The organism is Cellvibrio sp. PSBB006 (genome assembly GCF_002162135.1).
Classification (GTDB): Bacteria; Pseudomonadota; Gammaproteobacteria; order Pseudomonadales; family Cellvibrionaceae; genus Cellvibrio.
Genome location: NZ_CP021382.1, coordinates 4,419,585 through 4,477,255, shown reverse-complemented (window position 1 = coordinate 4,477,255; position 57,671 = coordinate 4,419,585). Strand labels below are relative to the sequence as shown.

Annotated in this window: 49 protein-coding genes (1 of these 49 only partly in view); 17 read left to right on the top strand and 32 right to left on the bottom strand. The window is 50.9% G+C overall.

All coding sequences use genetic code 11. The features are described 5' to 3' along the window. The 10 genes from CBR65_RS18675 to CBR65_RS18630 form a co-directional block, all read right to left on the bottom strand. Nucleotides 1–55, bottom strand: the beginning of a protein-coding gene (locus CBR65_RS18675; protein WP_087468252.1) for a phosphatidylglycerophosphatase A. 422 nt of this gene lie to the left of the window's left edge; the window shows 55 of its 477 coding nt (coding positions 1–55); the start codon lies at nt 53–55; its stop codon lies off the left edge, out of view. After that, a complete protein-coding gene (gene thiL / locus CBR65_RS18670; protein ID WP_087468251.1) occupies nt 48–1,019 on the bottom strand; it encodes a thiamine-phosphate kinase in 972 nt (323 codons plus the stop codon). The genes CBR65_RS18675 and thiL overlap by 8 nt, the downstream gene beginning before the upstream one ends. 9 nt (nt 1,020–1,028) lie before the next feature. Further along, entirely contained in the window at nt 1,029–1,511 is a 483-nt protein-coding gene (gene nusB, locus CBR65_RS18665; protein ID WP_087468250.1) for a transcription antitermination factor NusB, read from the bottom strand. A 51-nt stretch (nt 1,512–1,562) separates the two neighbouring features. Beyond that, the gene (ribE, locus tag CBR65_RS18660; RefSeq protein WP_087468249.1) at nt 1,563–2,030 is read right to left on the bottom strand and encodes a 6,7-dimethyl-8-ribityllumazine synthase; all 468 of its coding nucleotides are present in this window, start codon (nt 2,028–2,030) and stop codon (nt 1,563–1,565) included. Nucleotides 2,031–2,138: 108 nt separating this feature from the next. After that, entirely contained in the window at nt 2,139–3,260 is a 1,122-nt protein-coding gene (gene ribBA / locus CBR65_RS18655) for a bifunctional 3,4-dihydroxy-2-butanone-4-phosphate synthase/GTP cyclohydrolase II (protein WP_087468248.1), read from the bottom strand. A 47-nt stretch (nt 3,261–3,307) separates the two neighbouring features. Further along, the gene (locus CBR65_RS18650) at nt 3,308–3,964 is read right to left on the bottom strand and encodes a riboflavin synthase (RefSeq protein ID WP_087468247.1); all 657 of its coding nucleotides are present in this window, start codon (nt 3,962–3,964) and stop codon (nt 3,308–3,310) included. A 38-nt stretch (nt 3,965–4,002) separates the two neighbouring features. Further along, on the bottom strand, nt 4,003–5,130 hold the full coding sequence (ribD, locus tag CBR65_RS18645; protein ID WP_198300806.1) for a bifunctional diaminohydroxyphosphoribosylaminopyrimidine deaminase/5-amino-6-(5-phosphoribosylamino)uracil reductase RibD: 1,128 nt from the start codon (nt 5,128–5,130) through the stop codon (nt 4,003–4,005). A gap of 8 nt (nt 5,131–5,138) precedes the next feature. Then, nucleotides 5,139–5,603, bottom strand: a complete 465-nt coding sequence (gene nrdR / locus CBR65_RS18640; RefSeq protein WP_087468246.1) for a transcriptional regulator NrdR — start codon at nt 5,601–5,603, stop codon at nt 5,139–5,141. Nucleotides 5,604–5,719: 116 nt separating this feature from the next. After that, nucleotides 5,720–6,499 (bottom strand): ABC transporter substrate-binding protein, encoded by a 780-nt coding sequence (locus CBR65_RS18635; protein ID WP_087468245.1) that lies wholly within the window; start codon nt 6,497–6,499, stop codon nt 5,720–5,722. A gap of 47 nt (nt 6,500–6,546) precedes the next feature. Continuing rightward, nucleotides 6,547–7,092, bottom strand: coding sequence for a DinB family protein (locus CBR65_RS18630; RefSeq protein ID WP_087468244.1), 546 nt, complete (start codon nt 7,090–7,092; stop codon nt 6,547–6,549). 230 nt (nt 7,093–7,322) lie between these two features. Here CBR65_RS18630 and CBR65_RS18625 point away from each other — a divergent pair, with 230 nt between their 5' ends. After that, nucleotides 7,323–8,429: a Wzz/FepE/Etk N-terminal domain-containing protein gene (locus tag CBR65_RS18625; protein ID WP_087468243.1), complete on the top strand. Its 1,107-nt coding sequence runs from the start codon at nt 7,323–7,325 to the stop codon at nt 8,427–8,429. A 43-nt stretch (nt 8,430–8,472) separates the two neighbouring features. On the opposite strand, the gene CBR65_RS18620 is transcribed toward CBR65_RS18625, so the two are convergent. Together CBR65_RS18620 and glyA are read right to left on the bottom strand one after the other, a co-directional pair. Further along, entirely contained in the window at nt 8,473–9,279 is an 807-nt protein-coding gene (locus CBR65_RS18620) for a hypothetical protein (RefSeq protein WP_087468242.1), read from the bottom strand. A 295-nt stretch (nt 9,280–9,574) separates the two neighbouring features. Next, the gene (gene glyA / locus CBR65_RS18610) at nt 9,575–10,840 is read right to left on the bottom strand and encodes a serine hydroxymethyltransferase (protein ID WP_087468240.1); all 1,266 of its coding nucleotides are present in this window, start codon (nt 10,838–10,840) and stop codon (nt 9,575–9,577) included. Between the two features lie 364 nt (nt 10,841–11,204). Between glyA and CBR65_RS18605 the strand changes: the two genes are divergently transcribed. Next, complete coding sequence (locus CBR65_RS18605; protein ID WP_087468239.1) at nt 11,205–13,022, top strand: diguanylate cyclase; 1,818 nt, start codon at nt 11,205–11,207, stop codon at nt 13,020–13,022. Here CBR65_RS18605 and CBR65_RS18600 read toward each other — a convergent pair. The 7 genes from CBR65_RS18600 to minC all read right to left on the bottom strand — a co-directional run bounded on the left by CBR65_RS18600 (nt 13,019) and on the right by minC (nt 18,230). Continuing rightward, entirely contained in the window at nt 13,019–13,414 is a 396-nt protein-coding gene (locus tag CBR65_RS18600; protein WP_087468238.1) for an MAPEG family protein, read from the bottom strand. The two genes, CBR65_RS18605 and CBR65_RS18600, sit on opposite strands and share 4 nt — an antisense overlap. Nucleotides 13,415–13,495: 81 nt before the next feature. Beyond that, nucleotides 13,496–15,001 carry a helicase HerA-like domain-containing protein gene (locus CBR65_RS18595; protein WP_087468237.1) on the bottom strand — a complete coding sequence of 502 codons (1,506 nt, stop codon included), beginning with the start codon at nt 14,999–15,001 and terminating at the stop codon, nt 13,496–13,498. A gap of 32 nt (nt 15,002–15,033) precedes the next feature. Next, nucleotides 15,034–15,648, bottom strand: coding sequence for a YceI family protein (locus tag CBR65_RS18590; protein WP_087468236.1), 615 nt, complete (start codon nt 15,646–15,648; stop codon nt 15,034–15,036). 26 nt (nt 15,649–15,674) lie between these two features. After that, nucleotides 15,675–16,301, bottom strand: a complete 627-nt coding sequence (locus CBR65_RS18585) for a PolC-type DNA polymerase III (RefSeq protein ID WP_087468235.1) — start codon at nt 16,299–16,301, stop codon at nt 15,675–15,677. Nucleotides 16,302–16,344: 43 nt separating this feature from the next. Next, nucleotides 16,345–16,602, bottom strand: coding sequence for a cell division topological specificity factor MinE (gene minE / locus CBR65_RS18580; protein WP_087468234.1), 258 nt, complete (start codon nt 16,600–16,602; stop codon nt 16,345–16,347). Next, nucleotides 16,602–17,414 carry a septum site-determining protein MinD gene (gene minD, locus CBR65_RS18575; protein ID WP_087468233.1) on the bottom strand — a complete coding sequence of 271 codons (813 nt, stop codon included), beginning with the start codon at nt 17,412–17,414 and terminating at the stop codon, nt 16,602–16,604. Before minD ends, minE begins: the two co-directional genes overlap by 1 nt. A 93-nt stretch (nt 17,415–17,507) precedes the next feature. Continuing rightward, a complete protein-coding gene (minC, locus tag CBR65_RS18570; RefSeq protein WP_087468232.1) occupies nt 17,508–18,230 on the bottom strand; it encodes a septum site-determining protein MinC in 723 nt (240 codons plus the stop codon). 303 nt (nt 18,231–18,533) lie between these two features. Here minC and CBR65_RS18565 point away from each other — a divergent pair, with 303 nt between their 5' ends. From CBR65_RS18565 to CBR65_RS18545, 4 genes are all read left to right on the top strand, one after another. After that, complete coding sequence (locus CBR65_RS18565; protein ID WP_157672150.1) at nt 18,534–20,078, top strand: DUF3300 domain-containing protein; 1,545 nt, start codon at nt 18,534–18,536, stop codon at nt 20,076–20,078. 710 nt (nt 20,079–20,788) lie between these two features. Continuing rightward, the gene (locus tag CBR65_RS18555) at nt 20,789–21,010 is read left to right on the top strand and encodes a hypothetical protein (protein ID WP_157672149.1); all 222 of its coding nucleotides are present in this window, start codon (nt 20,789–20,791) and stop codon (nt 21,008–21,010) included. Nucleotides 21,011–21,072: 62 nt separating this feature from the next. Further along, nucleotides 21,073–21,315 (top strand): hypothetical protein, encoded by a 243-nt coding sequence (locus CBR65_RS18550; RefSeq protein ID WP_087468228.1) that lies wholly within the window; start codon nt 21,073–21,075, stop codon nt 21,313–21,315. 26 nt (nt 21,316–21,341) lie between these two features. Beyond that, nucleotides 21,342–21,767, top strand: coding sequence for an OsmC family protein (locus CBR65_RS18545; protein ID WP_087468227.1), 426 nt, complete (start codon nt 21,342–21,344; stop codon nt 21,765–21,767). 4 nt (nt 21,768–21,771) lie between these two features. Here the strand turns inward: CBR65_RS18545 and waaA are convergent, their stop codons facing one another. Both waaA and CBR65_RS18535 read right to left on the bottom strand, forming a co-directional pair. Continuing rightward, entirely contained in the window at nt 21,772–23,046 is a 1,275-nt protein-coding gene (waaA, locus tag CBR65_RS18540) for a lipid IV(A) 3-deoxy-D-manno-octulosonic acid transferase (RefSeq protein WP_087468226.1), read from the bottom strand. Between the two features lie 28 nt (nt 23,047–23,074). Continuing rightward, entirely contained in the window at nt 23,075–24,166 is a 1,092-nt protein-coding gene (locus tag CBR65_RS18535) for a GDSL-type esterase/lipase family protein (RefSeq protein ID WP_198300805.1), read from the bottom strand. Between the two features lie 182 nt (nt 24,167–24,348). Between CBR65_RS18535 and CBR65_RS18530 the strand changes: the two genes are divergently transcribed. From CBR65_RS18530 to CBR65_RS18495, 8 genes are all read left to right on the top strand, one after another. Then, nucleotides 24,349–25,623: an FAD-dependent oxidoreductase gene (locus CBR65_RS18530; protein WP_087468225.1), complete on the top strand. Its 1,275-nt coding sequence runs from the start codon at nt 24,349–24,351 to the stop codon at nt 25,621–25,623. Further along, nucleotides 25,610–26,407: an aldo/keto reductase gene (locus CBR65_RS18525; RefSeq protein ID WP_198300804.1), complete on the top strand. Its 798-nt coding sequence runs from the start codon at nt 25,610–25,612 to the stop codon at nt 26,405–26,407. The genes CBR65_RS18530 and CBR65_RS18525 overlap by 14 nt, the downstream gene beginning before the upstream one ends. 8 nt (nt 26,408–26,415) lie before the next feature. Beyond that, nucleotides 26,416–26,817 carry a phosphoribosyl-AMP cyclohydrolase gene (hisI, locus tag CBR65_RS18520; RefSeq protein WP_087468224.1) on the top strand — a complete coding sequence of 134 codons (402 nt, stop codon included), beginning with the start codon at nt 26,416–26,418 and terminating at the stop codon, nt 26,815–26,817. Between the two features lie 18 nt (nt 26,818–26,835). Then, nucleotides 26,836–27,174, top strand: a complete 339-nt coding sequence (locus tag CBR65_RS18515) for a phosphoribosyl-ATP diphosphatase (RefSeq protein WP_087468223.1) — start codon at nt 26,836–26,838, stop codon at nt 27,172–27,174. 27 nt (nt 27,175–27,201) lie between these two features. Further along, nucleotides 27,202–27,438: a twin-arginine translocase TatA/TatE family subunit gene (tatA, locus tag CBR65_RS18510; RefSeq protein WP_087468222.1), complete on the top strand. Its 237-nt coding sequence runs from the start codon at nt 27,202–27,204 to the stop codon at nt 27,436–27,438. 72 nt (nt 27,439–27,510) lie between these two features. After that, the gene (tatB, locus tag CBR65_RS18505; RefSeq protein ID WP_087468221.1) at nt 27,511–27,909 is read left to right on the top strand and encodes a Sec-independent protein translocase protein TatB; all 399 of its coding nucleotides are present in this window, start codon (nt 27,511–27,513) and stop codon (nt 27,907–27,909) included. A gap of 5 nt (nt 27,910–27,914) precedes the next feature. Further along, nucleotides 27,915–28,667 carry a twin-arginine translocase subunit TatC gene (tatC, locus tag CBR65_RS18500; protein ID WP_087468220.1) on the top strand — a complete coding sequence of 251 codons (753 nt, stop codon included), beginning with the start codon at nt 27,915–27,917 and terminating at the stop codon, nt 28,665–28,667. Nucleotides 28,668–28,771: 104 nt separating this feature from the next. Further along, a complete protein-coding gene (locus CBR65_RS18495; protein WP_087468219.1) occupies nt 28,772–29,410 on the top strand; it encodes a peroxiredoxin in 639 nt (212 codons plus the stop codon). A 107-nt stretch (nt 29,411–29,517) separates the two neighbouring features. Here the strand turns inward: CBR65_RS18495 and CBR65_RS18490 are convergent, their stop codons facing one another. The 10 genes from CBR65_RS18490 to CBR65_RS18445 all read right to left on the bottom strand — a co-directional run bounded on the left by CBR65_RS18490 (nt 29,518) and on the right by CBR65_RS18445 (nt 50,775). Next, nucleotides 29,518–29,727 (bottom strand): DUF2061 domain-containing protein, encoded by a 210-nt coding sequence (locus CBR65_RS18490; protein ID WP_087468218.1) that lies wholly within the window; start codon nt 29,725–29,727, stop codon nt 29,518–29,520. Between the two features lie 107 nt (nt 29,728–29,834). After that, nucleotides 29,835–30,221, bottom strand: a complete 387-nt coding sequence (locus CBR65_RS18485; protein ID WP_087468217.1) for a hypothetical protein — start codon at nt 30,219–30,221, stop codon at nt 29,835–29,837. A 239-nt stretch (nt 30,222–30,460) separates the two neighbouring features. Continuing rightward, nucleotides 30,461–32,341 (bottom strand): alpha-amylase family glycosyl hydrolase, encoded by a 1,881-nt coding sequence (locus CBR65_RS18480; protein WP_087468216.1) that lies wholly within the window; start codon nt 32,339–32,341, stop codon nt 30,461–30,463. Between the two features lie 3 nt (nt 32,342–32,344). Further along, nucleotides 32,345–34,414: a glycoside hydrolase family 97 protein gene (locus tag CBR65_RS18475; protein WP_087468215.1), complete on the bottom strand. Its 2,070-nt coding sequence runs from the start codon at nt 34,412–34,414 to the stop codon at nt 32,345–32,347. Between the two features lie 28 nt (nt 34,415–34,442). Beyond that, nucleotides 34,443–36,287, bottom strand: a complete 1,845-nt coding sequence (locus tag CBR65_RS18470) for a glycoside hydrolase family 13 protein (RefSeq protein WP_087468214.1) — start codon at nt 36,285–36,287, stop codon at nt 34,443–34,445. A gap of 17 nt (nt 36,288–36,304) precedes the next feature. Beyond that, complete coding sequence (locus tag CBR65_RS18465) at nt 36,305–37,798, bottom strand: tryptophan halogenase family protein (RefSeq protein WP_369825629.1); 1,494 nt, start codon at nt 37,796–37,798, stop codon at nt 36,305–36,307. A 72-nt stretch (nt 37,799–37,870) separates the two neighbouring features. Then, complete coding sequence (locus CBR65_RS18460) at nt 37,871–40,666, bottom strand: TonB-dependent receptor (RefSeq protein ID WP_087468212.1); 2,796 nt, start codon at nt 40,664–40,666, stop codon at nt 37,871–37,873. 382 nt (nt 40,667–41,048) lie between these two features. After that, nucleotides 41,049–44,027: a TonB-dependent receptor gene (locus tag CBR65_RS18455; protein WP_087468211.1), complete on the bottom strand. Its 2,979-nt coding sequence runs from the start codon at nt 44,025–44,027 to the stop codon at nt 41,049–41,051. 79 nt (nt 44,028–44,106) lie between these two features. Beyond that, a complete protein-coding gene (locus CBR65_RS18450; RefSeq protein WP_157672148.1) occupies nt 44,107–48,609 on the bottom strand; it encodes an alpha-1,6-glucosidase domain-containing protein in 4,503 nt (1,500 codons plus the stop codon). A 492-nt stretch (nt 48,610–49,101) separates the two neighbouring features. Continuing rightward, nucleotides 49,102–50,775, bottom strand: a complete 1,674-nt coding sequence (locus CBR65_RS18445) for an alpha-glucosidase family protein (RefSeq protein WP_087468210.1) — start codon at nt 50,773–50,775, stop codon at nt 49,102–49,104. A 540-nt stretch (nt 50,776–51,315) separates the two neighbouring features. Here CBR65_RS18445 and CBR65_RS18440 point away from each other — a divergent pair. Further along, nucleotides 51,316–53,769 carry a glucan 1,4-alpha-glucosidase gene (locus tag CBR65_RS18440; RefSeq protein WP_087468209.1) on the top strand — a complete coding sequence of 818 codons (2,454 nt, stop codon included), beginning with the start codon at nt 51,316–51,318 and terminating at the stop codon, nt 53,767–53,769. Between the two features lie 93 nt (nt 53,770–53,862). Beyond that, nucleotides 53,863–55,362: an MFS transporter gene (locus CBR65_RS18435; RefSeq protein WP_198300803.1), complete on the top strand. Its 1,500-nt coding sequence runs from the start codon at nt 53,863–53,865 to the stop codon at nt 55,360–55,362. Between the two features lie 275 nt (nt 55,363–55,637). Here the strand turns inward: CBR65_RS18435 and CBR65_RS18430 are convergent, their stop codons facing one another. After that, a complete protein-coding gene (locus CBR65_RS18430; RefSeq protein ID WP_087468207.1) occupies nt 55,638–56,687 on the bottom strand; it encodes a LacI family DNA-binding transcriptional regulator in 1,050 nt (349 codons plus the stop codon). A 267-nt stretch (nt 56,688–56,954) separates the two neighbouring features. On the opposite strand from CBR65_RS18430, the gene CBR65_RS18425 reads away from it, so the two are divergent. Then, nucleotides 56,955–57,665 carry a tellurite resistance TerB family protein gene (locus CBR65_RS18425; protein ID WP_087468206.1) on the top strand — a complete coding sequence of 237 codons (711 nt, stop codon included), beginning with the start codon at nt 56,955–56,957 and terminating at the stop codon, nt 57,663–57,665. Nucleotides 57,666–57,671: the final 6 nt, after the last annotated feature.

The window sequence follows — 57,671 nt, the reverse complement described above, 5'->3', positions numbered from 1 at the left end:
AAGCAAAAAAATGATTGGGATTGGTCAGCAATGCTTTCAGGGTCGGATTATTCATGGGAAAAGTGCTGGTAGCCTTGTCGGGTCAATTCAAAGATTTCGCCCTGCAACTCACAGGTTACACCGCGACCAGGAACGAGTTCTCCTACCACGCTCGCGTTGAGCTTGCCTTCAGCAATTAACATGGCCACATCGGGCATTTTTTCGGGCGCAACCGTAAAACACAACTCATAGTCATCGCCACCGGTTAGCGCCCAATGGCGCGCCTGATTGATGTCGCCCATCGCCTGCATAGCCAGCGACAGCGGCAGGCTTTCCACATCAATGATGGCAGCCAGATCACTGGCGGCACAGATATGACCCAGGTCGGACACCAAGCCATCGGAGATATCCAGCGCGGCACTGGCCAGACCGCGCAAGAGCGCAGCTTCCTGTAAGCGCGGTTGCGGACGATAGAACCGGTCATGTAAGTAGGCTTCATGCTCGGCGCCAAGTTGCAAACGCTCCTGAATAACGGCAAGTGCAGCGGCGCCATCGCCGAGGCAATGCGTGACCAACACATAATCGCCAGGGCTGGCGCCATCGCGACGCAATGCAAGATGCGGCGTTACCGTGCCCATCACTTGCAGCGTGATGCTCAGCGGACCAGCGGTGGTATCGCCACCCACCAGTGCGCAATTAAATTCCCGCGCAACCCGAAACAATCCACGGCTGAAGTGGCGCAGCCAGTGTTCGTCGGTATCCGGCAGCGTCAGCGCCAGCGTAAACCAGAGTGGGTCGGCGCCCATGGCAGCAAGGTCGCTGAGATTAACCCGCAAGGCTCGCTCGGCAATCTGCTCAGGGTCTGCGTTTGCCGGGAAATGCACATCGGCAACCAGCGTATCCACCGATACCGCCAGATGCTTGTCTGGCAGCGGTTGCAAGAGCGCACAGTCATCACCGATCCCCAGCACAACCCCAGCGTGCGGATTTTCCGCTTGCTCACGCTGAAAAAACTGGCGGATCAGTTCAAACTCGTTCATACCTCGCCGCTAGCGCCCCGCGCCCCGGTCGGCCTTCACTTCAATGGCTCGGACTACTGCAGCGGTTTTATCCAGTACACCATTGATAAATTTATGGCTGTCTTCCGCACCGAATTTTTTTGCCAGGGAAACCGCTTCGTTGATGACAACTTTATAGGGAACATCAATGCGGAACTTGAATTCATAGGTGGCCATGCGCAACAGCGCCTGGGTCACCGGATCGAGTTCATTCAGGGCGCGATCTACCAGGTGCGGCGCAAACAGCGCTTCAACATCGCTTAAATGTTGTGGCACGCCATGAAGGATTTCGTGGAAATATTCTACGTCCACATTTTTCATGTCATTGTCGGTGCGGAACTCCGCTTCGATGACATTAATGCTGGCGCCGGCCATTTGCCATTGATAAAGCCCCTGCATAGCGTAGTGACGCGCCATGCGGCGGGTAGCAGCGGTAGAACCTTTGTGGGCAGAAGCGCCGGAAGAATTACTCATCAATACTTACCTGAAAAACAAAACAGCAAAAATTTATTTCGAGACAGTCAATTAAATTCTGCCCAAGAGTGACACCATCTCCAGCGCGGTCGCGGCAGCTTCTACACCTTTGTTGCCCGCCTTGGTACCGGAGCGCTCAATGGCCTGCTCAATGGAGTCCACGGTCAATACACCGAAGGTGATGGGGACACCGGCATTCAGCGAAACCTGCGCAAGACCTTTGGTGCATTCGCCGGCAACATAATCAAAATGCGGCGTACCACCGCGAATCACAGCACCGAGGGCGATGATCGCATCGAATTCTTTTTTAGCAGCAATTTTTTGTGCAACCACCGGAAATTCAAACGCACCGGGCGCGTAATAAATCGTAACGTTCTCATCTTTAATGCCGTGACGACGTAAGGTGTCCAGCGCGCCTTCTTTCAAACTTTCCACCACAAAACTGTTCCAGCGACTGACGATCAGCGCATACTTGCCTTTGCTCGCCGCGAAATCACCTTCGATAACTTTTATGCTCATACTTGCCTCTTTTACATTGCCAGCATTGCATACTGGCCGTTGGTAATTGTTGATCTTTTTTGTCGGATTACGCCTGCGGCTAATCCGACCTACGGTTTGCGGTTGAGGTTATTCGCAGCCTTCCGGGCTGACGTATTCCACGACTTCGAGATCAAAACCGGACAGTGCGGAGAAGCGCATGGGTAATGACATGACGCGCATCTTGCCCACGCCCAGATCGCGCAGGATTTGCGAGCCGGTGCCAACCTGTTTATACAAGATTTCACTGGCACGACGCTGCTGGCGGCCCGAGAGCATCCAGTCGATGCTTTCTTCCACTTCTTCGGTGCTCTCGTCGTGGCAAATCAACAATACGATGCCCTTGCCTTCTTTATTTACGCGCTGCAGGGCTTCGTGATAGGTCCAGAGTTTGCAACCTTCCGGACTGAAACGCTTCATCGATAACACATCGCGCGCAATGTCCATCACATGCACGCGTACCAGCGTCGGCTCGGCTGCACTGATTTCACCTTTCACCATAGCGAAATGCAAATCGCCGCGCGCCAGGTCGCGGTAGGTATGCAACTGGAATTCACCGTACAGGGTTTCCACATGGCGAGTGTTGATGCATTCCACGGTACGCTCTTTCATGGCGCGGTAATGAATCAGGTCGGCGATGGTACCGATCTTCAGGTCGTGTTGTTTGGCAAAAGCTTCCAGATCGGGACGGCGCGCCATGGTGCCATCGGCGTTCATGATTTCCACCAGCACCGATGCGGCTGAAAAACCGGCCAGACGAGCCAGGTCGCAACCCGCTTCGGTGTGACCGGCGCGGCTCATCACGCCACCGGGTTGTGCCATCAGCGGAAAGATGTGACCGGGCTGTACCAGATCCTGGGGCTTGGCTTCAGGGTGTACTGCGGCACGAATGGTGCGGGCCCGATCAGCGGCGGAGATACCGGTAGTTACCCCTTCTGCTGCTTCAATAGAAACAGTGAAGTTGGTGGTGTGACGGGACTTGTTGTCCAACACCATCAACGGGAGATCGAGCTGCTTACAACGTTCCGGCGTCAGCGTCAGGCAGATCAGCCCGCGCGCGTGGGTGGCCATAAAATTGATGTCTTCCGGGCGCACCTGTTCGGCAGCCATGATCAGGTCGCCTTCATTCTCACGATCCTCGTCGTCCATGAGCACAATCATCTTGCCCTGACGCAGATCGTCAATCAGTTCATCAATGGTATTCAGTTGCATAGCACAGTCTCTAACGGCGAGTGTTAATCGCTAATGAGTTAACAGCTTTACATAAAGCCATGTTGAGCAAGAAATTCCATGGTAATGCCAGAGTCGCCGGACTCGGCCGCTTTGTCACCGAGCATCAGACGCTCCAGGTAACGCGCTAGCACATCCACCTCAAGATTGATCAATGAGCCGGGCTGGTATTCACCCATGATGGTATGAGCCAGCGTGTGCGGCACAATATTCAATTCAAATTCGGCGCCATCTACCGCGTTGACAGTCAGGCTGGTGCCATCCACCGTAATCGAGCCTTTATGGGCAATATACTTGGCCAGGGCTTTAGGTGCACGCAATCGAAAACGTTCGGAGCGCGCATCCGGATGGCGGCTAACCACCTCACCCACGCCATCTACATGGCCGCTGACGATATGACCGCCCAAGCGGGTTTGCGGGGTAAGAGCTTTCTCCAAGTTGACGTTTTGCCCAACGCGCCATTGGGGAATAGTGGTGTTATCCAGAGTTTCGCGAGAGACGTCGGCCCAATAGCCATCACCGGGCAATTCCACCACTGTCAGGCACACGCCATTGGTGGCAATAGAATCACCCAGATGAACATCGGCCAGATCCAGCCCTCCGGTCTTGATACGCAGGCGCACATCGCCGTTTTTGGGCTGCACAGCCACAACTTGTCCGACCGCTTCAATGATGCCAGTGAACATAACCACCTCGCGTATTAACCAACGACTGCTGACACATCTTAATGCTCCATGTCCGGTACGGCAGTGATCCGCCAATCATCGCCGACGGCGCGCATATCACGCACTTTTACAGGCAAGGCAGCAGACATGGTATTTAAAGGTAGATCAAACAGCGGACGAGCGCTGCTGCCCAAGAGTTTGGGCGCCATATAAATAATCAACTCATCCAACAGGCCGCGCCGCAGGAAACTGCCCGCCAAGGTCGCACCCGCTTCAACGAGGACTTCATTGCACTGGCGCTGAGCCAGTTCGCGCAAGATTGCAAGTAAATCAATGCGTCCATGGGAATCCGGCATAGCCAACAGCTCCACATGAGCCGGCCAGTCGTTTAAGCGGGCGGCATTGTCTTGCGCACCATTATGAATCAATAAGATAGGGGACGGGTGACGTAGGAGTTCTGCATCCCGACCGAGACGCAGGCGCGAATCCAGGATCACCCGCAGCGGCTGCCTGGCGGCCGCATCGTCCGCATTGCTTAACTGCAATTCATCAACTCGCACGATCAAAGCAGCATTATCGCTGATCACCGTATCGATACCGCTGACGATGGCACAACTACGGGCGCGCAACCGCTGCACATCTTCGCGGGACTTGCGGCCAGTTACCCATTTGCTCTGGCCGCTCGCCATGGCGGTGCGACCGTCCAGGCTCATCGCCAGTTTGCAGCGCACGAAAGGCAGTTTACGTTCCATTCGTTTAAGGAAGCCGGGGTTAAGCGCACGCGCATCATCCTCCAGCAAGGGGCCATCAATCACTACGCCCGCCGCGCGCAAACGCTCCAGACCACTGCCGGCTACCTGCGGGTTAGGATCTTCCATCGCGAAAACAACCCGCGCCACGCCGGCTGCCAATAGCGCTTCCGAACAGGGGCCGGTTCTGCCGCTGTGGTTACAGGGCTCCAGCGTCACATACGCGGTTGCGCCGCGCGCCTGTTCGCCAGCCTGTTGCAAAGCGTGCACCTCGGCGTGGGCTTCACCGGCACGGTAATGCCAGCCTTCGGCAATGACCTGATCGCCTTTTACCAGTACACAACCCACGCGCGGATTGGGCATGGTGGTGTACAGCCCCCGCTCGGCGAGACGCAACGCCTGCGCCATATACAGATGGTCGGTGTGGGTCAGTGGCATAAAACAGATTACTTGTTGTCCGGCTGTTGTTCGAGGCGATCGATTTCCTGGCGGAACTCGTTCAGATCTTTGAAGCGACGGTAAACCGAGGCGAAACGGACGTAGGCGACCTCGTCGAGCTTCTGCAATTGCTCCATGACTTTTTCGCCAACGGTCAAAGATTTTACTTCGCGCTCACCGGTTGCCTGTAGAAAGTGTTTGATGCTGTTGATGGCGGATTCGATAGCCTCAATACTTACCGGCCGCTTTTCCAGCGCCCGCAATAAGCCGGCACGCAGCTTAACTTCGTCAAACGGCTGGCGGGTACCATCCTGCTTGATGATACGCGGCATCACCAGTTCGGCAATTTCGTAGGTCGTGAATCGTTCGTGGCAGGACAGGCACTCGCGGCGACGGCGCACCTGGTCACCCTCGGCCACCAGGCGGGAGTCAATGACCTTGGTATCCTCAGCGCTACAAAAGGGACAGTGCATGAAAGGTAACCCCATCATCCGCAAAATTGCGCGCATAGTATCATAAATTAGTACTGTGAATTTACTCTTATAAGTCCCACCTCACATGCCTTACAAGCACTGGGCATCACCCGATACTATTGATAGCCTTTGAGTATTTTTTCAATCTCGCCCCGCTGCTCAAGACGCAAAAGCGCTTGGTCAATTTGCTGGCGAGTATTGGCAGGCATTTTCTTGTCCAGGAGCAGATAGAGTAATGACGGTGGAATAACACGTGAAAAGTCAATCAAATGGAAGTCGCTTAGCGCTATCTTCGCCCGCTTTACCTCCCAGCGCACACGCACATCTTCCGCCAGATAGAAGTCGCCCCGGCCCTGCCTCAGCATTGCAAGCGCATGACGGTGTGAAGGTGCACTGACCAGAGTGACATTATTGTCCTCTACCCAATCCTCGAAACCGGAAAAATAGTTGTAACCCAGGATGATGATGACTTTCTTTCCGCGAACATCTTCCAACGAAGGCAGTATCGCCTGCTTCATAGTCGCCATGACGTAATGGGTTTGCAGAATAGGTTGTTGTGTGTATTCACCCAACGCCTTCACCCGTTCATCCAACCACGACGGCGAACCGTAGCTGATCCAGTTTTGATGGCGGTTGGCGAGAATGTCCATGCGAATGCGTTTGTAGGGACGCTCCACAAATGTCAATTGAATATCCGTACTGCTCAATGCCTGCCGCAGTACATCTATAAGAATGCCCGAGTGCGGTGTACGCTCAGGATCGTCGCTCACTACCTGATATGGCTCGACAGTACCTGCCGCAATCAAAAAGGTAACCGTGTCGGCCCCCGCCTCCGCAGACAGTAAGCAGACAACCAGCAGGTATCGCCAGGCCATACGATGAACATGGATTCCCATAAGGTGTAATTGCCTCCATCAAGGTCCCGTTCACTATAGCTCAGAAATTATTCCATCAACGCCTGATCGGGAACCAGTAACAACAAATCTGTCGCCCCCATGTCCAAACCACACTGCGCCAACAAGCTGGTAACCTGGCCCCGATGATGCGCCTGGTGATTAAAAAAATGGAACAATACCTGGCCCAATATTTTTCTTGCGGTAATGCCTTTCATACTAGCGTAATGCAAGACGGAATCCAGATCTGCATCAGTCAGTGAATCCACCCACTGTTCAATAACACCATCCAGATACTGTCGATAATTTCTCAGCGCAACAAACTCTGAAAATAAAATGTCATCAAGTGCGGACGGCATGTTTAATTGGCGAACAGAATCAAGGGCGGTGAAGGCTTCCGAATGTACGGCAAAGCGTTTTAGCCAGATCGTATCAGCCACCACAAGATGATTCAGTGTTCCGCATATTGAACCAAAAAATGCTTTTCTATCTTGCGTGAACTCCGCAGGCGTTAACGCCTGGACCGTCTCATAAAGCCGATGGTTCATCCAAGTGTTGTAACGAGACATCAGCACTAGCTGTTCTTTAACCAACATGACAGTTCCTCCACGACTTAATCAGGCTAGCTGGAATTCATTCAACGATATTCCTGGCTGACTACCTTCTACAATTTATTACAACCTTACCAATAATCCGCAGGTAAAGTGCAACACTCAATGTAGTCACCATATTGCCTTCGCTTTATCTCAAAGCAGATCCATTGTGGCCGTCACAGACGATCTCTGCAATGACCCGCAAGCCAGCTACCGGATTATGAGTAGTGCTCATGAATATGCATCAAAATACGCTTCCCGCCAGACACGCCGACTACCTCGATGATGAGATCGATTTACTGGAACTTTGTGCCACACTTTGGCGAGGAAAATGGTTGATTATGGCAACCATGATGGTTTGCCTGATTCCCGCTGCCGTCTGGTTGAAATTACAAGCACCTGTTTACCGGGTTGAAGCGTTACTGGACAACACATCCATCTATGATATTCAGGCGCTGCAACCCACCGCGTTGGATGATGAAGGGAGACGCTATCAAGTAACATCCTTGCAGCAGGATGCGTTCTACACAGCATTCATAACCCAGGCAGGCTCCTTGCATACGCAACGACTGTTCTGGGAGTCCTGGTCACAGAAACCTTTGTCTACCGATCCGCGCACGGGCGTAAGCGATAATGATCGGCAATTCCGCCACTTTTTTAATGCATTAACCCTGACACCGCCCAATCCCAAAAAACCCGAATCCACCCTGAGCCAACTATCGCTGGAAACAACCGAACCCGCTCAGGGCGTAAAATTGCTGAGTGCGTATGTAGATTTCCTCAACGCGCGGGTTGTAGAACAATTTGTGACTCAACTGGAGAAAGGTTATGCATCCAGCCTGCAACAACTGGATTTTGATTACAACGCACGGCAAAACCGCGAACAACAAAAATTGCGTGATGAATTGATACAACTGCAAGAAGCACTTCGCGTTGCACAATCCTTAAAAATTATTGAAACGCCCTACGCGCAACTTGCCGGGGTTGAACTTAAAGTTGTTGATGATCGACAGTATTTACTCGGTACGCGAGTACTTTCAGAAGAGATAAACGCATTGCAAGCCCGCCAGGATAATCCTTTAAGCGCTTTCGTTCCCGAGCTGCGCAACATGGAGTACTGGCGCGCGATTCTGGAAAATGATCTGAATAAATTACATGGAGTGAAAACAAACACACAAGCATTTGAACTGGCCAGCCCGGCAGTTTCATCCCTGGACCCGGTAAAGCCCAGAAAGATGTTAATTCTATTAGCAGCGATTGTGCTGTCGGGAATGGCCGGCGTGGTGTTGGTTTTTGTGGTGCAGGGAGTTAGAGCGTATCAGGCACGTACAAACAAATAAAAAGAACAAAAGATCACCGGGATCTTTTGTTCTTATGGGTAGATTACTGACCGTACGCCTGATTCAGTAATTCAATCAAAGGAAATGGCGGGCTAACGAGTTCGTCGCCCGCGACGATATATTTCACACTGACCATATTCTCTATGCCATTTGGACCACTGACCGCCTCAATAATTAATGCGATTGGCTCTACGAAGTCATGTTGTTCAACAGGAACTGGAGCGTCCAAATACAATGTTTTCTGACCTTTACCTTGCCATAGCGCATCAATAGCAAAACCGAACTGCGGTGTGGTCTCACTAAAGCCCAAGCGGTCTCTCAGAGAAAGATTTACGCGTTTTCCATCAACAATCGCAAAACCAGTGTCTACCACTTTGAAGGGCGTCACGTCCTTCAGCATGCCGTGCGCAATCAACAAGTCCGGCCCTGAGCTGTTTGTAACAGGATTAAGGTAGGAAGTTCCCTCTACCACTTTAACCATAATATGAACTGGTGCATGCGCGGATAATTCCGGAATCTGCAATTCTACTAACACCTCTCTGAAAATCCATGCGCCGGAGACAAGCGCCCGATAAATGTCAGGCCCCTGCCGGGTAAAGCCACGAACTTTTAGCGTTGCTGCGTTAGGAAATGTAAGATCAAGGGAAACCAGCTCTGGAGTCGGATTGCCCTCCAGTTTTTCAACCATGAGAGTTGCAGATTGTGCATCATGAAAATCCAGACCAGGATAATTGATTTCCCCATTATGGGAAAAAATATCCTGCAATTCATACTTGAGTGTTTTGGCGTTGGTACTTGCAGCCAGCAACACCAACAGGAAGGTACATACAGATGAGAAGATTAACTTCATACGAACAAGCTCCTTTTTAAAAGATAAGATTACTCAGCATTGCGCTGAGCTATGAAGCTAGCAGATAAATTTTGCAGCAACCAGTTTTTGCTAAGAAATTCATTTATTTATTTTTTGATGTGTATGGAAAATGCGCTAAGGCAGATTATTCCGCCAACAGCCGGAAGGAAAATGAAGTCGGCTAACCAGATTCGTGCAGTCATGAGTAAGGGGGATCAAAAAAACGCGCAATAAAAAAGGGAGCTGAACTCAGCTCCCTTATTAGCAATGGTATTAAATGAACACCAATAGGATTTTACTCGGCGTACACCGGAAACTTCTTGCACACGTCCAACACTTTTGCTTTAACAGATTCAATCACCGGTGCGGCATTACCTGCCTCGAGTGCATCCAGGATATCGCAGATCCAGTGAGTCAGTTGAACGCACTCGGCTTCTTTGAAGCCACGCGTAGTAATTGCCGGCGTACCGACACGCAAGCCGGACGTTACAAAGGGAGAACGCGGATCGTTAGGTACAGAGTTTTTGTTGACAGTGATGTTGGCATTGCCCAACGCTTCGTCGGCGTCTTTGCCGGTGTATTCCTTGCCAATCAGATCCACCAGCATCAGGTGGTTCTCGGTTCCGCCGGATACGATCTTGATACCGCGCTCAATGAAGGTTGATGCCATGGCCTTGGCGTTCTTCACAACTTGCTGTTGATAGGTTTTGTATTCGGGGCTCATGGCTTCCTTGAAGCTGATGGCCTTGGCCGCAATCACGTGCATCAACGGACCACCCTGACCACCGGGGAATACCGCCGAGTTGAGTTTCTTCTCGATCTCTTCATTGGCTTTCGCCAGGATGATCCCGCCGCGAGGGCCGCGCAGGGTTTTGTGGGTCGTAGAGGTGGTTACATCAGCGATCTGTACGGGGCTGGGGTAAACACCGGCAGCCACCAGACCCGCAACGTGGGCCATATCAACCAGCAAGTAAGCGCCAACTTTATCAGCGATATCGCGGAAGCGTTGCCAATCCATAACCTGCGAATAAGCTGAGAAGCCGGCCACGATCATTTTTGGCTTGTGCTCCACGGCCAGACGCTCAACCTCATCGTAATCAACCAGGCCGGTTTCCGGATTCAGACCGTATTGCACGGCGTTGTACATTTTGCCGGAGAAACTCACTTTGGCTCCATGAGTCAAATGGCCGCCATGGGCCAGGCTCATGCCGAGCACTGTGTCGCCGGGTGCGCAAAGTGCAGCGTATACCGCCGAATTAGCCTGGGAGCCCGAGTGGGGTTGGACGTTGGCGTAATCAGCACCGAAGAGTTGTTTGGCACGCTCGATGGCCAGCGCTTCGCTTTGATCGACATACTCACAACCGCCGTAGTAGCGCTTGCCTGGATAGCCTTCCGCATATTTGTTAGTCAACTTGGTCCCTTGGGCGGCCATCACCATAGGGCTGGTGTAGTTTTCCGAAGCGATCAGCTCGATATGTTCTTCCTGACGACGACCTTCATTTTGAATGGAGGCCCAGATTTCAGGGTCAAAGGAGGCGATAGTCTGGCTTTTATCAAACATGGAGTAAGTCCTGAACAGGGAAGCGGATGAAAAATAGGCGCGGATTGTACACCATTCAAACAGACCTCTTCCACGCAAAAAAATCATGCCCAACCGGAATTTAATTCAGGTTAAAACCGCTTCAATCCCCATCCACTGACAACTTGCCGACTTACAGCAGGCCTGCTTATACCTGATGATTAATTGACCGACCCGGGCCGAGGTGCAAGAATGTCGGCCGTTTCTTCACAACGATCCGCTAACAACAATAATGACTCCCTGACCACGCCACCCTTCAATGCTGCCTATGGCATCGTCGGTGTGCTTGTTCCGGGATTTCGCGCCTGAAGGCATGGAATATGACCATCGATAAGGAAATGTTGAGGTGATCAATTATCACGTCAGCCAACCGCACCTGAGCGACCAACGCAGCGTCTTTTCTGACGCCAGCAGCGCTTTTGCCTGGATAACACGCACCGGTTTCCAGATACTGCACCTGGGCGTGGTGATCCTGTTTCTGCTAAACGCAGCGCTCGCTACGGCCGCCGGAGAACTTTCTGCGCTGCGCATCCATGATGATTTTAAGGAGCAATTGCTGGTAAATCAGTTGTTATTGTTGGAGGACCCATCCAAACAGCTGACTATTGACGATATCCGCAGCGAGAATTTTGCCGGCAGATTTAGCGCGCCGGGCAAGAACGGCTCCAACCTCAGTTTTACCCGCTCGGCCTGGTGGGTAAAAATCCGGGTAATTAATGATAGTGCGCGGGAAAACAAGATCATCCTGCGCCAGGCATATCCCTTGATCGATTATCTGGACCTGTGGGAAAACACCAACAACGGATGGCAGCACCACCAAACCGGTGACCGTTTACTTTTTTCCCAACGTGACATCCAGTATCACGACTTTTTGTTTCCCCTCGCCCTCGCACCCAATAGTGAATCTACTTTGTATTTACGCTACGAAAGCGAAGGGGCGATGGATATCGCGCTATCGGCGTCCTCACCCATTGAGTTGATTCAAAATATCAGCAAGGAACAATTTGCTTACGGCGTATATTACGGTGGCTTTCTGGTACTGGTGGTATACAACTTTTTTATCTTTGTCGTGGTGCGCGACAAAGCCTTCCTGTACTACTTGTTGTACATCCTGTGCTTCGGCCTCTACATGAGCGCCAACGACGGTTTCTTTTATCAAATGATAATGCCCGAGAGCCCCAACCTGGCAAATTTCTGCCTGTTGATTTTGTTGGGACTTTCACTACTTTTTGCCACGCAATTTTCCCGCCATATCCTGACCATCCAGCAATTTTCCCGCAAACTTGACCTTGCCGCGCTGAGCATGATTGCCGTGCTCGGCGTGGTCACCTTCAGCTCGCTGTTACTGCCCTACGCGCTGGTAGTTGTGACCCAGGCAACGCTCACGCTTATTGTCATGCCGCTAATTTTTATTATGGGCATTGCGCGGCTGTGCTCAGGCTACCCACCTGCACGCTATTTTATGCTCGCCTGGTCCACTTTTATCTTCGGCATCATGGTGTATATGGTAAAAGTCTTCGGATATTTCCCGCGCACGTTCTTCACCGAAAATATCTTCCAGATCGGTTCATTGATTGAAATGGTGTTGTTGTCGCTGGCCTTAAGCAGCCGGGTCAATGAACTCAAAAAACAAAGCCATACCGATGCCCTCACTGACATTCCCAACCGGCGTATGTTTGATGACGTAATGCGCCAGGAATTTTTGCGCACCCAACGCAATGGCCAGCCGTTTTCATTGCTGATGATTGATATCGATCACTTCAAACAATTCAATGATCTTTACGGCCACAGCCAGGGTGACCGAGTCCTGAAAAATGTCGCAGCGCAATTGCGCAGCCTGATCCGTAAACCGATGATGCCGTTTCGGTTTGGCGGGGAAGAGTTTGCGGTGATTTTGCCGCGTACTAATGAGAGAGATGCAAGAATTATTGCAGAACGTCTACGCCAACATATCAGCAGCAAGCTTATAGGCCGACATCAAATTACGGTGAGCATTGGACTGGCCTGCCAGGAAGACAGGAAGTTTCAATCATTAAGCGACTTGCTCAATGCGGCCGATGAAGCGCTCTATGCGGCCAAAGATAATGGCCGCAATTGTGTTGTTACCTTTTCCTGCATGCCGGAAAAATCTGTATTGACAGATTGCATCATCAGCACCCATTAAGAGCTCGCAATCGCCCTGTAGAATAAATACACGCTGGGTAGAATCGCGGCAACAAACGATAAAGAGCGAAGCAGATCAAGATTGGCCAGATAAAAGATACCGTGCAGAACCCGAAAGAGCAGCACAAGTATCGCTGCCAGAGAAAGATACTCAATCTCTACATTCGTCAAACTCACCGCCAATAAAGCAGCACTGTAAAACGCCAAGGCTTCCCAGGCATTTTGTTGTGCGGCGACGGCGCGCGCACCGGGGCCGCTGAGTTGGGTGTATTGTTGGCGGGGATTTTTATTGTCGATGGTGCCGAGTTGTTGGCGGCGGTAGAAGCCGGAGATCCATGCGAAGGCGTAGGGAAGCAGGCTCAGCAATAGCAGGACGATGAGGGCGGTTTTCATGGATGCCTCCTTTGATTTTCGTGAGAATGTAAAAGAGAGTTTGTCGGATTACGGCGCTTTTCGCCTAATCCGACCTACATGTTAGCGGCGGCCGCCGAGGAGTGAGCCCAGCAAGCCGCGGACAATTTGGCGACCCAACGAGCTGCCGACGGAACGGGCTACGCTTTTGGCCAGTGTCTCTGCAACCCCTTGGCGACTGGACGAGCGCGCTGTTTTCCGGGAGCTTGAACGTGAGGCAGGTTTATCCGGCATGCGCAGACCCCAGTCATTATCTTTCTTCGCCGCATTGTCTTCCGTCTGCTTTTGCAAGGCGCGTGCTTTCAGAACTTCGTATGCAGACTCACGATCGATCAATTTATCGTAAATATTTTTATAGGGTGAGCGCGCGACAATGGTTACGCGTTCCTCTGCGGTTAATGGACCAATTCGCGACTCAGGTGGAACAATCAAGGTGCGCTCAACTATCGTCGGCGCCCCCTTGGGATCAAGAACCGACACCAATGCTTCACCAATACCCAGCTCACTGATCACCGCTTCGGTTTTAAATGCAGGATTGGGCCGAAAGGTTTGTGCAGCAACCTTGACCGCCGCTTGATCTTTTGGTGTAAAAGCACGCAGCGCGTGTTGCACACGATTCCCTAATTGCCCCAGTACCGTATCAGGAATATCGTCGGGGCTTTGTGAGATAAAATAAATACCTACACCTTTCGAGCGAATCAAACGCACTACCTGCTCGATCTTTTCCAGCAACAATTTCGGTGCATTGTTAAACAGCAAATGAGCTTCATCAAAAAAGAACACTAACCTGGGGCGATCCATGTCACCCACTTCCGGTAAATTCTCAAACAATTCGGCAATCAGCCATAACAAAAAAATCGCATACAGGCGCGGTTGATGAATCAGACTGGTTGCATCAAGAATATTAACCGCACCGCGTCCGTCCAGAGTAACTTGCAGCAAATGCTGTAGATCCAGTGCAGGCTCGCCAAAGAAATCTTCCGCGCCTTGTTGTTCCAGCATCATCAAGCGGCGTTGGATTGCAGCAATGCTGGTCGTGCTCATTCCGCCGTACTCATCTTCCAGATTGGCGCGTTCGTCCTTCATCCAGTTAAGCATGGCCTGCAAATCTTTCAGGTCCAGCATCAACAACCCCTGGTCATCGGCAATGTTGAATGCGGCATATAAAACGGCGGATTGGGTTTCGTTTAACTCCAGAAAACTCGACAACAAGAGCGGCCCAAAGTCAGAAATGGTGGCACGCACCCGGTGCCCCTGTTTTCCGTAAATATCCCAAAACACACAAGGGTAGGATCGCTGTTGATAATTCTGGACACCAATTTTTTGAACGCGTTCATCAACCCTGGGATGAGGTTTGCCGCTAAGCGCCAACCCCGAAAGATCACCTTTTACGTCCGCCATAAATACCGACACACCCGCCCTGGCAAAACCCTCGGCGAGAACTTGTAAGGTGACGGTTTTTCCTGTACCCGTTGCACCGGCGATCAAGCCGTGGCGATTGCCCATCGATAAATTTAATTCGACGGGCCGTTCCGCATTACCACCAATAAGGAAGCCATTCATTGACATTCTATTCTCCGTAACTTGAAGCCATCGTATGATCAGCGACGCAAAAACTCAGCGTGCACTTCCACCTCTACCTGATCACCTACCGCCGGAATATATTGATCCATACCAAACTGCGAGCGATTAAAGCGTGTGACGGCTGAAAATCCCAGGGTGTAGCGACCGGTCAGCATATTGTCTGCACCGCCGTTAAATTGTACGTCCAGGGTTATTGGCGCTGTGACGCCCAACAGGGTTAAATCACCGATAAAACGGGCACGAGTCCCATCGACCAGTTCTACCGCGCGCGTTACAAATTGTGCCTCGGGAAAACGTTCGCTGTTAAACCAGCTGCGTCCGGCCAAGGTTGCCGAAAAATCCGTATCATTCACATCAATGCTGGCGGTATAAATAACGGCTGTTAATTTGGCGGCGCCGGGATTGGCGGGGTCAAAATCAAGGCTGGCGTCAACGCGATTAAAACGTCCGACAAATTTGGATAATCCCAAATGATCTACTTTGAACAGCACGGTGGTATGACGGGGATCAAGTTCATACTCACCTTTTTCCAGATTCGCCATTCCCTGCTTGACGTCCGGTTGCAACAGATACCCACACCCGTGGAGGAAAAATACTGTCAACATGAAGAAAAGACCACGCAGAATATTCATACAACGTCCTTTTTAAGGGGAGAGAGTTAACAGGTTTTGAGTAGTATTTTTTGAAAAAAACTCGGTACAGAACGTTTGGGAATTGTGGTCAGTTGCTGCATCACATTAAAGGTGCAGGCCGGCACTTTATACATGTGCGCTATGTCTTCCAGCAGAGCTAGCCACAGTTTTGCTGTCATTTCAGCGTCGGCAAGCGCACGGTGGAAAATACCATCGGTGGGAATTTTTTTATAATCAACCAAACCACTCAAGGTGTGATTCGGTGCGGTCTGGTAAATACGGCGTGACGCCAACATGGAACAGGAAAATGGATTGTCGCAACTACGCCGCAAACGCTTCAATTCGGCGCGCAAAAAACGTTGATCAAACGACGCGTTGTGCGCAACGAGATTGTACCCGCCCATAAACCCAGCGAACTCCTGCATAACCTCCGCAACTGGCGGGGCGTCCTGCAACATATCATTGGTTATGCCCGTGTAATTTTCGATAAAACTGTTCACACGTTTGCCCGGATTCATCAGGCGCTGAAAGCGATCAGTGATGACACCGTCCTCAATCAGCACAGCGCCGATTTCAATGGCGCGATCGCCCATCTCCGGTGAGAGGCCAGTGGTTTCGAAGTCGAGGACGATGACGGTGTTGGCGTTGTGCATAAGATAATTTGTCGGATTACGCCTTCGGCTAATCCGACCTACGTTAGTCCGGGAGGGTAATATTGAGTTCAAGTACAGAACAGTCATCGGTGTTGTCCAGATTGACCACCACCTGATCCGATGAAATATTGATGTACTTGCGGACCACCTCAATAATTTCCTGCTGCATTTGCGGCAAAAAATCCGGTTGGGGATGATTGCGGCGATTGCGCTCGTGAGCGACGATAATTTGTAAGCGCTCTTTTGCCATGGACGCCGACGAGGGCGCGCGCTTCTTGCGCAGATAATCGAAGATACTCACTACTTACCTCCCAGCAAACGCTTGAGAAAGTTTTTCTTCTGCACTTCCAGAAACCGGTGCGCAATCTCTTTACCCAACAACCGATCCACCGCATCACTGTACGCCTGTCCCGCCTGACTTTCATCATCCAGAATCACCGGCTGCCCCTGGTTGGATGCCTTAAGTACCGCCTCGGACTCCGGAATCACCCCCAGCAACGGAATCGCCAGAATCTCCTCCACATCCGCCACACTCAGCATCTCACCCTTCTCTACACGCTCCGGGTTATAACGCGTCAACAGCAAATGCTCCTTGATAGGCTCATCACTCCGCTCAGCCCGGCGTGATTTGCTTTGCAAAATACCCAGGATACGATCCGAATCACGCACCGACGACACTTCCGGATTCGTCACCACAATCGCTATATCCGCATAATACAACGCCATCTGCGCCCCCTTCTCAATCCCGGCCGGCGAGTCGCAGACAATAAAATCAAAATCCTTCGACAAATCATTCAACACCGTCTCAACACCCTCTGGCGTCAAGGCATCTTTATCGCGAGTTTGCGACGCAGGCAGGATAAACAAACCCTCCGTGCGTTTATCTTTGATCAACGCCTGATTCAAAGTCGCCTCGCCTTTGATGACATTCACAAAGTCATACACCACACGCCGCTCGCATCCCATAATCAAATCCAGATTCCGCAAGCCCACATCAAAATCTATCACCGCCGTTTTATGACCGCGCTGAGCCAGTCCGGTACTGATTGCTGCACTGGTGGTAGTTTTACCCACACCACCTTTACCTGAAGTCACTACGATAATCTTGGCCAAGGTTGGCTCCTCTATATTCTTGTTTAATCAAAAGTCACTGGTGTTCCAGCGCTCAATAAATTCAATTGCCCAATTTTGCAGCCGGCACTCAGTTCACGCCAACAACTTCTCAATCCGCACATTCTCCCCCTCCAGATAAACCTGCACCGGCCTCTTCATCACTTCATCCGCAAACGAATCCCGCAACAAAAAATTCCCCGCAACAGACACCAACTCCGCCTCCATACTCTGGCAAAAAATCCGCGCACTCTCATCACCACGCACACCAGCTAACGCGCGGCCACGCAAGGAACCATAAATATGAATATGACCATCCGCCAACACCTCAGCCCCTTCACTGACCTGCGCCAGCACAATCAGATCCGCACCCTCGGCATAAATTTGTTGGCCTGAGCGAACAGGCCGGGTAATCACCTTACTCACCCGCTGCACCCAGCGCTCCTCAACCACCGTTTCCACCTGCGGTGTACGCAGCTCAGGCTCCGGCATTTTCAAGGCACGCTCACCCTGACGCGGCAATATCGCCAGGCCCGTCGCACGCACCGCCTCCACCAATGCCTCCGGCACGGCGGTAAAGCCAAGTGGTTGCAACCCCAGGTCGCGGCATACTTGCAGCAACCCGGCACAATCATTCAGAGCGGAAGGATTTTCCAACTTATCCAGGTTAATCAACACCGGGGAATTCACAAAGAACTGGGGAGCCTGATCAATTTTTTCCTGCAACTGCTGACGAAGGGAGGCGGGATCGTAGTCGATAAGGGCCAGCACCACGACCGACAGGGCACTGCCTTTTAATTGAAAACTCACATCTATCATTCGTTTCTCACTGTAACGGACGCCCTACGGCGACGGATAACGCATCAGGTGGCCATTATCGAGGGCTTGGCTTATTAGTCAATACACGTCCGTCATGGATAACTTGTCGGCCATTTACCTGTCATAGCCGTATAGCAATCAGCAGGCTGCATTCAGCTTGGGTTAAGGCATCCGGCGATATAAACGATCCTGTACCTGTATGCCCGCAACCAGCGCAAGCGTATGCTATAGCGCGCAGCAGGATACGCGAGCCACAGGCTTGCTCCATCCATGTTGTGGTTATCTATCACAAGAGAGGCCATTATGAACGCCCTCGCCAAATTGGCATTGACCCTGTTTCTGAGCGGTTTTGCGCTGTTGAGTCAGGCGCAGACGCAAACCATCAGCACGGCACCACCGGATTTCAGCCGCGCCGAGCTGGACCAGATGCTCGCACCGGTTGCACTTTACCCGGACACAGTACTCTCCCACGTATTGATTGCCGCCACCTACCCGCTGGAAGTTGTCCAGGCGGCCCGCTGGGCCAGCGCCAACAGCAAACTAAGCGCGGAATCTGCGGTGGCAGCGGTGGAGAATGAAAACTGGGACCCCAGCGTGAAGGCACTGGTGGCCTTCCCCCAAATCTTGCAGCGCATGAGTGACGACCTCGACTGGACCCAGCGGGTGGGCGATGCCTTCCTGGCTGATGAGGCGGAAGTCATGACGGTCATCCAGGATTTGCGGCAGAAGGCTTATGCCTCAGGCAGCCTGGACAAGATGGAACACGTCAAGGTACAGCGCGAAGAAAAAATCATTGTGATTGAACCGGCCGTTGAGCGTGTCGTGTACGTTCCCTACTACGACACACGCGTGGTCTATGGCGACTGGTGGTGGTCGGATTACCCACCCGTCTACTGGCATCACCCCCGTCATCATGTATTTGTCGGCGGTTTTTATTGGGGTCCGCGCGTTTATGTCGCGCCCAGCTTCTTCTTCAGCTCCTTCCACTGGCATAACCGCCGCGTGGTGGTGATTGATTACCACCACCATCATCACCCGCGCTTTTACAGTGGCCGGCACATCGCCCATTACCACGGCGCCAGGCACTGGCACCACAACCCCGTACATCGGCGCGGGGTGGTGTACCGCAATGAGAATATTCGTCACCACTACAACAGCAACCGCCAGAGTTACCGGGCGTTGCAGGAAGAGCGGGACTACGGCCGTCGTCATACTGCAGAGGGCCACCCACGCCCCAACAGTGCACGACCACAGCATCGCCCGGAGCTGCAAGGCTCCAATAATCGCCATGCCGACACACCGCGCCCCGTTACGCATTGGCGCGGCCAAAGTGACGCGGAGCGTGTACGCGAGCGGCTTGCCAACACCAATAACCCATCGCGTGATGTGAGCAACGTAGAGCGCAAGTATCCCCAGCGCACCCTGCCCAACACCACGAAAACCGGCGGGCGCGAAGAAGTACAACGCAACCAGCCCGAGCGGCCTGCGGCGGTGTATCGCGGTAACAATACGGTGCAACGCAGCGCCGGCGACGTGGAACAACGACGCGACGTTATCCAGCGGGCGCAAGAAAATGCACCGCGTCAGAATAATTGGCAAGGAAATCCGCAGCGCCCCCAAAATATTGAGCGAAGTACTTATCAGCAACCACGTCAGGACATCATCCGCCGCACGGAAAATGTGCAGCAGCCCCAAAGAAGCCCAAGGCAAACGGAGCCGCAAGTCCAACGTCGTATTGAACAAAACAGACCGCAACCACAAGTTCATCGTGGTATCGGCGGTTCCAACCACACGCGGGCAAGCGGCGGCTCCTCCGGCGTGCGCGAGAGTCGCCGCATAGAACGCTAATATCGACAAGAAAGTCATAAAAAAACCGAAGCCGGCCTGCTTCGGTTTTTTTATGTTTACAATCAATCAGTTGATTGCTGTAAAAAATCTTCGCTTATTTTTTCTTATTCTTTAAATCTCACCAACAGCGAAGCGGTTGATAACTTTTCGTTGCTGCCGCGCATTCTTTTGTGCGCTAACTAACGTGCCGCTTGCGTCCGCTTAACGCGTTCATTCAACAGTCACACAAGCCAGCCACACTTTTTCCCAAGTTATCCCTGTCGCGAATTAAAAACATTTATTCAATTTTCAGCGCCTTTTTAAAAAACGGCACACGGCTTGCTATCAATTATCAAAGCAACGCACTGTTCTACAATCAGCATGATTAAAAAGTCGTAAGGGTAGATAATGATCACACCAAAAGAATGCGGAAAAATAGCGCACAGAAATGGAATTAACGCGCCAACACTGGACGGCAATCTCGCGAGTTTGCTGGGCACTGCTGGCGGCAATATTAGCGACAAAAAAACGTCTCACTATGTGCAATGGTGGGAGGGCTGGTACGAGTCACTGGATGAAAGCCTTGCACTGCAGCATGTAAAGTTTACAAATCCACGGCTACATCAACACTGTCAGTAATGTAGAAATCAACGAATGCATTCATGACAGGGGTCAGAAATAACAGGAATTTTGTCAGCGATTACACAACAAGTCATATTGAGGTTAACGCTATGATCCACTCTCCTCAACACCAGGAATACTCCGCTCGCTACGGATTAAAAAACGCCAGCGACAACATAGAAGCTGCGCAACAAATTGCAGAAGCTAAATATCGGGCATTGATGGGCCGGGAAATTTTTATCAGCGAAATTTCGGGCATCCATCAACTCATTGAAGAGTTACGCGGATGGGTGAGTCATTCGCCAATACCCGGAAAAAAAGAGACACACTGATTGTTCACTTGATTACGTGGCCATAGCCAAGTCTATGGCTCAACTTTTTTACGAGCGCGCTTATGCCAGAAACAACAACCAAACCAGGCTTTGCTCGGGAACTCAATCATAAACTGGACGAGATTATTCAATGGACGATTGAGAATTCACCGGTGCAGACACCGCCTTTAACACAGAAGGATTTCACCGAAGCCAGAAAAAATTTTATGGCGACGGCGATTGCCGGCCCACCGCAAATGCGCGAGCCGGAACCTTCAGAGGGCGGCGCTCAGTACATCAATGACAACCCTGCACCCTGGCCGTAACATTTTTCAAAGACAGGAGAACCACGATGAAACGTACAGCGTCAGCAATGTGGACGGGCAATTTGAAAGAGGGTAAAGGTAAAATTTCTACCCAGAGTGGTGTGCTGTCGCAAACTCAATACGGTTTCAATACCCGTTTTGAAGATGGCCCCGGCACCAATCCGGAAGAACTTATCGCCGCCGCCCATGCGGGCTGTTTCACCATGGCGTTATCTGCTCAGCTAACCGAAGCAGGTATGACAGTTGAAAGCATTAAAACCCATGCTGCCGTGACGCTTGATAAGATCGATGGTGGCTTTGCCATTACGGCAGTGCATCTCGACTTAACGGCGAATATTCCCGGCATTGATCGCAGCACGTTTGAAACGATCGCCAATCAGGCCAAGACTGGCTGCCCTGTATCAAAAGTGTTGAATGCCGAGATTACGCTTGATGCCAAGCTCGAATCTTAATCCGTTATAGATATCGTTCAATAATGTTGAGTGTCTTTGCCATCGCTCCGCGATTGCTATTGGCTACCGAAAGCGCGGCTTGACCGCGTTTTTTACGCTCTCCCTCATCGCTTATCAGGCACTGCACTTCCTGCGCTAATGCCTCGGCGGTGTCGACTAAACGCAACGCATCCGCTTCCTGTAGCAAGCGCGCTGCTTCCGCAAAATTGAACACGTGAGTACCGCTTAGTAACGGCAGCTGCCAGGCAGCGGGCTCCATAAAATTATGACCACCAGTGGGCACAAGGCTGCCGCCGACAAAGGAAATATCGCTGGCACCCAGCAGCAATAACAATTCGCCCATGGTATCGCCCAATAAAACATCGGTATCGGCCGCAATGGTTTTCTGACTGCGACGCACCATGTGATAACCGCGTGCAACACATAAATTCCCCACACGTTCAAAACGTTCGGGATGGCGCGGTACCAGCACCAGCAACAGTTTCTTTGCTGCGTCCGTACCGGAAGCACGCACCTGGGCAAACGCATTAAGGATTTGTTCGTCCTCCCCCTGATGGGTGCTGGCGGCAATCCACACTAAGCGTTCGCCGCCCTGGGTCCATTGGTGCTTGAGGATGTGAGCTTGCGCGAGTACGTCCTCACCCAGGGTCAAATCAAATTTCACATTGCCGGTAACAACCGTTGCCGCAGCTGGCAGGCCGAGTTGTTGAAAGCGTGCAGCATCATCGGTGTGTTGTATTGCCGCACAGGTCAATTGCTCCAGCATGTCCTTCGTCATAGCACCAAAGCGCGCATAGCCGCGTGCCGAGCGCGCAGACAAACGTCCGTTGATAAGCAATGCGGGAATCTCGCGCTGCGCGCAGGCCGCAATGGTGTTGGGCCAGAGTTCGGTTTCCATGATCAGCAGTAATTGCGGCTGCACCCGCGTCAGAAAACGTGCCACACAATCCGGCAAGTCATAAGGTGCGTAAACGTGGTACACGCTATCGCCCAAGGCCGCTCGCACGCGCTCTGAACCGGTTGGTGTGGTCGTGGTAATAACCAATTGCACCTGGGCCTGCTGTTGCAAGATACGAATCAGTGGCAGCGCCGCTAAAAATTCACCGACTGAAACTGTGTGAAACCAGACGACTTTTTTTTCCGTTTCCAACTCGGGAATAAAACCAAACCGCTCATGCCAGCGACGCGCATAAGCTGGCGCACGCCAGGCGCGCCACAGCAAACGCAGAAGAATGACGGGGATCGCAAGATAAAAAATCAGGGTGTAAAACCAACGCATAAAAAACATCCATTCGCAACGGCTGAAATTACCAACCCATTTTGTCTTTAATATAGGCCGTGAGCACCTCGGCATTTTCGCGGTGATGGCGCACGCGTGGATGCTGATAAAAATCCTTGAATTCGAAGATCATTACATCAATGCGTTTATCATCAGCCTCTGCCTTCCACCGGTCCACCGCTGCGTGAATATAACCTGGCCAGGGTGAGCCGGGTTTGCTGGCATCCATCGTACCAAGCGTGCAAATGATATAGGCTTCCGGGTAATGGCCGCGAATCCGCCGAACGAAATCGTAATACACGGCAATCCGTTGTTCATCGTCAGGCACTGGGTCAAGCCGCTCTTCCACCAGCACGCTGTCGTTTTGAAATAAATTAATCACCACCACATGGGGCGTCCAGCGGTTGAAATCCCACACGGAATTATTGTCATCAATGGCGCTGAGCTGGTCGTAAAATTCCTGCATGGTAAATCCCACGAAACTCGTCATCAGGCCGACACCACTTTGTGATGTACTGACATATTCCGCGTCCAGGTTGCGCGCTGTAATAGCACCGTAGGCGAGGAAATTATTTTTCTCTGCTTTGTTGTCATCCGGCCCACCTTCAGGACCTTCGTTACCCATGCCACTGGTAATGGAATCACCAAAAAACTCAATCCGCCGTTCGGGGCGAGGGGGCGGCGCCGTCAGTTGACCGTCATCGGCTAACAGCACGCCGTAAAAGGTGGTCGCGCCTTCTTCGCCCTCGGTGCGTTTGGTGATGGTCAATACATGTTCCCCATCGCTGAGACTATAAGCGATGGGATAGGTTTTTTTGCCCTTCTCGCCTTTTATCACAATGGGGTTATCCCAGTCCTGATCAATAAATACGTTGAAGTAATTCATGCCGTAATGATCATCCATGACCAGCGCTATCGAACGGCCGGTAAAGCCTGTCTGGATCATGGTACCCGGCCAGGAAAACACTGGCATTTCCGGTGAAGAGAAATCAACGCGACCGGTGTATTGAAAATGTTCATGATTCGCCTTGATCAGCGGATCTTGCGGCAGGGTAAGGAAATATCCCAAGCCGATCAGCAGCGCTGCAAAAAGTGACCCGGTCAGCAATTTCGACCTCATTGTGCCTCCAGTGATGTATACCGATTTATGTATACCCATAGGCCCGGCAACGCGGGCCTGTTTGCTTGCCGGCAGTGTGCCATAAATTCCTGCACCTGCAAGTTACACCGCCAAGGATAAGAAAAAGCTTTATACTGCCCGCACTTTTAATCCCGGTTTCGTTCCTGAACTGACGAGTCTTTATGCCTGCAACGCCGATCCGTTTTCACTTCGATATCGCCATCATCGGTGGTGGTGTGGCGGGTTTGTGGCTGGCGAATCGTCTGGCAAATACCGGTTATTCACTGGCCTTATTCGAATCCAAAGCCCTCGGCAGCGACCAGACTGTTGCCTCGCAGGGGATGATCCACGGCGGCATGAAGTACACCCTCAGCGGCACCCTCACCGGCGCATCCGAAGCTATCGCCGAGATGCCGCGTCACTGGCGCGCCTGCCTGTGCGGTGAAGGAGACGTGGACCTGCGCAATACGCGCATCCTCAGCGACCACTTTTTTATGTGGTCCAGCGAAACCATGACGTCGCGCCTGACAACCTTTTTGGCAAGTAAGCTGACGCGCGGACGGGTTGAGCCGGTAGCTGACGACAAACGCCCACCCTTGCTACGCAACAACCATTTCAGTGGCAGCCTCTACCGACTGGAAGACCTCGTGCTCGACGTGCCCAGCCTGGTTACCAATCTCGCTAACAACCTGCCCAGTCGCGTTTTCCAGGTTGAGGAGAACAGCACGCGCTTAACGGCCGCAGCAAATGGTGAAGTAAGCCTGATTACCGAACAGGACGGGCAATCCATTGAAGTGACGGCACAGCGCATCGTGCTGACCGCCGGCAAGGGCAACGCTGCTTTGTTGCAGCAGCTCGGCCTGCAACAACCCGCCATGCAAGTACGCCCCCTGCAACAAGTGATGGTCAAACATCATTATCCACACCGTTTTTACGGCCACTGCCTGGGCGCTGAAACCACGCCCCGCCTGACGATCTCCAGCCACACCACCAGCTACGGCGCGCCAGTGTGGTATTTGGGTGGCAGCCTCGCAGAGCGTGGGGTACATCAGGATGCTACTGAACTAATTGAAAGTGCCAAGCAGGAGCTGGCGGATCTTATGCCCTGGCTGGACTTCAGTGAAGCTGAATGGGCGACCCTGCCAGTCGAGCGTGCGGAACCCCTGCAACGTCACTTTGCTCGCCCGGATAACGCGTTCGCGACACAGGTAGTCGGAGTTAATAACCTGATTCTCGGGTGGCCAACCAAACTGACCTTGGCTCCCAACCTCGCTAATGAAATATTGGCGCTATTGAACAAAGACGCCATTACACCCGGTAGTGCAACGAACGAAGCGGCTGAATTGGGTCGCCACTTGATGCGTGCGCCTATAGCAAAAACGCCTTGGGATATCGCCTTCCCGCCGCCACCCGATAGCAGCCTGACCGATGATGAGGCAACCGATGCTGATACCTAAACGCCTTGGTCAGACCGACCTTTCTGTCAGCCCTCTGGGCCTGGGTACCGTGAAGCTGGGCCGCAACCAGAAAGTGAACTACCCCTCCGCCTTCGACCTTCCCGACGATGATCAAGTGAAGCGATTGCTGGACATTGCCTGGGAGCTGGGTATCAACCTGCTGGACACCGCGCCGGCCTATGGCACCAGTGAAGAACGCCTCGGTAAACTGATGGCGGGCTCGGGCCATGATTGGGTAATCAGCACCAAAGTCGGTGAAGAATTTGCCGATGGCGAATCCTGTTTTGATTTCACTCCGACCCAGGTGCGCGTGAGTATAGAACGTAGTTTGCGACGTTTGCGCCGTGACTATATCGACATGGTACTGGTACACTCTGACGGCAATGACAGCGCGATCATTGAGCGTTATGAAATCTTTGATGTGTTGGCCGAACTCAAGCGAGCCGGCTGGTTGCGCGCCTTCGGCATGTCCACCAAAACCCTGGAAGGTGGCTTGCTGACCGCACGGCACGCGGACCTAGTGATGGTGACCTATAACCTGAACCACCGCGCCGAAGAAGCCGTCATTGATGAATGCCTGCGCTTGAATAAAGGGGTAATGGTGAAAAAGGCCCTGGCCAGCGGCCATTTGTGCAGCGACGACGCAACAGACGATCCGGTGCAGACGAGTATGAACTTCGTCTTTGCTCACCCCGGTATCAGCAGCGCGATTGTCGGCACCATTAACCCGCAACATTTACGTGATAACGTGAGCAAGGCGTTGCTCGCCCTGCATCAGGATTGAATCGATTTATGGTAACAACCGACAGTTCTAACGATTGGCTCAATAGCATTAAATGGGACAACGACGGCCTGGTGCCAGCGATCGCCCAGGACGCACAAAGCGGCCGCATTCTGATGATGGCCTGGATGAATCGCGAAGCCTTGCAACGCAGCGCCGAATTGAACCAGGCGGTCTATTGGTCGCGCTCGCGCAACCGTTTATGGCATAAGGGTGAGACCTCCGGTCACGTGCAACATCTGAGTGAAATTCGCCTCGATTGCGATGCCGATGTGATCGTCCTGCAAGTTGAGCAAATGGGCGGTATTGCCTGTCATACAGGACGGGAGTCCTGTTTTTATCGCGTGCTGAAAGACGGCGAATGGCAGGTGGTCGATGCCGTGCTCAAAGACCCGAAAGATATCTATCAATAATAACGCCCGACACAATTTATGAACGCTCACGACATACTGGAACAACTGACGCAGATCCTGGAAGCGCGTAAGAACAATGCCGATGCAGACAGCTCCTATGTGGCCAGCCTGCATAAAAAAGGATTGAATAAAATATTGGAAAAAGTCGGTGAGGAATGCACCGAAACACTGCTGGCTGCCAAAGATGCACAAGCCAGCGGTGACACCAGCGAGTTGATTTACGAAACAGCCGATCTGTGGTTCCACACCCTGGTGATGTTATCTCACCTGGGTGAAAACGCCGACTCGGTCCTGAACGAACTGGCGCGACGTTTTGATGTATCCGGCCATGCCGAAAAGGCCTCGCGCAAGCAATAACCCCTACTGAAAGACAGAGGAAATATTATGGGTATCAGCGGTATCAGTATTTGGCAATTGTTGATCATTCTGGCAATCGTGATCATGTTATTCGGCACCAAGCGTCTGCGTTCACTCGGCAGCGATCTTGGCAGCGCCATCAAGGGATTCAAAAAATCCATCGGCGATGAAGACGAAGCAAAAAACGACACCAGAAATGTTGAAGACAAAACTGCCCAGGACAACATCACCAGCGCACAAAAAGAAAAAACTGAGCAGAAGTAATGTGCAAACCAAGGTTGGTCATGCCATTTAGTTGGCATGACCCTGACCCGATCAACCGCGACAGGTAATTGTGTGTTTGATATCAGTTTTTTTGAATTAATCTTGTGCGCCATTGTGGGCCTGGTGGTCATTGGGCCGGAGCGTTTACCGGAAACGGTACGCGCCGTCAGCCTGTGGATTGGCCGCCTGAAACGCAGCCTGCGCGAAACACGCAGCGAGTTGGAGCGCCAGATCGGCGCTGACGATATTCGCCGCCAGCTGCACAATGAAGAGATTATGCAAAGCCTGGAAAAAACGCGCCGCGAAATCGAGAACGCCGTCAAGGATGGAGAACAAGCCGAACCAAAACCGCGCGCTTACCAGGAACATGTCGAACTGCCTGACCATGCCCATATGGATGAAAAGCCGGCTGACGCAGCCAAGCCTGATGACGCGCCATCTCCCACCGTCCCTGAAAAAAGCGGCCATTGATAGCTATGAGTGACAGAGAGCTTCCGCTGGTACAACATTTGATTGAGTTACGCACGCGGTTATTACATACCGTGATCTTCGTGCTGGTCGTTTTTTGTTGTCTGTTTTATTTTTCTAACGATATTTACTACATCATTTCGGCGCCCTTGCAAAACCTGCTGCCGGAAAACACCAGCATGATTGCCACCGATGTGGTCTCGCCTTTCCTGACACCACTGAAGCTGACTTTTTTTGCCGCTGTTCTGCTATCCATTCCTTACATCCTTTATCAGATCTGGGCGTTCATTGCTCCCGGCTTGTATAAACATGAACAACGTCTCGCCGCGCCACTGTTAATTTCCAGCGTATTCCTGTTTTACGCGGGCATGACCTTCGCGTATTTCGTGGTATTTCCACTGCTGTTTGGCTTTGTCACCGGGATCGGCCTGGAAGGCGTGGCAACCATGACCGATATCGCAAAATATCTGGATTTCGTTTTGCAGTTATTTTTTGCTTTCGGGTTTGCGTTTGAAATTCCTATTGCGGTGATCCTGATGATCCATGCCGGCGTGCTGACACCGGATGGCCTGGCGGCCAAGCGCCCTTACATCGTGGTCGGCTGCTTTATTATTGGGATGCTACTGACCCCGCCGGATGTGTTCTCGCAAATTCTGCTCGCCTTGCCTATGTGGATGCTGTTTGAGGTCGGTGTGTTTGTAGGTCGCATATTGCATAAGAATAAGGAAGCCCGCGAGATCGAAGAAGCAAAGCAGGATTGACCGCCTACCCATTTCCGTTCTAACCAAAGAGCAAAATAGTCTTTCTCTGCGGTTAGGTTTCTACTTAAGATAAGTGCCCACATGTTCTGGAAAGGAGAATGGCTATGACATTACGATTAGGCGATACCGCACCGGATTTTGAACAGGAATCCACCGCTGGCGTCATCAAGTTTCATGAATGGCTGGGTGATAGCTGGGGTGTACTTTTTTCGCACCCGTCTGATTTTACGCCGGTCTGCACCACCGAACTTGGCCTTACCGCCAAACTGAAAGAGGAATTTGAAAAGCGCAACGTAAAAGCCATTGCGCTGAGTGTGGACCCGGTCGACTCTCACCACGCCTGGGTAAACGATATCAACGAAACCCAAAACACCCGCGTTAATTTTCCGATCATTGCGGATGCGGATCGCAAGGTGTCTGACTTGTACGACATGATTCACCCCAACGCCAACGCAACACTGACGGTGCGTTCGTTGTTTATCATCGATCCGGCCAAGAAAATTCGTTTGATCATCACCTACCCGGCTAGTACTGGACGCAACTTTGATGAGATTTTGCGCGTGATTGATTCGCTGCAACTGACCGAACATCACAAGGTAGCCACACCCGGCAACTGGAAACCGGGCGAAGATGTTGTGATTGTCCCGGCACTGCAAGACCCGGACGAGATCAAGCAGCGCTTTCCGAAAGGTTACAAGGTCATCAAGCCTTACCTGCGGATGACGCCCGATCCAAGACAATAACTCTTCAAATAAAAAAACCGGAGTGGTGGTTAATCACTCCGGTTTTCCCCCGGTTACCCATCCTGTGGATTCTGTGTTTGGCCGGGCCGATTTAACAGGCCCGGAACCTAAACTGTTTCAGCAAAAAATTGTTGTAGAACTTGTTTATGCGCCTCGAATTTCTTCCAGCCCAACTCGTGGAAGTAGAAAGCGACAGTATTGACCGCAGGTTCAACCATCGCCACCGCACTGCCCACCAGGACATCACCTGTCAGGGCGTAGGCGACCGAAAAAGCGACGGTGAAGTGAATTGTTGCGAAAGTCATTGTCTTGGCCATGGTGCCTGCTCCTTTTGGGTTACTTGATGAACCCAGAATACGCCTGGCACCGCAAAAGCTAAAGACAATTGATGTTATGGATTAGATAGCCAATACCTATAAAGGCATTACGGCATCGGGGGAAAGGTCTGGCCTTCGACATTCAGCATATTTTCGACCACGGCGGCGTTGTAGAAGCCTTCCACCTTACGAATCTTGTCACCATCGACGGTACACCAGATAGCGATACGCACATCGCCAATGGGCTCAAAGTAGGTCTTGTAATCCAGTACGCCGAACACCGAATTGCCCTCTGCCGCGATCTCGCGCACCACAATATCCTTCTGAATACCGGCCATACCAAAGAGGTAGGCAAGCATGTCTTCCGGGTCAGTAAAGTACATGTTCGGGCCGATGTATTCGAAGCCGTCAACATGCAACAAGTGCTTGGCCTGATCAAAATGTTGGGATTTTATTCCCTGGATAAATTGGGTGACGATTTCTTTGGGCTGCATGATCTCACTCTGAATGACACTGCCGGGTTCGGACGGAAGGATACTGCGCGGAGGAACCCAATGAACAATTTAATTAGCAAATTGAACTAACAGCAGACGTAAAGATGCCTTTCTAATGTTCTGTTACTACTGAGTCAAGCAGAAAGTGTACTGATCTGCAAGCTTGGGAGAGGTTTACGTATTTTTTGCACAATTTCACCGCAGTTGGCGGGTTTATTGGACAATTAATCGGCACCGCCTCAATGAGACGGCTGGCCGATTGTTAACACCAGGGACTCCAGCGGAGCCAGCCTGACCGGCACGCTGGCATGGGTTTGTCGAGCTGCCAGTGTCAGCGTTTTCTGTTCGCCCAATTGATCCCGCAAGGGATAATCCCCTACCGCTAATGCCCAGGTTGTTAGCAGGCTCTTGGGTATCTGCAGGTTAAAGGCGCGCGTTTCTGTCGCGGAAAAATTGCTGATCACGATTAACTTTTGCGTATCTGCCCAACGGGCAAAGGCGAAGACGTCTTCTGTGTAGCCTGCCGTGGTCGCCCGATTGTGGGTGTGAAGCTCCTGATAGGAGCCACGCATCGCCGGGCTGTGGGCTGAGAAATTCAATAACCGCTGGTAAAAATCACGCAGGGCTTGCTCCTGATTACTCAGGCGCCCGCCGTCAAACTTACCGCCGTTCATCCATCGCTGATGGGCGGGTACGCCGGCGTAATCAAAGATACTGGTGCGCGAGGGATCGCCAAAGCCGGAATCCAGCATGCCGTCTTCGCCCACTTCCTGACCGAAGTAAATCATCGTCGGTGAACGACTGATCAAGGCCGATACCACCATCGCCGGCTTACCTTTTTCTGCACTGCCGGCAAAATCCGGGCTGGCGATACGCTGCTCATCGTGATTTTCCAGGAAGTGCAGCATATGCGCTTCGATATCCGCCAGGCCCGCCTGGATCGCCACCAGACTGTCGATAGAACCCGTGCCTTGCATAATGGTTTTGAGCGTATCGTAGAACTCCACTTTATCGTAGAGGTAGTCCATCTTGCCCAGATGCAGGTAGTTGCGATATTCCTTGGGGTTGTAGACCTCGGCCAATAAAAACGCATCCGGATTTTTTAATTTGATCGACGAATTCAAATAGCTCCAGAACTCTACCGGCACCATCTCCGCCATATCAAAACGAAAACCCTCGACACCCATGTCCAACCAGTAGTGTGTGATATCGCGAAATTTTTTCCAGGAATCGGGTACATCTTTATCGGCCCAAAACGCGGCGTGCGCGCGATAATTTTTTTCTGCGTAGGTTGCCGGCAATGACGGGAAGTCGTAACTGCCATCGGGCCGTACACCGTAATTAATCTTTACGGTTTCATACCAATCGTGAAAATGCGGTTGGGCTTTACGCGAACCATTACCGGTCCATTTGGCGGGCACTTCGGTAAATTTTCCGTCGGCGAGCGGATGCGCATCTCCACCCAGGGGACGATAATTTTCCAAAGGGTCGGGCACACGAAAAGCTTCGCCGGGCACATAATAGAAATTATTGCTACGCAGGTAAGCTACTGATGTATCGTCGTCAGCACCGAAATCCTGCACGCCTTCCGGTTTATGCAGGGATTCATAATGGCGCGCGACGTGATTCGGCACGATATCAATAACAACCTTCATCCCATGCTGATGCGTGCGCTCGATCAGCGCCTGAAATTCTTCCAGGCGCCGTTCCGGATCAACGGCCAAATCGGGATTTACACTGTAATAATCTTTTACTGCGTAGGGTGAACCGGCGCGCCCTTTTACGACATCCGGATCATCGTTACTGATGCCGTAAGCGGAGTAATCACGAATCACCGCATGGTGCGGCACACCGGTGTACCAGATGTGAGTCACACCCATGGCTTTGATTTCAGCCAGCGCGGTATCGGTAAAATCATTAAATTTCCCCACACCGTTTTCTTCAATGGTGCCCCAGGGTTTATTGGTGGTATTGGTATTGCCGAACAAACGGGTAAATACCTGATACACCACTGGCTTGCCCGCCGGTTCAGCCAGAGTTTGCGTCGGCGGTGCTTGCGTTGTGCAAGCACCGAGTCCTGCAAGGGCAGCGCCAATTAGCAATACATGTTTACGCTTCATCGATCAGTCCAACGCTTTAAAACGAATCGCGGCACCGCCGCTGGTAGCCAGGTCGAGTTGCAGTGTATCGCCACGCTTCATGGTTTTCTTTTCGATAACCATTGCATACGGATTGGTTTTCCAATCGGCGTCTGGCCCATCGCGATAAATCTGCGCCTCGTAGTTTTTATCCGGCGAAAGAAAATCTAGCGATACGCTGAGCTTGCGCGCGTCCTCATCAGTCAATGCACCGAGGTACCAATCTTCACCAGCGCGTTCTTTGCGTGCGAACACGACATAGTCCCCCACTTCTCCCGCAAGCGCGCGACTCTCCTCCCAGTCGGTGGGCACATCGCGAATAAATTGAAATGCATCCGTATGTTTTTCATAATTTTCCAGCAGATCAGCCACCATTTGAATCGGGCTGTACAGCACGACGTAGAGCGATAATTCTTTTGCGAGGGTGGAGCGCACACGGTTTTCAGCAGCGAGTCCGTAAGGAGCAAGATCAAAAATACCCGGTGTGTAATCCATGGGGCCGGATAACATACGCGTAAACGGCAGGATAGCGGTGTGTTCAGCAGAGTTTGGTGGCGAGCCCCAGGCGTTGTATTCCTGGCCACGCGCGCCTTCCCGTGCAATCCAGTTGGGATAGGTGCGACGCAAGCCCGTGTCCTTGATCGGTTCGTGGGTGTTGATACTGATTTTGCGTTTGGCCGCCTCGGTCACTGAGCGCAGGTATTCCCCCACCATAAATTGCCCGTCGTGCCACTCGTTACGCACAATGCCCTGTTCATCAATGCGTTTTATTTTTCCGCCATCAGCAACGTAGCCAGTCTTAACCTGGGCAACGTTATGCTGTTGATAAAGATCAAATGCATCAGCCATCTGGTTTTTATAGTTTGTTACCGCACCAGAGGTTTCGTGATGGCCGATCAAACGCACGCCTTTGGATTTTCCGTAAACGGTAATCTCCGGCAAATTAAAGTCCGGATAAGGTTTGGTAAAGCTGAAGATGTCGCCGTTGGCATACCAGTCGCCATCCCAGCCGATGTTCCAACCTTCGACCAGTACACCGGAAAATCCATGCTGTGCAGCGAAATCCATGTGGCGTTTGGTTTCTGCGGTGGTTGCACCGTGTTTTTCACCGGAGCCCCAGGTTGCAGTTCCCACATGCATGCCCCACCAGATACCGACATATTTGCCCGGCTCCACCCAGGACACATCGCCAAGTTTATTCGGTTCATTCAGATTCAAAATCAAATCAGAATTCAATAAGCCTGTAGCCTCCGCTGCAATCTGAATGGTGCGCCAGGGTGTTTTGAAAGGCAGCTGCGTCTTCACGCGAACACCATCCGACCAGGGCGTTAAATCCGCTTTCAACACACCGTTTCGCTGTTGGTCCAATGTCATGGCTGCGTAATCCACCAACGCGGCTTCATGAATACTCAGGTGCACGCCCGTGGATGATTTGAAAGTAACCGGTGTGTGTACCCGATCCACCACATCGAGCATGGTGGTGTTGTACAAATATTCATAGCGATTCCAGCCGCGCGACGGAATCCACCAGGTTTTGGTTTGCTCGGGTGTGGGCAAACTGAACGTGGTTTTTTCATCGATGATATCAATCTTGCCCTGGCGATTATCAGCCAGTTTTTTCTGTTGCGGCACTTCATAGCGGAACCCGATACCGTCGTTAAATACGCGCACGCGCAGGGTGAAATGATTGGAAGATTTTTTCTCGGTACGCGCAAAGGTCACCGTCAGTTCATTGTGCTGATCACGTACCAGGCGCCGTTCGCCCCAGGGTTGTTCCCAGGTAGAATCCTGCTGCGTTTTTTTGTGGTCGGTAATCTTCAGGTCGCGAACAAAGCCCTCTACCCCTTTGAACTCCAGCCCCAATGCAGACGGGCTAATGACTTCCTTGCCGCGAAAGTCGATCCGGTAACCCGGCAGGCCATTGTCATCACTGACATGGAAGACAATATTGCCGTCAGGTGATGCGACCTTAAGCGTTTCCGCTGCAAGGTTCAGGCTTATCAATGCTGAACAAAGCAGGATGCTGCGCCCTATGAAAGTTGCTTTTATCGTCATGGTGTTCTCCACAGGCTTTCACTAATAATTAACGAAGCTCAATAATCGTCGAGGATTTTTTCCCCAGCGTCAGGCCGGATGCCAGATTAACTTTCTTCCCCGTCAGCACATCTATACCCGATGCATTGTCGGCAATAAAATCGTTGAAGCGCTTGAGGTCAAGCGTTACTTCCGTGTCATTTTTATTCAAGACGACCATCAGTGTGTTCTCGTCGTCGTAACGAAAATAAACATAGACGCCGTCAATGGGTGCAAAGTGTTGCAGTTTCCCGCTGTGGGCTACCGTTGCGTTTTTTCGCCAGTTCAATAAGCGCTTAATAAATGCCTGGGTGTCCCGTTGCGCTTTATTCAAGCCTTTTCCAGTAAAAGCATTTTTATCATCACCACGCCAGCCGCCGGGCATATCGGCGCGCACCGCACCATCGTCGCGCTCGCGCGGGCTGGTCATTAAAATTTCCGAGCCATAATAGAATTGCGGGATACCCCGCATGGTAGCCATATACACCATAGCCATCCTGAAAAGGTCCACATCTTCATGCAAAAAACTGTAGATGCGCGACGTATCGTGATTCTCCGGAAAGATCACCAGATTGTATGGATCGGGATAAATAAAATCATTGGCCAGCGTTTCGTACAAACGAATCAAGCCGGTGTCCCAGCCTTCTTTCTCCAACAGTGCAATACGTAGCGCATCGTGAATCCCAAAGTCCATCATACTCGGTGCGTAGGGCACATGACCGCTAGGGTTATCTTTACCCTTCTGCCAATGTGCAACGATATTGGGATTACTACTCCACTCTTCGCCGACAATATTCAGGTTTGGGTATTCTTCCATGACCGCTTTGGCCCAGGCTGTAAGAAATTTTTCATCCGCGTAACCGTAAGTATCTTCGCGAATACCGGATAAGCCGGCGTACTCGATCCACCACAAAGTGTTCTGAATCAGATAGCGTGCCACCAGCGGATTGCGTTGGTTCAGATCCGGCATAGCACGCGAAAACCAGCCTCCGACAAATTGGGCTTTGTCTGCTGGTGCTGCATAGGGGTCTTGAATAGTAGTGCGGCGATGATTGGTTTCAACGTAAGTTTGCGGGTTGTTCAACCAATCCTGTGATGGTAAATCTTTCATCCACCAATGTTCAGAACCGATGTGGTTGAGGATAATATCCTGAATAACACCGATGCCTTTTTTGCGCGCCTCGGTTACAAATTTTTTGAAATCCTCATTACTGCCAAAACGCGGATCGATTAAATAATTATGGGTGGCGGCATAGCCGTGATAGGAATAAGCCGGTTGGTTATTTTCCAACAGGGGGTTGGGCCAAATTTGCGTAAAGCCCATATCGGCGATGTAATCGAGGTGACGTATCATGCCCGCAATATCACCACCGTGACGCCCACCCGGATTCTTGCGATCCGCTTTTTCTGTCAGTTGCGCGAGGCTGTCATTGCGCGGATCACCATTGGCGAAACGATCCGGCGTAATCAGGTAGATAACATCCGAACTGTCAAAGCCGCGCCGTTGCGCCGAATTTTTTTCACGCGCGTTTAACACATAATTTGTACTTACGCGGGTTTTTCCACCTTGTGTGAAATCAATCGCAAATTGTCCCACCTGGGCGGAAGGAGAAATATCCAGGGTGATAAACAGGTAATTAGGGTTATCAACTTTCTTGGTTTCAACCAAGGTAACCCCGGGATAATTTATGCCCGGCGTCAGCTCGCTGATATCCTCGCCGTGGACCAGAATCTCTACCTGATGGTAGCGCATGCCCACCCACCAATTAGCGGGCTCCAGATGCTGGATAGCATATTGTTGCGCGGAAACGGGTATAGCCAACAGCATGACCCAGGCAATCAGGATTGACTTCATATGAGCTCCATGGATATTTATTTATTGTTGATGCGTGCCAAAAATTCGCGGTAATCTAGCATCTGTTGCAGCGGTGCCTGTTTGATTTTCTTCATGTTGTTCAGCAGGCTACGCAATTGCGCCTCTGTCACCTGGTCTGCCATCGGGTGGTAGTCCTGAGGCACAACACCTTGCCCTATTAGCACTTGCAACCAGGAAGATTCAACAAACAACTCATCCTGGGTTTTAAACAGCGCACCGGTTTGCTGAAACAAATGGATTTTCTGCGCAAGGCTGTTGGGGATTTTCATATGCCGCAGCTCATCCCAAAAAGGATCATTAACCCGTTGGTTCGCGTGATAATGCAAGATAATAAAATCCCGTATCTGCTCAAGCTCAAGTGCGGACTGACGGTTGTATTCTGCAACGGTAGCCGGTTCAATTCGCTGACGCGAAAACAGCTTGAGTAACCGCACAACGGCGGACTGGATGAGATGAATGCTGGTGGACTCCAAGGGTTCAAGAAAGCCGCTGGATAAACCGATAGCCACCACATTGTGACGCCAGTTTTCTACTCGCCGCCCCGTGGTAAATCGAATCAAACGAGGCTCATCGGTAGCCGTGGAATCAAGCTGTGTTAAAAGTTGATGAGCGGCTTCGTCGTCGGAACAATGCCGGCTGCTGTAAACCAAACCATTCCCATTGCGATGCTGCAAGGGAATCCGCCATTGCCAACCCATGGGATGTGCAATAGAGCGCGTATAAGCCAAAGCTGCTGTCAGAGGCTCCGATGGCACAGCCACAGCACGGTCACAGGGCAACCAATGACTCCAGTCTTCAAACGCCGTACCAAGCGTTTCGTGAATTAACAAACCGCGCAATCCGGAGCAATCAAGAAATAAATCACCGGCGAGAACTGTTCCATCTTTCAAGATCAGCTGCGCAATATCTCCCGAAGTTGTATCGCGCTGTACCTGCTCTACCATTCCCTCGACACGTTTTACACCGCGCTGTTCTGCATAGCGCCGCAAATAAAGCGCGTAGCGGCTTGCGTCAAAATGATAGGCATAAGGCACTTCAAGGTTGGGGTCTTTGGTGGACACCGGCGCAAATTTATTAGCCTGAATACACTGATAATTCAGGTTGTAATCCCAGAGTTCCGAATGAATATTGGTCTGCTGCGCACGCAACCAAAAATGATGAAACGGACAAAAAGCAAAATCCTGTCCCACAGCGCCGAATGCGTGGAAGTAATCCTGTCCCGGCCTGTGCCATCCTTCAAATTTTATAGCCAGCTTGATCGTCGCGCCGGTTTCGCGCATAAAATCCGCTTCGTCAATGCCGAGCGCTTCGTTCAAATGACGAATCGGTGGAATGGTCGCTTCACCAACACCAATCGTGCCGATTGCATCGGACTCAACCAGCTCAATGGTTAACGCGTTACCCATTAACTTGCTCAGCAACGCCGCCGCTATCCAACCCGCCGTGCCGCCGCCAACAATGACAACTTTTTTTATAAAATTTTTCATCATGGCCAACCTGAAAAAAAGCCCCGTCAGCTGTCACTGACAGGGCCAATTTTTACCGACTTGCAATAAGCGCTATCAGAATTTGTAGTTGAAGCCTAACAAGTAGTTAGCACCGAAGTGTTGGTACTTGCTGACGCGACGCGGATCATCGGCATCAGCAGTTACGGTATCTTCGTCGGTGAAGTTTTGCGCTTGCAAGGTGATTGTCAGCCCTTCCAATCCGCGAATACCACTTTCACTAAAGTTGTAACCGACTTGCGCATCCCACAACTCAGCACCGCGATCCGTGATTGGCACCAATGAAAGACTGACACCGCGTTCTTCGGTAAGGAACTCATCACGCTTGCGTCCACTCACACGGAACTCGAAACCATTTTTCTCATAGTAAACGGTCAATTGGTACATTTCATCAGACAAGCCCGGAATTTCTTGCTTGGCACCGTCCACTTCGATTTCACCATCAAGCAATGTATAGCTGGTGGTTAAACCCAATCCATCTAAAGCATCGCTGAACAAGTGGAAGGGTAAACTCAACTGAAATTCCGCACCCGTTACGTAGCCATCACCCGCTTCAGCAATTGCTGTGGTATATCCTGTGGTTGATACCAGCTCAGGAATATCTGCATCGTGGTAGCCAGCGATGACGTAATCAGAAAAATCCGTCAATGTCCGGTTGTTAACATGCCAGTTCTGAATGTCTTTATGGAATAGAGCAACCGATGCAAGGCCGTCTTCTGCGTAATAATATTCGTAGGCAAGATCCACCTGAACAGCCTCAATCGGCTTCAAGGCTGCATCACCCGATGAAGCATCCCATGCACTGAAGTCAGGATCGGAACTGCCACGGCGCGCTGCATCAAAACTGAAGTTGATCGTATCACCCGGCTTCATGGAATCCATACGCGCCCGCGATGCAGTTTTCGATGCAGCAAAACGCACCACCTGATCGTCGGTTACCTGGAAATTCATGTTCAGGCTGGGTAATACTTTCGTGTATTTGTCGCCATCTGAAACCGGCGTCGCAACAACAGTACCTTCCTCACCGGTATAAGCGTCATAGCCGGTTGCAGTTTGGTCTGTATGAACAACTTGCACACCCAGATTACCGGAGATAATGCCCGACTCAAAGTTCGCCATGGCATAACCCGTGGTCACTTTCTCGGTGACCTCATAGGTATCACCTAAACGTGAAGGCTCGTATTGATCAGCGACCACTTCACGATAAATACCGTCGTTATACAAACCAATACCGTCATATGCCAGGACACTGCCCAACCCTAAAAAGCTGAGATCTGCCGCACCTACAATATAATCCGCAGGCACTGCAATATCGCCACCTGCAACCGTAACCCCATCAGCGGCAAAATATCCTGGTGCGATCAGGAATGAACCATAGTTAACTTTAGATTTACTGCGATCAGAGTAATTAACACCAAACTCAACGCTGTTGATGATAGAGAAATCAACTTCGCCTTCAGCTTGCAAACGCAATGTATCCAGATCTTCTTCAAACAGCGGATTATTAACAAAGCCGTCTTGTGCGTTGTTTTGACCAACCACCTGCGCTATAGCGCCACCCCAGGCCTGGGGTCCAGCTAAACGAATATTTGCCGGGTTGGAGTAGTCGGGCATAGAGATCGTGGAATGAGGTCCGTATTGCACACCATTGGCGGACAGTACATAAGATCGTGCTGCAGGATCACCCTGGGAAGCAGTACCTGCACGCCCAACACCGGAGTAGCTCTCGACATTCAACAAATCTTTTGATGACTCGCCGGTCGCTGCATCCAATGTTAGTTTCCAGCTATCAGAAAGTTGATATTCAACATTGAATCCAAACGTCGTCAGTTCACCGTCTTTTACTTCGCCATCATTGCGAATAACACTGTGAAAACCATTCCATTCACCACTGGTAACCAGGTTGTCCTCAATCGTTGAGTGAACGTTTGTTACACCACCACCCCATACCGTCCCCTCTTCCATACCGCGAAATACTTTGGAGTCGGTAAAATCGATGTACAGCGCGTCTAATGTAAATGTCCATTGATCATTTGGTGCGAATTGCACAACGCCAGAAAACGTATCACGCTCCATCATAGATGAACGAACGTAAGAATCGTGACCGCCTAAAGCAACCGTTTCACCGGGTCCCTCATTATCAAGGTCTGCGTAACCCCACGCACGAAATTGTTCTTCTTGACTGGGCGATTCCATAGTCGCAATTGAAAGCGCTACGCCGATGGTATCGTCGGCAAATTTATCCGAATAGGTAAATGCTAACCGATGGCCGGTATCATCATAATCCGGGTTGGATGATTCCAACTCGTTCATTTCATAACTGCCGGTAATGCCGATAATGCGGTCTTTCTCCAATGGGCGAAGAGTCTGTAAATCAACAGTACCGCCTAACCCCTGGTTAACCAAACTGGCATCAGGTGTTTTGTACACCATGGCACCGGAAATAATTTCGGATGGGTATAAATCGTATTCAACGCCGCGGTTGTCACCAATACCTAAAATTTCGCGACCATTCATCGTCGTCGCTACGTAGTTTTCATTAAAACCACGAACAGAAATACCACTGGTGCGGCCGTCGCGACGTTCACCGCCCAAACCGGGTAGCCGCGCTAGCGACTCAGCAATACTGGTATCCGGTAATTTACCAATGTCTTCTGCGTATACAGCATCAACAATGGACGTGGCCTTCTGCTTGGCAGAAATAGAATTTTGCAAACTGGCCCGGAAACCGGTCACAACCACTTCTTCAATGGGTGCGGCATCCTCGGCTTGGGCGTAGACATTAACTGAGCCTGACACCAATGCCATGGTAGACATTAACGCCAATGCGTGATTGAAAGTGCGCTTTTTCATGATGACTCTCCGTGGAGGTATTACTATTATTTTTTATGGGCACATGTTGTCGGCGATTGTTATGCCTGTTGTATAACCTGTGCCAGCTGCATAAACAGAGTTGTTCTGTCCTCTGGAGGATAGTAAGTCGTGGCGCTAATGCCCACAATAGCGTGCATACGTATTCAACGGTTCGCATACGTATGCATTGCCGTTCCAGACATTTATTCCCAAACGGGGCTTTCTACTGAGCTTAGCTGCATTATGGGTAATCAACAGGATATTAATTAATAAGAGTGGAAATGGAAAAGCGGAATAGTTATTAGCTGACGTGATAATCGTCAACCGACGCGTTCATAAAAAAACCGCACAGTTGTCTGTGCGGCACAACACTTCAAGACAATTAAAATGAGTAATTTGCCCCCAGGTAAAACGTTCTTCCGAACCACTGCAATGTCCTGGTTAGTTCTTCGTCAAACATATAGCTTCTATTAGGCTCGTTAGTCAGGTTACTTACTGAAAATATCACATCTATCCCATTATCAAATTTGTAGGATGCCTGATAATCCAGCAATGTCTCTGGAGCGTAGACAATGGGCTGGAGATTGACGTTACGGGTCTCACCAACAAAAGAGTCCTGGTACGTTGTTGACAACCGGGTTTCGAAGTTTTCATAACTGTAAAACACCGTAAAGTTTGCTGACTTTTCTACCAGACCGGGAAACGGTAGCGTACCTGCCGTTTCAATTCCTTCTAATGGGTTGCTCACATTGATTTCACTGTCGGTCAGGGAGTAGCTGGTGCTGACACCCAAACCGGACCACAAGTCAGGCAGGAAATTGAAGGTTTGGGTATAAGAAATTTCAATCCCGCGAATAAAACCGCCGTCCAGATTATTGATTGATGTTGAATAATCACCATTCTCTACCGGTACCTCAACGTCCACGCCACCTTGGTCGGTAATAATCCAGGTATCAGGCACATCGAATCCCGCAGCCCTGAAGTCGAAATCCTGATAAGTGATATCCTGAATAAACGATTTAATTTCACGATGATAACCGGCAATAACAAATGCACCGTTGTATTCAGGCAGATAATGTTCGTAGGAAATGTCTATCTGGTCAGCAATAAATGGACGCAGGAAAGGCGACGTATTGGAACCGTAATTAAATGTGGGAATATCACCAGCCTGAACCGTCACCGTACCCTCGGAGTCCGGAGCTGCAAGCCGTGCGATGGGCGGCCGCGACAGTACGCGCGCGAGAGCCAAACGAAGTTGATCGTTTTCTGCCAATTGATAATTCAGGTTCAGCGAAGGTAAATTATCGCTGTACTCAATACCTAATCGTTGATAAGCAAATTCACTTCTGCACTCACCTACTTCATCACAAATTTCTACTGCGCCGTTTTCCACGCTGCCATTCACATTAACCAGCGCTACACTGGATTGATCTGTGCGTACATGGCGCAGGCCGATATTACCGGTAAGGTCTTTACCGAACAGGCTGGTTTCAATATTGGCCTGGAGATACAGTGCTGTGATATTTTCATCAATATCGGAGCGTTGTTTCATTGACCAATCACGCCCTTCTCCCCATCGCGCAGCCGGCTCAAGTGAGCGGGGAACAGCTTCGACATCGGAAAAATCCGGCACACCGGTCAAGACCAAACCGTTTGCATGGGCTTCACGGATGATGGCATCACCATCAATGGCGAGGAATGAAGGAAACCGGTCAAAATCACCTTTCCATTCCACAATGTCAGAATTTTCCGTAGTAATCGGCAGTGAGAAATCCGTATCAATGGTACCCGCTGCACCGTCACCGTATACAAATACCTGGCGTTGATCCTGGTGATTGCGTTCCGAGTAACGCACGCCAGCTTCCACCGAACGTATCACCGGCATATCAAATTCATATTCCACATCCATACGTACTGCACTAATGACATCATCGTTGATACGCGGGTAGCGCTCATAGTTTGTCATGCGCAAATTACTGACGCCATTGGAATCATACTCAGCATAATTACGACTGAAATTCACACTGGGTAAATCAATACCGTCCAGCAAGTAAACCATGGATTGGTCAGGGTCACGCTCGTAAGGATCAAGACCCGGTACAGGATCTTCTATCGGTCGGTACATATGTGCGCGCACCACGCCATCCGCCTGCACGCCGGATGCTTCAGAATGAGACAAGTCCAACGACAGCGTCAACGCATCCTGGCGCCACTCCACATTGAAACCACCTGCAATCAGTTCATTTTCCAGGGTTACGTCATTACTGTTCACTTGCAAATCAAATGATGTGGGGCTCTGATCACTTACACCAAATTCACCGCCCACCACAGCGCTGTTGTTCCACAACACGACATTGGTAATGGTAGAGTTGCGCAACGGCTGTACACGGAATCCGCGCGAATAACTGTCCGAAGTAAACTTGGAATAAAAGACATCGGACTGAATACTCCAGTTGTCATTAGGCTCAAATTGCAATGCACCCACAAAACCATCTCGCACTTCTTCGCCACCAGTTTGAAATAACTCAAAGCCATCGCTAATGGCGACATTGAACGGCCGGTCCTCCGTAGGTAGTTGGTTAAAATTTTCGTCCACGACATGAATATTAACGCCAGCGTCGTTGATCAGCGATAGTGGCGTGGCTTCGTAATTGTAATGCTCGAATCGACTCGCTGCGCGCGGTTGTACGAGGCGCGCATAACCCAAGGCAACACCTAATGTGTCATCCAGTAATTTTTTCTGGAACGACAAGGTGTAACGTTGCCCATAGGCTTCCGCACCGTAGATATCACTCGCCTGATCGTTGTAGCTGCCGCGTACACCGATTACAAAGCGCTGATCTTCGGTCATATCCAGTGGATTCACTGTTTTTAATTCAACGGAGCCCGCAACCCCCCCTTCGATCAGGGATGCCTTGGGAGACATATAAACTTCCACCGATTGAATCAGCTCTGATGGAAACTGGCTGAACTCCATCGCCCGCGTACCGTTAGGCGATACCTGCTCCCGACCATTTAAGGTAGAAAACACAAAACCTTCACCCATACCACGCACCTGGATGGTACTGGCCTGTCCGCCTGACCGGGTAACCGTAATGCCCGGCACTCGCGCCAGCGCATCAGCAATAGAGACATCCGGTAAACCGGCCAGGTCAGCGGCAGAAATTGCTTGTACAACTGTATCGGCATTGCGTTTGGTATCAAGGCTGTTTTGAATTGATTTGGCGTAGCCAACTACCACCAACTCTTCAATAGGGTCTGCCGACTCTTCATCGTTTTGTGCGAAGGAAATCTGGCTCAGGGAGGCCAACGTCAACCCGGACATCGCAATTGCCAGGGGCTTTAGAGAAAATGTTTTCATGTGCGTGATCTCAGTTCGTTATCTTTGCTATTTGTTGTTCTGAGCCCCCTCCGCGCAGGAGGGGGATGATCGACAAGATTTAGGGATTAAGGGAGTCCACCTGGATGGTTATGGCGTCCGCGACGGTGGTATTTACGGTAAATAAGTAGTCACCATCGGCAGGCACGGCAAGCCGGATATTGTCGTTGCTGCCTTGCGTTAATTCGAAAGCGTCTCCGAGCTCTATCTCCGGGCCACCCAGATTGGGGTTGCTCCAATCCGAACCCGCTACTTTAAATTGGTAGTTACCTGCAGCAACGGATAAGGTGAGTTGATATAAACCCGCACCGCGATAAGTCAGGCGATTATCTTCTGAAAAATTCCAACCGACCGACGAAATCTCACCGGGTAAATAGGCGGGCGTTGCACTGAACAGATCGTCGATATAAACACGCAATACTGGCGCCGCCGGATTTTGCATATTCACTTCAAAACGATAGCGGCCCGACGTAGTCAACTGAATTTCCAAATTGTCATTGGAGCCAACGACCAGCGGCGTAGCATCCCCTAATGAAACCACAAGATCTCCGCCGAGGTTCACACTCGACCAATCCTCACTGGCCACTTTAAATTCGCGAGCCTGATCGGACGCCGTCACATCGACGATCAATGCATAAATCCTTTTGCCTTCATAGGTCAACATATTGTCGATACTCGCATCCCAACCGGCAGTAGAAATATCGCCGCGCACATGCGCCGTTACACCAGCAAATGCATCCGGGAAAACGCTCAGTATCGGACTGTCGGGATTGGCAGAGGTATCTAATTCAAAACGGTAAGTACCCGCCTCAGTGATTTCAATATTGATATCACTACTATTAGAAGCGTTGTTTAAGGTAATAGAACCACCTACCGCTAATGCTTGGGTACTGCCGAGGTTTGGACCACTCCAATTTGCGTCGGCAATCTTAAATGCGTAACTGCCTGGTAATACGTCCAGTACGACTGAGTAGATACCTTTGCCGTGGTATGCCATCTCATTACCACTGTCAGCACTCCAGCCCGCATCGTAAATACTGCCACGCACATGAATGGTATTAGCGTAGGTGGGCGGCTCTTGCTCGGATAAATCCAAGGTGCCGCGTGCATCCAAACCTACTCCCTGGGCACCCGCCTGGTTTTTTACAAACACGGCAGTGGTGTAAGCCGGTACAGTGAACGTGCCACCATCTTCCTCACCAACTGCTTCAGCAAACGTGGCGGTACGTACATTTGCATCAACAGAACTTTGCAACGTATCGTGCAGAGCAAACCCTGTAGAACCGATGACCTTGGCAGTTTTATTTTCAGCTGTACCATTGACGATGACGACCATTGCATCGACCGAGGGATCAAGATCAGCTCGCGCGGTTGAGTCAGTGCCATAAACGGTACCCGCACCATCATCAATGCTCATTACGATCAAACCGGCTTGATAATTCATACCGCCATCGTGGAAGCCGACCCGATCAATCACCTCTTCAGCCGTTTGCAGACTGAACAGCGGGCTGCTGCTGGCGATAGCCAGGAATTCCTGGAATACCATGGCTGCCATTTCAATATCCTGACTGCCGGCTTTGGTTTGCGGATTGGCAAACAAACCCATCACGTAATCATCGGTAATGCCATCGCGCAATTCCGGTGGCAAACCCACGGACCAATTATTGGTGGTACGGGTAAAATCCACCCGATTAAACCAGTCACCCGCGTTATAACTGTTAGGTGACATGGATTTGGAGCGCAATAAATCGCTGCCCATATGAATAAACGGAACACCCTGGCTCAATAATGGAATTGATAACGTCAGGTTATGAATCCGCACACGATTTTCCAGCGGAGTATCTACCGGAATAGCATCGGGGCGATGCATCCAGTCCCACAGGGTTTCGTTATCGTGTTTCTCAACGTAGTTGACGGCTTCCTGCGGATCAAGATTATAAGCACCCACCGCTTCTGCTTTGATCACCGCACCATTTCTGGCTTTGATTTCAAAATCTTTCAGGTTGCCGGCCATACCCGCACGAATCGCATCAACATTTCCGCCTTTGATTAAGTTGAACTGTTGCAATGGATTGCGAATGCGATCATTAAAGGTACCAATGCCCGTACCGGCCAGAGCCTCCTGCATAGCGCGTTCTGCGATACGGTCACCAGAGGTACCACCGTGCGGTGCCCAGGCTTCTGCGTAGAAATAATTATCCGGATCGACTTGTTTAACCGCGTCAAATGCTTCAACCAGAACAGATTTGGGCATAAAGCCGGATTGATCAAAACGGAAGCCGTCAAACTTATATTCCTGCGCCCATTGCACAACAGAGTCTTTTACAAACTTAGCCATCATGCGATGTTCTGTTGCAGTATCCGGACCAGCTCCCGTGCCCTGTTCCGCAAGTCCGGTGGCGGGATTGGTGCGATAGTAATAACCCGGAATCACTTTATCGAAGACAGAGTTCGCGACTTCTACGCCCGATGAAATCGTGTGGGGGTAAACCACATCCAATACCACGCGCAGACCCATTTGATGTAAGGCCATATTCATTGCACGCATTTCCTTGATACGGGCAAAACCGTCTGGATCTGTGGCGTAGCTACCTTCCGGCGCATTGAAATGTTGCGGATCATAACCCCAGTTGAAACCATCGAGGTTGGCCATAGCGGCAACAAGCGAACGGGCCTGGTCAGTTTGTGGATCAAAGCTTTCCAGGACACTGCGCAAGGTGGCTGAGTTACTGAATGAACCATCGCAGGCATTCACTGAATCCGGATCGGAAACACGTTGGCATAGTTCGTAGACAAAACTGTCGAGATTGATTTGCGCCGAGCCGTCTTCGTTAACACTGGAGAAGTCATTGGATGGCAACACATGCACGTAGGTTAATCCGGCATTGGCCAACTCTTGCAAGTGCATAACCGGTGCACTATTAGCCTCGGTAAATGCCATGTACTTGCCGCGATGCATAGCGGAAGTACTTTCATCGTCAACACTGAAATCGCGCACATGAATTTCATAGATACTCGCGGCTTCCGGCGCGGTTACCTCGGGCACTGCGTGGCCATCCCAACCGGCAGGCTTCAGATCTTCATCGGCAAAATTAACAAATTGCGAGTAACGGCTGTTTGTTGACAGGGAAATTGAATAGGGATCAGTCACTTCCAGGCGATATACTTTTTTGGTAACCGGGTTGTAGGTGGTTACACGGAAACGGTAGAACTTGCGATCTAACTCCGCTGCTGTTCCCTGGTAGTGCCAGATACCGGTTGCATTATCAAAGCTCATGGGTTGCGTATCCGCAATGCGCAACGGGTCACCGGAATAAATGCGCAGCTCTACATTTTGCGCAGTAGGCGCCCACAAGGACACACCAACGCCTTCGCCATAAGTAACACCTAACGTTGCTTCATCAGCGTCGTTTTCACCACTGGTGTAGAGCGCATCCAATACATGGGGCAATTGAATCCGTGTTGCACGGGCACGTTCTATCGTGACACTTTCGCCTTGCTCATCCTCTTCTATCGAATCATAACGGCCAACAATTAGAAGTTCGTCTTTGATGGCTGACTTGATGGTGTCGAGAGAAATATCTGGCGGTAAATCATAGGCAAAGTAAGAAGCCAAGTGCGGCACTAACGCTTTTTCTTCATCCGTCATCTCGCGGCCAGGGCTCAATTCAGCAACCAAGGTTCCGCCGGTAACGCTGCCATCTTCTGCACCGCTCATACCACCAGCGGTTGAGCGGTAAAGTTCGATTTTTTTATCGGGTGAAAATTCGCGATTCCAGATAATCGTGTGCGTACCGATCCAGTGGGCCTCCACATCGGTAATGGTCAATAGCGGTTGCTCTAGAGTACAAATATCGTTAATGCAAATCGGAATATCGCTGATGCGGCTGTTACGCATGTCAGTTGCGTTAACGATAATAAAAGCCATGCGATCATAATCGCCGCCATTGCGCTTTATCTGCATTTGCAGGTCGTTGGTCTGGGCTGCCCCGCCAGGCGTTTTAACAATATAGTTACCGCAAGTACCACCGGTTTCACTGGCAGGAATAACAAAGAAAGCACCGTAATAGGGATCATGTTTGATGCCGGACTCACCATCATTTCGGCTGCTTACATTCGGACCATCGGGCCACTCTGTGGGAATGCTCCAGGATGTGTTGTTTCCATCGACCGTTGAATCAGCCCAACCATTGCCGCAGGCCTGCCACAGGTGCAGGTTGTAACCAGCATAGGCTGCATTTTTTTCGTCTTCAGTACCTTCGATGTTGACGTAGATAACAACTTCATTTTCGCCAGGAAGCCGGCTGGGTGTCGGAAAATCCGGAACAATACAAGCGCCCAGGCTGTTGCGAATTTGTCCTTCAGGACAAGGTGGCGGAACATAAGGATCACGCGGCTCCCCACAAGACCCATCATCAAGAATAACCAGTGGATCGCGGCACGCCGGTAAATTCGCTTGTTCATTGTCCGTACCACTACCACCCCCGCATCCCGCCAGGCCTGCCAGGCCTGCCAATGAGCAGACCAGCGCGATGAGCCCCAATTTATTGCGTAAATTAAACATGGTTTGTTACCCCACTAATCGTTATTGTTTTAAAACGGTGTAGATGAATATGCTGGTTTACAGTGTTGGAAATTTTCTGTTCTTGGGAAAAATGTGGTTCTACAGCGAGACAGCGTTTCTCACTAACCTCAGAGAGTTGTTTATAGTTTTAAATTGTTCACAGTCTTGTTTATGGAAAAACGTACAATGGCTTTCGTTAAATCTTATATATCTTGTCGATACCATTCGCATGCGAGGCACGCGTACTGCAAGAAAAGCTGTCGTAGAAACTTCTGGTAATTGTTTGTAAAGATAGTAAATCCGCGCCAACCTCCCCACAATAGAATGCATACGTATTCAGCAAAACGCATACGTATGCAAAAAAAGAAAACCGAAAGTTGGCAGATAGAAGAAAAAGAAAAGGTAGCAGCGCAGACACAAGAATAGCGTAGGTCGGATTAGCCAAAGGCGTAATCCGACACTGCAAGGGAAAGGACTATGACTAATACAAATTTACGGCGACTGAGCCAGCAACACGTTTTCTACTGACGCATCTTCCACGGACATATTGACGCTTGCGAAGAACACACCAAAGCCCTCAACAATCAAAGACTCTTCTTCCATAGCGGTAGTGTCAAAGCCATGCCCATCGAGCAAACTTTTAATATTGATGTTGGCCAAAGCCACCGTCCTGGATGCTGAAGATAAATTAAAAACCGCCAGCATGCGTTCGCCCTCGTATTCACGCACAAACATCAATACATCATCCGGCGCATCAATAAAGTGAATGCTGCCCAAACGCAAAGTCGGTTGCTGTTTTCGCCACTGCATGAATTGTCGATAATGATTGAGCACCGAATCCGGAGCTTTTTCCTGTAGCTCTATCGCACGCTCGCGATGATCATCAGGAATCGGTAACCAGGTGGCAGCGGTGGAAAAACCGCAATGCGCACTGTCCGCTTCCCACGGCATGGGTGTACGGCAGCCGTCACGCCCTTTAAACATCGGCCAGAATGCGATGCCGTAAGGGTCTTGCAATTGATCCTGTTGAATATCGGCTTCGGTTAAACCTAACTCTTCGCCCTGGTAACTGCACACGCTGCCACGCAGGGACAGCAACATGGCGTTAAGCATACGGGCCAGTTTATCGTCGGGTTTCTTTCCGCCCCAACGCGACATTACCCGCACCACATCATGATTGCCGATCGACCAGCAAGGCCATCCCTCTTTCAACCCCGCTTCCAGTGTTTCAACCGTTTGGCGAATGTATGATGCCGACATTTTATCGACCAACAATTCAAAACTGTAAGCCATGTGCAAACGGGATTGTCCGGTGGTGTATTCCGCCATGGTTTTCAGTGAATCTTCCGCTGAAATTTCGCCAAGCGTGACCGAGCCGGGGTAGCGATCCATCAAGCCGCGCAGGGATTGCAAAAAGGCAATATTTTCCGGGCGCGTATTGTCGTAGATGTGGTATTGGAATGCGTAAGGATTATCTTCCTTAAATCCCCGTCCTTTACGTTCATGAACGGGCTTATGGGGGTTGTTGCGCAGCTGCTGATCGTGAAAGCAAAAATTAATCGCGTCCAGACGCAAGCCGTCGACGCCGCGCTTTAACCAGAACTCTACTTCATCCAGAATTTCCTTACGTACTTCTGCGCAATGAAAATTCAAATCCGGTTGGCTCTTTAAAAAATTGTGCAGGTAATACTGCCCGCGGCGCGGCTCCCACTCCCAGGCACAACCGCCGAAAATTGATAACCAGTTATTCGGCGGTGTACCGTCTTCACGAGGGTCTGCCCAGACATACCAATCGGCTTTGGGATTATCTTTGGAGGTGCGACTCTCCTGAAACCAGGCGTGTTGGTCCGAGGTATGGCTCAACACCTGATCGATAATCACCTTGATACCCAAACTGTGCGCGCGCTTGATCAAGCGGTCAAAATCATCAAGAGAACCGAAGATCGGATCAATAGATCGATAGTCACTGATATCGTAACCAAAGTCTTTCATGGGTGATTTAAAAAAGGGCGAGATCCAAATGGCATCCACGCCCAGGCTGGCAATGTAATCCAGCTTCTGGATGATACCGGGCAAGTCACCGATACCATCACCGTTGCTGTCCATCATACTGCGCGGGTAAATTTGATAAATGACGGCGCCACGCCACCAAGGGGTCTGACTCATAATGACACCTCACTACAGCGGGCAAAAACGCTGGTTACTCTTTCTGGAAAAATTGCGGGGCACATAAATTGTTATCCTGACGCTTTATTATGAATTGCTTTTTTCGGTTTTAATCCTGGGTACGTCTTCTGCCACGAAAGTTCAACAGCCCTGGCAGGAGGGTAAAGAATTGACTAAATCCAAAATACGTCAGCGCTGTTCCTGTGTGCAAGAGCTTACATACGTATGCATATGCTCGCGCCACGAAATAAGACCGCAAAACCCATAGAATACGTATTCATTTGATGGATAAAATTGGCGGCCATTGTTGCATACGTATGCAATACCGCCGCTGCGTTTCATCTGCGTGAATACGTATGTAAACCCTTGTATTTCAAGGAGTCTCCACCTAACGTATAAGCTGAATATTTCCCCTTCACGGGAACAATAACGAAGCGCCATTCAAATATCCCAGCGTCACCTACCAGACCAAGATCAATGCCGGATATCTCGCTCCCTCAGGGAATCCGTATAAACACAAAAAAATAGCAGGTAAGTTATATGAACCATCCGACAAAACCGCGCACCAGTTTTTTTCCTGCTGCTCGTCCGGCACTTAAATTTTTACTGGCCGGCAGTATGACGGCACTCGTCGCGTGCAGCCCTTCTCCTTCTGAAGATACAGACGCAAGCGTTGCGCCAGGCGCGCCGGGGAAAGAGTCCCTCTGGGCCTACTCAGGCAAGACCGGTATCGGAACTTCTTACGAGCAATATCAGGAGGGCCATTATACTGATAGCGCCGCTACCGGCCCGGTTTCCCGCGTGTGGTTTTCTCTTGCTCAAGGCGTCGTTACCGAAACCATGTTCGGTTTGATTCATGAAGCACAGTTGCGCGAGATGCAGTTCTTTGTATCCGGTGACGGTTTTGTTGACGAAGAGAAAAAAGACACCATCAGTCATATCGAATATTTGCACACCGATGACGCGGGTCGCCCGCTGTCGCTGGCTTACAAAATTGTCAACAAAGACAAAGAAGGTAAGTACGAAATTGAAAAACATATTTTCACTGATCCGGACCGCAACAGCCTGGTGATGAAAGTATTTTTCCGCGCGCTAGCCGACAACATCAAACCCTATCTGTATCTTGATCCGCATATTGCCAATACCGGCAGTGCCGATCGCGCCTGGTTTGACGATAACACCTGGTATGCGCAGGACGGCAGCACAGCCCTGGCGTTAAAGACAGATGCCACCGTTACCAAAAGCACGGTCGGTTTTGTCGGCGCTTCAGATGGGCTTGATGCAATAAAAAATAAAACCGATTTTATCGCTTATCAGGATACTGGCAAGCAAAGCGGTAACGTTGCGCTTTTGCTACAGTTACCTACGTTAAGCAACACCAATGCTGAATGGCAATTCGTACTCGGTTTTGGAAAAGATCCGGCCGAAAGCAAGGCAAGTGCACAGCACACATTGTCTGCCGGGTATGAACACGTGTTGGCAAATTATAACGGCGAAGGTGCTGCTATTGGTTGGGAAGATTACGTGCAATCCCTGCCGGCATTAACGCAGCTATCATCGACCACTACCGACAACGGTAAATTACTTTATGCCAGCGCACTGGTGTTAAAAGCACAGGAAGATAAAACCCATGCAGGCGCCTTGATTGCGTCACTGTCCAATCCCTGGGGCGACACCAAATCCGCCGAACAATCCAAGACTGGTTACAAAGCCGTTTGGCCGCGCGATTTTTATCAGGTGGCGATGGCTATGTTGGCCTTGGGCGATAAAGAAACCCCCAAGGTTGCTTTCGAATATCTGCACAAAGTACAAGTCACCAAGACGACACCCGGTTTTACCGGCACACCTGGCTGGTTTTTACAAAAAACCCAAGTGGACGGACAACTGGAATGGATTGCGATACAACTGGATCAAACTGCTATGCCAGTGATGCTCGGCTGGCGTTTGTGGCAGGAAGGCGTGCTCAGTGATGATGAAGCCACACGTTGGTATCACCGCATGCTAAAACCGGCAGCCGACTTTCTGGCAAGCGGTGGCAAAGTTAAACTGGATTGGAGTGACATTGACTTAACACCGCCCTACACCCAACAGGAACGCTGGGAAGAACAATCCGGTTATTCGCCCTCCACCACCGCAGCCGTGATTGCCGGATTGGTATCGGCTGCTGACCTTGCGCGTCTGGCCGATGACGAAAGCAGTGCAACGCGTTATCTTGCGGCCGCCGATAAATATTCCGCTATGCTCGAAAGCACCATGTTCACCACCAACGGCTCGCTGCAAGATGCACCCAGCGACGGCCGTTATTATTTACGCATTACTCAAAATACTGACCCCAATGATCGCGCCGCTTTGGGTACCGCCAATGGCCAACCCATGCCCGACGAAACCGACGTTATCGATGGAGGCTTTCTGGAATTGGTGCGCTACGGTGTGCGTCCGGCGAATGATCCCTATGTGCTCGACACCTTGCCCGAAATCGACAACATGAATCTGCCGGATAAACTGCGCGTAAAATATGAATTTACGTTTCCCGGCGTAGAAGGCACCTTCCCCGGCTGGCGACGTTACGGCATCGATGGTTATGGTGAAGACATCACCACTGGCCTGGCTTACGGTGCAGTGAATGATCAGATGAGCGATGACCAACGCGGTCGCGTGTGGCCCTTCTTTACCGGCGAACGCGGCCATTACGAACTTGCACGGGCGCAAGTCGAGGGCGATATCGACGCTGCAAGCATGGACACCTTGCGCAATATCTATGTCAAAGCGATGGAATTATTTGCCAACGAAGGGTTAATGTTACCCGAGCAAGTCTGGGATGGCGTGGGCAATAATGGCGGATACCAATACGGCTTCGGCGAAGGCACCAACTCCGCCACGCCGCTGGCCTGGACCCATGCGGAATACATTAAATTATTGCGCTCCTTTCACGATCAAAAAGTGTGGGACCGCTACCCGCTGGTAGAAGAACGCTACGCACAACCTAAGGACTAACACCTTCAACCCGAACAAAACCCGTAGGTCGGATTACGCCAAAGACGTAATCCGACACACAGGCCATAAAGTAATAATAACAGTGACACGATAATGACAAAAAAACCTCAGCTCAGCTTCTGGCAAATCTGGAATATGTGTTTCGGATTTATCGGTATTCAATTTGGATTTGCGCTGCAAAACGCCAACGTCAGCCGCATCTTTCAAACCCTCGGCGCCTCTATCGATGACATTCCCATCTTATGGATCGCCGCACCCGTCACCGGTTTGCTGGTACAACCGATTATCGGTTATATGAGTGATAAAACCTGGAATCGCCTGGGACGCCGGCGACCCTATTTTTTATACGGCGCACTGGCAGCCAGCTTCGCTTTATTTTTTATGCCGCACTCGCCGGTGTTGTGGATCGCCGCTGGCATGCTGTGGATTATGGATGCATCCATCAACGTCGCGATGGAACCCTTCCGCGCCTTCGTGGGTGATATGTTGCCGGAAGAACAACGCACCACCGGCTTTGCCATGCAAAGTTTCTTTATCGGCATAGGCGCCGTTGTTGCTTCAGCTTTGCCCTGGATGATGACCAACTGGTTCGGCGTCAGCAACACCGCTGCCGCTGGCGTTATCCCCGATGCAGTGGTGTATTCATTTTATTGGGGCGGTGCAGTGTTACTGCTCGCCGTGTTGTGGACTGTGTTCACTACCAAAGAATATTCACCGGAACAACTGGAAGCCTTCAGCCGCTATCAGGAAAGCTTGCAAGAAACGGCCACCCCAGACGCGCAACCAAAACAGCCGCGTTACTTATCGATTGGATTGGTTTCACTTGTCCTCGGCATCATCGGGGTTGTGGTTGTCGCACAGACGCAGATTGATCAACAGCTGTATATCCTGGCGGTTGGTATCGCCTTGTTCGGTGTGTTACTGATACTGACTAACCAACTACAAAAAAGTGGTAAAACCGAAAACGGGTTTTATCACATCATCCAGGATTTATTTGCCATGCCCGGCACCATGAAGCAGCTGGCGGTGGTGCAATTCTTCTCCTGGTTCGCGTTGTTTTCTCTGTGGATCTACGCCACCAGCGCCGTCACCAGTTTTCATTACGACTCACAAGACGCCACCAGCGCCGCCTACAACGCCGGCGCTGACTGGGTCGGCGTACTCTTCGCCGCCTACAACGGCTTCGCCGCCCTCGCCGCCTTCGCCATCCCGATTCTGGCCAGCATGACCAACCGCCGCGTCGCTCACGCGATTAACTTATGCTTCGGCGGCATCGGCCTGATTTCATTTTTATTTATCGATGATCCGCGCTGGCTGCTGGCCTCGATGATCGGCGTCGGCTTCGCCTGGGCCTCCATCCTATCCATGCCCTACGCAATTTTATCCTGCTCACTACCCGCCAAAAAAATGGGCGTGTACATGGGCATCTTCAATTTCTTCATCGTGATACCACAAATACTGGCGGCCAGTATTCTAGGTTTGATCGTGCGGGAATTATTTTCCGGAAGAACTATTTATGCGTTAGTCTGCGGAGGCGTACTGATGTTTCTCGCTGCTGCGGCAACCTTATGGGTAAAAGATGAAGGTGAGTAATTGAAAAGGCTAAGTTCTATCAAAACTGACGCTAGCACAATGCAAGTTTGGCGTTAGGCCTATTGTTTCGAAACCTTCAAGTCAGGGACGACTTGAAGGAGCTACAGGGCTGGTTCATTCGCCACATCCTTGTGGCTCACCCTACGGGCAGCTTCGCTGTGCAAATTGGCTTTCCTGCCAATTTGTCATGCGTTTTCGAAACTTAAGTCCTAATGACAAACGTTTACGAAGTAATGAGCTCTGAGTCCCTACCGTATTTGAATATGGTATATCTTTTAAGAGATTTTCTTTGAAGATTTTTTAGCCCCACACGACCCCCGCACCATCAACTCCGCCGGCAACAACAAAGACTCAACAGCCTCACCATCCACCAGCTTCAGCAGATTTTCTACCAGCAATTCTCCTGCCAAATGTGTATTTTGTTGCACAGTGGTCAACGGCGGATGCGTGTAAGACGCCATAGGAATATCATCAAAACCCATCACCGCCACATCATCAGGAATAATCAAACCAGCCTCCTCCAATGCCTTGATTGCACCAATCGCAATCAGGTCGCTCGCACCAAACACAGCATCAAACTCAATGCGTCGTTGCTGTAATTTAAGTGTGGCTTTATAACCTTCCTCTTCAGAAGTTTCTGCATTGATTTGTAGTTGTGGGTTTACCGGTAACCCGGCATCTTGCAAGGCTTTGGCGTAGCCTTCGTAACGCGCTTTGAATTCCGGGCTGTGTTCAGAGATATCACCAAGGAACGCAATATTCTTATGGCCTAACTGAATTAAATGGTGGGTCGCTTTGTGAGCGCTGTTGAAGTTATCGCAACCGATAGAAAAGCCCGGCTGCCCTTCCAGCACCGGACCCCAGGTAATAAAGTGCGCGCCTACTTGCGTCAAATAGGTGAGCTTTTGCACATAGGTCACATAGTCACCGTAACCTAAAAAGATAATGCCGTCCGCGCGGTTGGCGTACTCATAATCCGCATGCCAGTCTTCACTGAATTGCTGAAATGAAATTAATAAATCGTAACCGCGATTGGCCGAGGCGCGGGTAATACTCCCCAGCATTGAGAGGAAAAACGGGTTGATCAGTGAATCGCCAGTGCCGTGATCTTCACACAACAACAAGGCAATGGTGCGGGTTTGCTGCGAGCGAAGGTTGCGCGCATTTTTATCAACCTTGTAATTTAATTCTTTGGCAATGGCCTGCACCTTGAGGCGGGTTTCTTCATTAACCAAAGGGCTGTTGCGCAGGGCGCGCGAGACGGTCGATTGGGACACTCCCGCGAGATAGGCAATATCAAACGAAGTCGGTTTGTCATCTTTCATGGGATTGATATCTCCATCTCACGCTAGCTTATAGTCAAAAGCTAAACGCGGAGCAGCTTCTTATAGATTATGAACCGGCTGATACTACACCAGCCGATTGTGAAAAGACAATGGCGGCAGATTGCGCTTTCTCAACGCCGCCCATCATTTTACATTTGGACGGATATCCCTATACTCCGGTTCGGTAAATTAATGCAATGGCAGGTGACTCTTCGCCTGTGTTGTGGTCTGAATGGAGCTAAAAATACGTATCCTGGAGCTGATTATATGATTAACAACGTGGGTAAACTGCTTGAACAATTTATGGGCGGCAATACACAAGGGCAAGGAACACAGCAGGCACCTTCTGCTTCTTCGGGCAATCAGGGTTTTGGTATGCCCGGTGGTAATTTCGCTGGCGGCGCCGTGGCCGGGGGCATCCTGGGTTTGTTGGTGGGCAATAAAAAAGCGCGCAAGATGGCCGGCGGCCTGATTGGGTACGGCGGTGCGGCGGCGGCCGGCGCCCTGGCTTATAAGGCTTATCAGAATTGGCAACAAGGCAAGCAAGTGGCTACTGCTCCAGTTGCGACGCCAGCGGATTTGAATAATGTCGATCCTCGTTTTATCCCCACGCCTGAACCTACCGGCACCAATAATTTTGGCTTGACCCTTATTACGGCCATGATTGCTGCGGCCAAGGCCGATGGTCACATTGATGCGCGTGAACAGACGGTGATCTTTGAGCATGTGGAAAAGTTATCACTGGATGCGGAGAGTAAGGGTTTTGTGTTTGATGCGTTGCGGCAGCCGGTGGATCTGGCCACGATTGTTGCGAAGGTGCAGGGTGTTGAGCAGGCGTCGGAGGTTTATCTGGTGTCGCGTTTGGTGGCGGATGGGGATCATCCGGCGGAGCGGATGTATATGGAGGCGTTGGCGCATCGTTTGAATTTGCCGAAAGATCTGGTGGCGCATTTGGATCATCAGGTGACGGGAGAGTAGTTGGTT

Excerpts from the sequence above, each read along its gene's own strand:
- thiL (WP_087468251.1), bottom strand. The coding sequence starts at position 1,019 with ATGAACGAGTTTGAACTGATCCGCCAGTTTTTTCAGCGTGAGCAAGCG.
- nusB (WP_087468250.1), bottom strand. The coding sequence starts at position 1,511 with ATGAGTAATTCTTCCGGCGCTTCTGCCCACAAAGGTTCTACCGCTGCT.
- ribE (WP_087468249.1), bottom strand. The coding sequence starts at position 2,030 with ATGAGCATAAAAGTTATCGAAGGTGATTTCGCGGCGAGCAAAGGCAAG.
- ribBA (WP_087468248.1), bottom strand. The coding sequence starts at position 3,260 with ATGCAACTGAATACCATTGATGAACTGATTGACGATCTGCGTCAGGGC.
- CBR65_RS18650 (WP_087468247.1), bottom strand. The coding sequence starts at position 3,964 with ATGTTCACTGGCATCATTGAAGCGGTCGGACAAGTTGTGGCTGTGCAG.
- ribD (WP_198300806.1), bottom strand. The coding sequence starts at position 5,130 with ATGCCACTGACCCACACCGACCATCTGTATATGGCGCAGGCGTTGCGT.
- nrdR (WP_087468246.1), bottom strand. The coding sequence starts at position 5,603 with ATGCACTGTCCCTTTTGTAGCGCTGAGGATACCAAGGTCATTGACTCC.
- CBR65_RS18635 (WP_087468245.1), bottom strand. The coding sequence starts at position 6,499 with ATGGGAATCCATGTTCATCGTATGGCCTGGCGATACCTGCTGGTTGTC.
- CBR65_RS18630 (WP_087468244.1), bottom strand. The coding sequence starts at position 7,092 with ATGTTGGTTAAAGAACAGCTAGTGCTGATGTCTCGTTACAACACTTGG.
- CBR65_RS18625 (WP_087468243.1), top strand. The coding sequence starts at position 7,323 with ATGAATATGCATCAAAATACGCTTCCCGCCAGACACGCCGACTACCTC.
- CBR65_RS18620 (WP_087468242.1), bottom strand. The coding sequence starts at position 9,279 with ATGAAGTTAATCTTCTCATCTGTATGTACCTTCCTGTTGGTGTTGCTG.
- glyA (WP_087468240.1), bottom strand. The coding sequence starts at position 10,840 with ATGTTTGATAAAAGCCAGACTATCGCCTCCTTTGACCCTGAAATCTGG.
- CBR65_RS18600 (WP_087468238.1), bottom strand. The coding sequence starts at position 13,414 with ATGAAAACCGCCCTCATCGTCCTGCTATTGCTGAGCCTGCTTCCCTAC.
- CBR65_RS18595 (WP_087468237.1), bottom strand. The coding sequence starts at position 15,001 with ATGTCAATGAATGGCTTCCTTATTGGTGGTAATGCGGAACGGCCCGTC.
- CBR65_RS18590 (WP_087468236.1), bottom strand. The coding sequence starts at position 15,648 with ATGAATATTCTGCGTGGTCTTTTCTTCATGTTGACAGTATTTTTCCTC.
- CBR65_RS18585 (WP_087468235.1), bottom strand. The coding sequence starts at position 16,301 with ATGCACAACGCCAACACCGTCATCGTCCTCGACTTCGAAACCACTGGC.
- minC (WP_087468232.1), bottom strand. The coding sequence starts at position 18,230 with ATGATAGATGTGAGTTTTCAATTAAAAGGCAGTGCCCTGTCGGTCGTG.
- CBR65_RS18565 (WP_157672150.1), top strand. The coding sequence starts at position 18,534 with ATGAACGCCCTCGCCAAATTGGCATTGACCCTGTTTCTGAGCGGTTTT.
- CBR65_RS18555 (WP_157672149.1), top strand. The coding sequence starts at position 20,789 with ATGATCCACTCTCCTCAACACCAGGAATACTCCGCTCGCTACGGATTA.
- CBR65_RS18550 (WP_087468228.1), top strand. The coding sequence starts at position 21,073 with ATGCCAGAAACAACAACCAAACCAGGCTTTGCTCGGGAACTCAATCAT.
- CBR65_RS18545 (WP_087468227.1), top strand. The coding sequence starts at position 21,342 with ATGAAACGTACAGCGTCAGCAATGTGGACGGGCAATTTGAAAGAGGGT.
- waaA (WP_087468226.1), bottom strand. The coding sequence starts at position 23,046 with ATGCGTTGGTTTTACACCCTGATTTTTTATCTTGCGATCCCCGTCATT.
- CBR65_RS18535 (WP_198300805.1), bottom strand. The coding sequence starts at position 24,166 with ATGAGGTCGAAATTGCTGACCGGGTCACTTTTTGCAGCGCTGCTGATC.
- CBR65_RS18530 (WP_087468225.1), top strand. The coding sequence starts at position 24,349 with ATGCCTGCAACGCCGATCCGTTTTCACTTCGATATCGCCATCATCGGT.
- CBR65_RS18525 (WP_198300804.1), top strand. The coding sequence starts at position 25,610 with ATGCTGATACCTAAACGCCTTGGTCAGACCGACCTTTCTGTCAGCCCT.
- hisI (WP_087468224.1), top strand. The coding sequence starts at position 26,416 with ATGGTAACAACCGACAGTTCTAACGATTGGCTCAATAGCATTAAATGG.
- CBR65_RS18515 (WP_087468223.1), top strand. The coding sequence starts at position 26,836 with ATGAACGCTCACGACATACTGGAACAACTGACGCAGATCCTGGAAGCG.
- tatA (WP_087468222.1), top strand. The coding sequence starts at position 27,202 with ATGGGTATCAGCGGTATCAGTATTTGGCAATTGTTGATCATTCTGGCA.
- tatC (WP_087468220.1), top strand. The coding sequence starts at position 27,915 with ATGAGTGACAGAGAGCTTCCGCTGGTACAACATTTGATTGAGTTACGC.
- CBR65_RS18495 (WP_087468219.1), top strand. The coding sequence starts at position 28,772 with ATGACATTACGATTAGGCGATACCGCACCGGATTTTGAACAGGAATCC.
- CBR65_RS18490 (WP_087468218.1), bottom strand. The coding sequence starts at position 29,727 with ATGGCCAAGACAATGACTTTCGCAACAATTCACTTCACCGTCGCTTTT.
- CBR65_RS18485 (WP_087468217.1), bottom strand. The coding sequence starts at position 30,221 with ATGCAGCCCAAAGAAATCGTCACCCAATTTATCCAGGGAATAAAATCC.
- CBR65_RS18480 (WP_087468216.1), bottom strand. The coding sequence starts at position 32,341 with ATGAAGCGTAAACATGTATTGCTAATTGGCGCTGCCCTTGCAGGACTC.
- CBR65_RS18475 (WP_087468215.1), bottom strand. The coding sequence starts at position 34,414 with ATGACGATAAAAGCAACTTTCATAGGGCGCAGCATCCTGCTTTGTTCA.
- CBR65_RS18470 (WP_087468214.1), bottom strand. The coding sequence starts at position 36,287 with ATGAAGTCAATCCTGATTGCCTGGGTCATGCTGTTGGCTATACCCGTT.
- CBR65_RS18465 (WP_369825629.1), bottom strand. The coding sequence starts at position 37,798 with ATGATGAAAAATTTTATAAAAAAAGTTGTCATTGTTGGCGGCGGCACG.
- CBR65_RS18460 (WP_087468212.1), bottom strand. The coding sequence starts at position 40,666 with ATGAAAAAGCGCACTTTCAATCACGCATTGGCGTTAATGTCTACCATG.
- CBR65_RS18455 (WP_087468211.1), bottom strand. The coding sequence starts at position 44,027 with ATGAAAACATTTTCTCTAAAGCCCCTGGCAATTGCGATGTCCGGGTTG.
- CBR65_RS18450 (WP_157672148.1), bottom strand. The coding sequence starts at position 48,609 with ATGTTTAATTTACGCAATAAATTGGGGCTCATCGCGCTGGTCTGCTCA.
- CBR65_RS18445 (WP_087468210.1), bottom strand. The coding sequence starts at position 50,775 with ATGAGTCAGACCCCTTGGTGGCGTGGCGCCGTCATTTATCAAATTTAC.
- CBR65_RS18440 (WP_087468209.1), top strand. The coding sequence starts at position 51,316 with ATGAACCATCCGACAAAACCGCGCACCAGTTTTTTTCCTGCTGCTCGT.
- CBR65_RS18435 (WP_198300803.1), top strand. The coding sequence starts at position 53,863 with ATGACAAAAAAACCTCAGCTCAGCTTCTGGCAAATCTGGAATATGTGT.
- CBR65_RS18430 (WP_087468207.1), bottom strand. The coding sequence starts at position 56,687 with ATGAAAGATGACAAACCGACTTCGTTTGATATTGCCTATCTCGCGGGA.
- CBR65_RS18425 (WP_087468206.1), top strand. The coding sequence starts at position 56,955 with ATGATTAACAACGTGGGTAAACTGCTTGAACAATTTATGGGCGGCAAT.